The 57,455-nt window shown below is 72.0% G+C and carries 56 protein-coding genes and 1 tRNA gene (2 of these 57 only partly in view); 24 read left to right on the plus strand and 33 right to left on the minus strand.

The genetic code is table 11. The features are described from left to right. The 3 genes from tilS to dacB form a co-directional block, all read right to left on the minus strand. Positions 1-426: the 5' portion of a tRNA lysidine(34) synthetase TilS gene (gene tilS, locus LNK82_RS27875; RefSeq protein ID WP_230569976.1), read on the minus strand. It extends 486 nt beyond the left edge of the window; only the first 426 of its 912 coding nucleotides appear in the window; its start codon is at positions 424-426; the stop codon falls past the left edge of the window. Beyond that, positions 423-1,436 (minus strand): Rv3626c family coenzyme F420 biosynthesis-associated protein, encoded by a 1,014-nt coding sequence (locus tag LNK82_RS27880; RefSeq protein ID WP_230569977.1) that lies wholly within the window; start codon positions 1,434-1,436, stop codon positions 423-425. The genes tilS and LNK82_RS27880 overlap by 4 nt, the downstream gene beginning before the upstream one ends. A 204-nt stretch (positions 1,437-1,640) precedes the next feature. Next, positions 1,641-2,984, minus strand: a complete 1,344-nt coding sequence (gene dacB / locus LNK82_RS27885) for a D-alanyl-D-alanine carboxypeptidase/D-alanyl-D-alanine endopeptidase (protein WP_230569978.1) — start codon at positions 2,982-2,984, stop codon at positions 1,641-1,643. A 390-nt stretch (positions 2,985-3,374) separates the two neighbouring features. Here dacB and LNK82_RS27890 point away from each other — a divergent pair, with 390 nt between their 5' ends. Continuing rightward, a complete protein-coding gene (locus LNK82_RS27890; protein ID WP_123744506.1) occupies positions 3,375-3,878 on the plus strand; it encodes an inorganic diphosphatase in 504 nt (167 codons plus the stop codon). 61 nt (positions 3,879-3,939) lie between these two features. Here the strand turns inward: LNK82_RS27890 and LNK82_RS27895 are convergent, their stop codons facing one another. Together LNK82_RS27895 and LNK82_RS27900 are read right to left on the minus strand one after the other, a co-directional pair. After that, entirely contained in the window at positions 3,940-5,610 is a 1,671-nt protein-coding gene (locus LNK82_RS27895; protein ID WP_230569979.1) for an MDR family MFS transporter, read from the minus strand. Next, entirely contained in the window at positions 5,610-6,125 is a 516-nt protein-coding gene (locus LNK82_RS27900) for a MarR family winged helix-turn-helix transcriptional regulator (protein WP_230569980.1), read from the minus strand. The genes LNK82_RS27895 and LNK82_RS27900 overlap by 1 nt, the downstream gene beginning before the upstream one ends. Positions 6,126-6,253: 128 nt before the next feature. Between LNK82_RS27900 and LNK82_RS27905 the strand changes: the two genes are divergently transcribed. From LNK82_RS27905 to LNK82_RS27915, 3 genes are all read left to right on the plus strand, one after another. After that, a complete protein-coding gene (locus LNK82_RS27905; RefSeq protein WP_230569981.1) occupies positions 6,254-6,706 on the plus strand; it encodes a DUF4442 domain-containing protein in 453 nt (150 codons plus the stop codon). 167 nt (positions 6,707-6,873) lie between these two features. Next, positions 6,874-7,560, plus strand: a complete 687-nt coding sequence (locus LNK82_RS27910; protein ID WP_230569982.1) for a thermonuclease family protein — start codon at positions 6,874-6,876, stop codon at positions 7,558-7,560. An 11-nt stretch (positions 7,561-7,571) separates the two neighbouring features. Then, positions 7,572-8,522 (plus strand): TIGR03617 family F420-dependent LLM class oxidoreductase, encoded by a 951-nt coding sequence (locus LNK82_RS27915; RefSeq protein ID WP_230569983.1) that lies wholly within the window; start codon positions 7,572-7,574, stop codon positions 8,520-8,522. Here the strand turns inward: LNK82_RS27915 and LNK82_RS27920 are convergent. Continuing rightward, positions 8,509-8,688 carry a hypothetical protein gene (locus tag LNK82_RS27920; protein ID WP_157620012.1) on the minus strand — a complete coding sequence of 60 codons (180 nt, stop codon included), beginning with the start codon at positions 8,686-8,688 and terminating at the stop codon, positions 8,509-8,511. The genes LNK82_RS27915 and LNK82_RS27920 overlap by 14 nt on opposite strands. Before the next feature lie 168 nt (positions 8,689-8,856). Next, positions 8,857-8,930 (minus strand) — tRNA-Thr (locus LNK82_RS27925). Positions 8,931-9,055: 125 nt separating this feature from the next. On the opposite strand from LNK82_RS27925, the gene LNK82_RS27930 reads away from it, so the two are divergent. Next, entirely contained in the window at positions 9,056-10,633 is a 1,578-nt protein-coding gene (locus LNK82_RS27930) for a hypothetical protein (protein ID WP_230569984.1), read from the plus strand. A 3-nt stretch (positions 10,634-10,636) separates the two neighbouring features. On the opposite strand, the gene LNK82_RS27935 is transcribed toward LNK82_RS27930, so the two are convergent. The 8 genes from LNK82_RS27935 to LNK82_RS27970 all read right to left on the minus strand — a co-directional run bounded on the left by LNK82_RS27935 (position 10,637) and on the right by LNK82_RS27970 (position 22,054). Next, positions 10,637-11,836, minus strand: coding sequence for a DNA polymerase III subunit delta' (locus tag LNK82_RS27935; RefSeq protein WP_230569985.1), 1,200 nt, complete (start codon positions 11,834-11,836; stop codon positions 10,637-10,639). Between the two features lie 20 nt (positions 11,837-11,856). Then, complete coding sequence (locus tag LNK82_RS27940; protein WP_230569986.1) at positions 11,857-13,884, minus strand: bifunctional MFS transporter/dTMP kinase; 2,028 nt, start codon at positions 13,882-13,884, stop codon at positions 11,857-11,859. 84 nt (positions 13,885-13,968) lie between these two features. Then, entirely contained in the window at positions 13,969-14,421 is a 453-nt protein-coding gene (locus LNK82_RS27945) for a hypothetical protein (protein ID WP_230569987.1), read from the minus strand. A gap of 22 nt (positions 14,422-14,443) precedes the next feature. After that, the gene (gene topA / locus LNK82_RS27950; RefSeq protein WP_230569988.1) at positions 14,444-17,221 is read right to left on the minus strand and encodes a type I DNA topoisomerase; all 2,778 of its coding nucleotides are present in this window, start codon (positions 17,219-17,221) and stop codon (positions 14,444-14,446) included. 126 nt (positions 17,222-17,347) lie between these two features. Continuing rightward, positions 17,348-18,280 (minus strand): hypothetical protein, encoded by a 933-nt coding sequence (locus tag LNK82_RS27955; RefSeq protein ID WP_230570134.1) that lies wholly within the window; start codon positions 18,278-18,280, stop codon positions 17,348-17,350. A 90-nt stretch (positions 18,281-18,370) separates the two neighbouring features. Next, positions 18,371-18,976 (minus strand): hypothetical protein, encoded by a 606-nt coding sequence (locus LNK82_RS27960; protein WP_230569989.1) that lies wholly within the window; start codon positions 18,974-18,976, stop codon positions 18,371-18,373. Between the two features lie 45 nt (positions 18,977-19,021). Then, positions 19,022-19,606, minus strand: a complete 585-nt coding sequence (locus LNK82_RS27965; protein ID WP_230569990.1) for a hypothetical protein — start codon at positions 19,604-19,606, stop codon at positions 19,022-19,024. Between the two features lie 144 nt (positions 19,607-19,750). Continuing rightward, entirely contained in the window at positions 19,751-22,054 is a 2,304-nt protein-coding gene (locus LNK82_RS27970) for a sodium-translocating pyrophosphatase (RefSeq protein WP_230569991.1), read from the minus strand. Positions 22,055-22,259: 205 nt separating this feature from the next. Here LNK82_RS27970 and sftH point away from each other — a divergent pair, with 205 nt between their 5' ends. Continuing rightward, positions 22,260-24,668, plus strand: a complete 2,409-nt coding sequence (sftH, locus tag LNK82_RS27975; RefSeq protein WP_372470681.1) for a DEAD/DEAH box helicase — start codon at positions 22,260-22,262, stop codon at positions 24,666-24,668. Here the strand turns inward: sftH and LNK82_RS27980 are convergent. The 9 genes from LNK82_RS27980 to ssd form a co-directional block, all read right to left on the minus strand. After that, the gene (locus tag LNK82_RS27980; protein ID WP_230569993.1) at positions 24,638-25,240 is read right to left on the minus strand and encodes a bifunctional DNA primase/polymerase; all 603 of its coding nucleotides are present in this window, start codon (positions 25,238-25,240) and stop codon (positions 24,638-24,640) included. The two genes, sftH and LNK82_RS27980, sit on opposite strands and share 31 nt — an antisense overlap. 269 nt (positions 25,241-25,509) lie before the next feature. Next, positions 25,510-25,995, minus strand: a complete 486-nt coding sequence (locus LNK82_RS27985; protein WP_308257288.1) for an Rv3654c family TadE-like protein — start codon at positions 25,993-25,995, stop codon at positions 25,510-25,512. After that, positions 25,955-26,299 (minus strand): TadE family type IV pilus minor pilin, encoded by a 345-nt coding sequence (locus tag LNK82_RS27990; RefSeq protein WP_230569995.1) that lies wholly within the window; start codon positions 26,297-26,299, stop codon positions 25,955-25,957. The genes LNK82_RS27985 and LNK82_RS27990 overlap by 41 nt, the downstream gene beginning before the upstream one ends. Next, a complete protein-coding gene (locus LNK82_RS27995; protein WP_230569996.1) occupies positions 26,296-26,472 on the minus strand; it encodes a DUF4244 domain-containing protein in 177 nt (58 codons plus the stop codon). The genes LNK82_RS27990 and LNK82_RS27995 overlap by 4 nt, the downstream gene beginning before the upstream one ends. 32 nt (positions 26,473-26,504) lie before the next feature. Next, positions 26,505-27,059 (minus strand): type II secretion system F family protein, encoded by a 555-nt coding sequence (locus tag LNK82_RS28000; protein ID WP_230569997.1) that lies wholly within the window; start codon positions 27,057-27,059, stop codon positions 26,505-26,507. Beyond that, positions 27,056-27,817 carry a type II secretion system F family protein gene (locus tag LNK82_RS28005; RefSeq protein WP_230569998.1) on the minus strand — a complete coding sequence of 254 codons (762 nt, stop codon included), beginning with the start codon at positions 27,815-27,817 and terminating at the stop codon, positions 27,056-27,058. Before LNK82_RS28005 ends, LNK82_RS28000 begins: the two co-directional genes overlap by 4 nt. After that, positions 27,814-28,944, minus strand: coding sequence for a TadA family conjugal transfer-associated ATPase (locus LNK82_RS28010; protein ID WP_230569999.1), 1,131 nt, complete (start codon positions 28,942-28,944; stop codon positions 27,814-27,816). Before LNK82_RS28010 ends, LNK82_RS28005 begins: the two co-directional genes overlap by 4 nt. Positions 28,945-29,147: 203 nt before the next feature. Then, the gene (locus LNK82_RS28015) at positions 29,148-29,567 is read right to left on the minus strand and encodes a hypothetical protein (protein WP_230570000.1); all 420 of its coding nucleotides are present in this window, start codon (positions 29,565-29,567) and stop codon (positions 29,148-29,150) included. 356 nt (positions 29,568-29,923) lie between these two features. Next, complete coding sequence (gene ssd / locus LNK82_RS28020; protein WP_230570001.1) at positions 29,924-30,976, minus strand: septum site-determining protein Ssd; 1,053 nt, start codon at positions 30,974-30,976, stop codon at positions 29,924-29,926. Positions 30,977-31,450: 474 nt separating this feature from the next. On the opposite strand from ssd, the gene LNK82_RS28025 reads away from it, so the two are divergent. From LNK82_RS28025 to murQ, 6 genes are all read left to right on the plus strand, one after another. Further along, positions 31,451-32,263 carry an HAD-IB family hydrolase gene (locus LNK82_RS28025; protein ID WP_230570002.1) on the plus strand — a complete coding sequence of 271 codons (813 nt, stop codon included), beginning with the start codon at positions 31,451-31,453 and terminating at the stop codon, positions 32,261-32,263. A 635-nt stretch (positions 32,264-32,898) separates the two neighbouring features. Then, on the plus strand, positions 32,899-34,581 hold the full coding sequence (locus tag LNK82_RS28030) for a glycoside hydrolase family 3 protein (RefSeq protein ID WP_372470671.1): 1,683 nt from the start codon (positions 32,899-32,901) through the stop codon (positions 34,579-34,581). A gap of 5 nt (positions 34,582-34,586) precedes the next feature. Then, positions 34,587-35,834 (plus strand): exo-beta-N-acetylmuramidase NamZ family protein, encoded by a 1,248-nt coding sequence (locus LNK82_RS28035; protein ID WP_230570003.1) that lies wholly within the window; start codon positions 34,587-34,589, stop codon positions 35,832-35,834. Positions 35,835-35,846: 12 nt separating this feature from the next. Continuing rightward, the gene (locus tag LNK82_RS28040; protein ID WP_230570004.1) at positions 35,847-37,499 is read left to right on the plus strand and encodes a serine hydrolase domain-containing protein; all 1,653 of its coding nucleotides are present in this window, start codon (positions 35,847-35,849) and stop codon (positions 37,497-37,499) included. Positions 37,500-37,608: 109 nt separating this feature from the next. Then, positions 37,609-38,526: a MurR/RpiR family transcriptional regulator gene (locus LNK82_RS28045; protein ID WP_230570005.1), complete on the plus strand. Its 918-nt coding sequence runs from the start codon at positions 37,609-37,611 to the stop codon at positions 38,524-38,526. Continuing rightward, positions 38,523-39,458 carry an N-acetylmuramic acid 6-phosphate etherase gene (gene murQ / locus LNK82_RS28050; protein WP_230570006.1) on the plus strand — a complete coding sequence of 312 codons (936 nt, stop codon included), beginning with the start codon at positions 38,523-38,525 and terminating at the stop codon, positions 39,456-39,458. The genes LNK82_RS28045 and murQ overlap by 4 nt, the downstream gene beginning before the upstream one ends. Here murQ and LNK82_RS28055 read toward each other — a convergent pair. Next, a complete protein-coding gene (locus tag LNK82_RS28055) occupies positions 39,427-39,876 on the minus strand; it encodes an Lrp/AsnC family transcriptional regulator (protein WP_230570007.1) in 450 nt (149 codons plus the stop codon). The two genes, murQ and LNK82_RS28055, sit on opposite strands and share 32 nt — an antisense overlap. A 107-nt stretch (positions 39,877-39,983) precedes the next feature. Between LNK82_RS28055 and LNK82_RS28060 the strand changes: the two genes are divergently transcribed. Both LNK82_RS28060 and kynU read left to right on the plus strand, forming a co-directional pair. After that, complete coding sequence (locus tag LNK82_RS28060) at positions 39,984-40,799, plus strand: tryptophan 2,3-dioxygenase (RefSeq protein ID WP_230570008.1); 816 nt, start codon at positions 39,984-39,986, stop codon at positions 40,797-40,799. Then, positions 40,796-41,917: a kynureninase gene (gene kynU, locus LNK82_RS28065; protein WP_230570009.1), complete on the plus strand. Its 1,122-nt coding sequence runs from the start codon at positions 40,796-40,798 to the stop codon at positions 41,915-41,917. The genes LNK82_RS28060 and kynU overlap by 4 nt, the downstream gene beginning before the upstream one ends. Positions 41,918-42,109: 192 nt before the next feature. Here kynU and LNK82_RS28070 read toward each other — a convergent pair whose 3' ends face one another. After that, positions 42,110-42,835 (minus strand): Fic family protein, encoded by a 726-nt coding sequence (locus tag LNK82_RS28070; RefSeq protein ID WP_230570010.1) that lies wholly within the window; start codon positions 42,833-42,835, stop codon positions 42,110-42,112. Positions 42,836-42,926: 91 nt separating this feature from the next. Here LNK82_RS28070 and LNK82_RS28075 point away from each other — a divergent pair, with 91 nt between their 5' ends. The 5 genes from LNK82_RS28075 (at position 42,927) to LNK82_RS28095 (ending at position 48,477) form a co-directional block, all read left to right on the plus strand. Beyond that, entirely contained in the window at positions 42,927-43,496 is a 570-nt protein-coding gene (locus LNK82_RS28075) for a GNAT family N-acetyltransferase (RefSeq protein WP_230570011.1), read from the plus strand. Positions 43,497-43,698: 202 nt separating this feature from the next. Next, positions 43,699-45,675: an acetate--CoA ligase gene (gene acs, locus LNK82_RS28080; protein WP_230570012.1), complete on the plus strand. Its 1,977-nt coding sequence runs from the start codon at positions 43,699-43,701 to the stop codon at positions 45,673-45,675. A 128-nt stretch (positions 45,676-45,803) separates the two neighbouring features. Then, a complete protein-coding gene (gene nhaA, locus LNK82_RS28085; RefSeq protein WP_268997191.1) occupies positions 45,804-47,012 on the plus strand; it encodes a Na+/H+ antiporter NhaA in 1,209 nt (402 codons plus the stop codon). A gap of 59 nt (positions 47,013-47,071) precedes the next feature. Beyond that, on the plus strand, positions 47,072-47,542 hold the full coding sequence (locus LNK82_RS28090) for a phage holin family protein (protein ID WP_230570013.1): 471 nt from the start codon (positions 47,072-47,074) through the stop codon (positions 47,540-47,542). An 8-nt stretch (positions 47,543-47,550) separates the two neighbouring features. Then, positions 47,551-48,477: an alpha/beta fold hydrolase gene (locus tag LNK82_RS28095; RefSeq protein ID WP_230570014.1), complete on the plus strand. Its 927-nt coding sequence runs from the start codon at positions 47,551-47,553 to the stop codon at positions 48,475-48,477. Between the two features lie 6 nt (positions 48,478-48,483). Here LNK82_RS28095 and LNK82_RS28100 read toward each other — a convergent pair whose 3' ends face one another. From LNK82_RS28100 to nth, 4 genes are read right to left on the minus strand one after another with little or no spacing between them, the layout of a single operon-like run. After that, on the minus strand, positions 48,484-49,671 hold the full coding sequence (locus tag LNK82_RS28100; RefSeq protein WP_230570015.1) for a MarP family serine protease: 1,188 nt from the start codon (positions 49,669-49,671) through the stop codon (positions 48,484-48,486). Further along, positions 49,668-50,339, minus strand: coding sequence for an NUDIX hydrolase (locus LNK82_RS28105; protein WP_230570016.1), 672 nt, complete (start codon positions 50,337-50,339; stop codon positions 49,668-49,670). The genes LNK82_RS28100 and LNK82_RS28105 overlap by 4 nt, the downstream gene beginning before the upstream one ends. Further along, the gene (locus LNK82_RS28110; protein ID WP_230570017.1) at positions 50,336-50,938 is read right to left on the minus strand and encodes a TlpA disulfide reductase family protein; all 603 of its coding nucleotides are present in this window, start codon (positions 50,936-50,938) and stop codon (positions 50,336-50,338) included. The genes LNK82_RS28105 and LNK82_RS28110 overlap by 4 nt, the downstream gene beginning before the upstream one ends. Then, positions 50,935-51,702, minus strand: a complete 768-nt coding sequence (gene nth, locus LNK82_RS28115) for an endonuclease III (RefSeq protein ID WP_230570018.1) — start codon at positions 51,700-51,702, stop codon at positions 50,935-50,937. Before nth ends, LNK82_RS28110 begins: the two co-directional genes overlap by 4 nt. Positions 51,703-51,983: 281 nt before the next feature. On the opposite strand from nth, the gene LNK82_RS28120 reads away from it, so the two are divergent. The 4 genes from LNK82_RS28120 to dnaN all read left to right on the plus strand — a co-directional run bounded on the left by LNK82_RS28120 (position 51,984) and on the right by dnaN (position 55,950). Then, positions 51,984-52,235 (plus strand): hypothetical protein, encoded by a 252-nt coding sequence (locus tag LNK82_RS28120; protein ID WP_015097743.1) that lies wholly within the window; start codon positions 51,984-51,986, stop codon positions 52,233-52,235. 199 nt (positions 52,236-52,434) lie between these two features. Continuing rightward, positions 52,435-53,109: a Crp/Fnr family transcriptional regulator gene (locus LNK82_RS28125; RefSeq protein ID WP_033441932.1), complete on the plus strand. Its 675-nt coding sequence runs from the start codon at positions 52,435-52,437 to the stop codon at positions 53,107-53,109. 450 nt (positions 53,110-53,559) lie between these two features. After that, positions 53,560-54,795: an MFS transporter gene (locus tag LNK82_RS28130; RefSeq protein ID WP_230570019.1), complete on the plus strand. Its 1,236-nt coding sequence runs from the start codon at positions 53,560-53,562 to the stop codon at positions 54,793-54,795. Between the two features lie 48 nt (positions 54,796-54,843). Next, complete coding sequence (gene dnaN / locus LNK82_RS28135) at positions 54,844-55,950, plus strand: DNA polymerase III subunit beta (RefSeq protein ID WP_230570020.1); 1,107 nt, start codon at positions 54,844-54,846, stop codon at positions 55,948-55,950. Positions 55,951-56,183: 233 nt separating this feature from the next. Here the strand turns inward: dnaN and LNK82_RS28140 are convergent, their stop codons facing one another. Then, positions 56,184-56,459, minus strand: a complete 276-nt coding sequence (locus LNK82_RS28140) for a winged helix-turn-helix transcriptional regulator (RefSeq protein WP_230570021.1) — start codon at positions 56,457-56,459, stop codon at positions 56,184-56,186. Then, on the minus strand, positions 56,460-56,687 hold the full coding sequence (locus tag LNK82_RS28145) for a hypothetical protein (RefSeq protein WP_230570022.1): 228 nt from the start codon (positions 56,685-56,687) through the stop codon (positions 56,460-56,462). A 25-nt stretch (positions 56,688-56,712) separates the two neighbouring features. Here LNK82_RS28145 and LNK82_RS28150 point away from each other — a divergent pair, with 25 nt between their 5' ends. Next, positions 56,713-57,027 carry a YybH family protein gene (locus LNK82_RS28150; protein ID WP_230570023.1) on the plus strand — a complete coding sequence of 105 codons (315 nt, stop codon included), beginning with the start codon at positions 56,713-56,715 and terminating at the stop codon, positions 57,025-57,027. Here LNK82_RS28150 and LNK82_RS28155 read toward each other — a convergent pair. Then, positions 57,013-57,455 carry the 3' portion of an MBL fold metallo-hydrolase gene (locus LNK82_RS28155; protein WP_230570024.1) on the minus strand. 331 nt of this gene lie beyond the right edge of the window, so the window shows 443 of its 774 coding nt (coding positions 332-774); the start codon falls outside the window, past its right edge; it ends in the stop codon at positions 57,013-57,015. The two genes, LNK82_RS28150 and LNK82_RS28155, sit on opposite strands and share 15 nt — an antisense overlap.

Here is a 57,455-nt window from a genome sequence, read left to right on the forward strand (position 1 = left end):
GTGCGCGCGCATGCCGGCGATGCTGCGCGGCCCGGAGCCGCGGCCGAGGCCCAGCAGGACCGTCTCGGCCTGGTCGTCCCTGGTGTGGCCGAGCAGGACCAGGCCGCGCTCCGGTCTCAGCGCGGCATACCTGGCCTTGCGCGCGGCGGCCTCAGGTCCACCCGATCCGGTGACGTCGACGCGGCGCACCTCGGCGGCCAGACCCAGCTCGCGGCACGTGCGCGCGGCCCGTTCGGCGACCTGCGCCGAGTCGGCCTGCAGACCGTGGTCCACGACGACCGCACGGGCTTCGGCCAGCCCGGCCGTGACGGCGGCGAGGGCGAGCGAGTCCGCGCCGCCGCTGACGGCCACCGCGACCCGGTCGGGCCGGTGTTCGGCGAGGAAGCGCCTGACGGCCGTGCGCACCTCGGCGAGCGGTCCGTTCACGGTTGGACGCGACGCAGCCAACCGGCCGGGTCGGCGATCTCCGCGCGCGTCGGCAGGGTGTCGGCGCTGGTCCAGACGGTGTTGAAGCGGTCCATGCCGACCGCGTCGACGACGTGCCCGGTGAACGCCGCGCCCTCCGCGTACTGGCGGACCTTCGCCTCGACGCCGAGGAGCGTGCGCAGCACGCGGTCCAGCACGCCACCGCCCTGGCGGCGGGCGGTGAAGCGTTCGCGGATCGTGCGGACCGACGGCACGACGTCCGGGCCGACCGCGTCCATCACGTGGTCGGCGTGGCCTTCCAGCAACGTCGACAGGGCGATGAGCCGGTCGAGCACCTCGCGCTGGCCGGGGCTCTGCAGCAGCTCCACCAGGCCACCCGACTCGCGCAGCCGCTTCGGCAGGTCGCGCAGGCGTGGCGCGGAGCCCTCGTCCATGCTGCCGAGCAGGGTGGCGACCAGGCCCGCGAAGTGCTCGGCGAGCCACGGCACGGCGGTGAACTGCAGGCGGTGGGTGCCCTCGTGCAGGCAGACCCACATGCTGAAGTCCTCGCCGGAGACGTCGAGGGCCCGTTGGGCGCCGACGATGTTCGGCGCGACCAGCAGCAGCCTGCCGCCTTCGGAGAACGGGTCGTACTGGCCGAGCACCCGGCCGCTGAGGAACGCGATGACGACGCCCGCCTGGACGCCCGCCGTGCCCGCGAGGACGCCGCTGAGCGCGCCGGACTGCTTGGGCAGCGCGCCGTCGGTGAGGGCGGCGAGGCCCTGCACGGCGGCGCGCACCCAGCCCGGCCGGTCGACCACTTCGCCCTGCTGGAGCGGCATGCCGTGGCCGAGGCCGGTGAGCTCGCGGACGTGCACCTCGGCGTCCACGGCGAGTTCGCGCAGGCGGTGCACGGCGATGTCGGCCTCGGCTCTGGGCACGATCGGGCCGGGCCGGACGAGCCTGGTCGCCGTGGTGACGGCCAGGGCCCAATCGACCGGGGCACTGCGGTCCTGCGTCGCCGGGTTCACCCTTCTGACGCTACCTGCGAGGACCGCCCGGCCGACACTCCCGCGTCCACGTCCTGAGCGTTCAACTCGGGGTACCTGAGCGTTCGACACGCGGTACCTGAACGTTCGACACGCGCGAGAGTCCTACGTTCGCGTCGCGCGTGTCGAACGTTCAGAACGCGCGTGTCGAACGTTCGCGTACCCCGAATTCAACGCTCGGGGCGGTCAGCAGCCGCAGGTCCGGAGGGCGGCGGCCATCTCGTCCAGCCCGCCGCGCACCAAGTTGTTGTTCTGCTCCGGGCTCAACGACATGAACGCGAACACCAGCAGCCGGCCGTCCGCGTCCACCACCACGCCGGCGAGCGTGTTCACCGAGGTCAGCGTGCCCGTCTTGGCCCGCACCCAGCCCCGGCCGCCCGCGCCCCACTGCTCGTACCGGGTCGCCAGCGTGCCGCTGCCGCCCGCCACCGGCAGGGCCGTCAGCAACGGCCGCAGCTTGGCGGTCCTGGCGTCGGACGCGTCCGGCTTCGCCGCCGCCACGAGCACGTCCGCCAGCAGCTTCGCGGGCACCTTGTCGTTCGGCGACAGCCCGCTGCCGTCCACGATCGCGGACGTCGACAGGTCGAACCCGTTCTCGGTCAGCACGTCCCGCACCGCCTTCGCCGCGCCCGCGAACGACGGCTCCAGCCCGCGCGCCTTCGCCACCTCCCGCGCCATCGTCTCGGCCAGCACGTTGTCCGAGATCTGCATCAGGTTCTCGACCAGCTGGTCCACCGGCGCGGACTTCACCTCGCCGAGCACCTCCGCGCCCGGCGACGCCGCGCCCGCCGCCACCGCCGCCACGCCCAACCGCTGCGCCAACGCCTGCGCCGCCACCGCCGCGGGGGTGGCGGTGCGCGGCGTGTCGTACTTCGTCGGGTCGCCACGCCCGCCGTCCAGCATCACCGGTTCGATCGGCGCGACGTACCCGTTCGGCACGTCGCTGGGGTCCCAGCCGGGCGCGGTGCCCGGACCCGCGTACCGCGACACGTCGTACTGGACCTGCGTCACCTGGCCGCCCGACGCGCGCACCTGCGCGGCCAGGTCGTCGATCGTGGCCGCGCCGGGGTACACGGTCAGCTCACCCGCGGGCCGGGACGACAGCGTCGGGTCGCCGCCGCCGACCAGCACGACCGAGCCCGGCTGCGCCCCGCGCACGACCTTCGTCGAGAACTGGGCCCGGTGGTCCAGCGCGAGCAGAGCCGCCGCCGCGGTCAGCACCTTGATCGTGGACGCGGGGGTCTGCGGCGTCGTCTCGCCCTGGTTCCACAGCGCCGTGCCGGCCACCGGGTCCACCACCACGCCCGACAACGGCGCCAGCACCCCGTTCGCGGCCGGACCGGCCAGCACCGCGCGCACGCCCGCCGCCGTGGCCGGCTTGCCGTCCGCCCCGACGCCCTTCATCGACAACGACACCGGCGCGGGCGGCAGCGGCGCGGCGGTCGTCGGCACGGGCGCGGCGTCGAACCACCCCTGCCGCGTCCCGACGAGCGCCGTGCCCGCGAGCGCGAGCACCAGCACCGCCGCCACGCCCAACACGAACGGGCGCTTCCGCCGCCGCGTCGGAGCCGGTGGCTCTTCACGTTCCGTGATCGGTTCAGGGACCGGTTCAGGTTCCGACTTGATCTCGGTCGGCGGGGCGGGCGGGTGCGGCGCGACGGGCTTCGGCGGCACCCTCACGGGTTCGGCGCGCACCGGCGCCGGAATGCGCATCGTGGGCGGGTCAGGCCTCCTGACCTGCACCGTCGGCGGCTCGTGATCGACTTCGTCACCGTCAAAGGTCGGCCACGATGGCTCGTCGGGCACGCAGTCCTCCGCGGTCGAGTACGGGCAACGTCACACCCTCGGCAAGGGGTTGACGAGACGACGTAGTCCACACTAGTGGCGTAACGAACGGCGAAGACGAGCGAGGACCGCGCAGTGGAGTTCGACGTCACCATCGAGATCCCCAAGGGGGTCCGCAACAAGTACGAGATGGACCACAAGACGGGGCGCATCCGGCTGGACCGGACCCTGTTCACGGCCACTCAGTACCCGGCGGACTACGGGTTCGTCGACAACACACTGGGCGAGGACGGCGACCCGCTCGACGCGCTCGTGCTGGTCCAGGAGCCGACGTTCCCCGGCTGCCTGATCCGCTCGCGCGCGATCGGCATGTTCCGGATGACCGACGAGAAGGGCGGCGACGACAAGCTGCTCTGCGTCCCGGCGGAGGACCCGCGCTCGGAGCACCTGCGCGACATCCACCACCTGAACGAGTTCTACCGGCTGGAGATCCAGCACTTCTTCGAGGTCTACAAGGACCTCGAGCCGGGCAAGAGCGTCGAGGGCGCGACCTGGGTCGGCCGCACCGAGGCCGAGGCCGAGATCGTCCGCTCGTACCAGCGCCTGAAGGACGCCGTGGCGCGCGGCGAAGACCACTGAGCTGACGCGCGAGAGGCCCGCCCCCGTTCCCGGGGACGGGCCTCTTCCGCTTTGCGGGGCGTCAGTGCGCCGCGATCGGCGCGGGCTTCTCGCCCGCCGCGTCCTGCACCCGCTCCAGGCCGGACCGGGTGGACAGCGGCACCTCGCGCAGGAACCAGATCACCGCGAACCCGATCGCCGTCACCAGGCCGCCGACCAGGAACACCAGGTCGATCGACGAGGAGAAGCCGTCCAGGAACGGCCTCGCCAGCACCGGGTCGAGCCTGGTCAGGAACTCGGTGTTGTCCAGGTCGAACGCCGGGCCGCCGCCCTGCAGGCCGGCGGCGAACTCGCGGTTCTCCGGCCGGGCCAGCGCCGCCTGGAAGTCGGGCGTGGCCGCCGCCGCGCGCAACCCGTCGGCGATCTTGTCGCCGACCGTGCTGAACAGGATCGACAGGAACACCGCGGTGCCGACCGTGCCGCCGATCTGGCGGAAGAACGTGGCCGACGAGGTCGCCACGCCCATGTCGCGCGGCTCGGCGTCGTTCTGGATGGCCACCAGCAGGGTCTGCATGCACAGGCCGAGCCCGGCGCCCAGGAAGAACATCAGCGCCAGCGCCTGGTAGATCGACGTGTCCGTGCCGACCGTGCTGAAGACGAACAGCGCGGCGGTGATCAGCCCGAACCCGATGATCGGGAACACCTTGTAGCGGCCGGTCTTGGCGGTGATGTTGCCGCTCGTGCCCGCCGCCGCCATGATGCCGAGCGTCAGCGGCAGCATCATCAGGCCGGACTCGGTGGCCGAGTAGCCCTTCACGATCTGCAGGTACAGCGGCAGCGAGACCATGCCGCCGAACATCCCGACGCCGAGCAGGAAGTTGATGACGTTGCCCAGCGCGAACGTCTGCCGCTTGAACAGCCGCAGCGGGAGCAGCGCCTCGTCGCCCATCCGCCGCTCGGTGATCACGAACCCGACCAGGCCGAGCACGCCGATGACGTACATGGCGATCGAGGTGCCCGACGCCCAGCCCCACCCGCGGCCCTGTTCGGCCACGATCAGCAGCGGCACCAGGCCGGTGGTCAGCAGGCCCGCGCCGACGAAGTCGATCCGGTGGTTCACCCGCTGGTGCGGGATGTTGAGCACCTTGGCCACCACGACCAGCGCGATCAGCGCGATCGGCACGTTGATCAGGAACACCCAGCGCCAGCCGGCCGTGCCGAGGAACGACTCCATGCCCGCGAACAGGCCGCCGACCACGGGGCCCGCGACGCTGGAGATGCCGAACACCGCCATGAAGTAGCCCGTGTAGCGGCTGCGCTCACGCGGCGAGGTGATGTCCGCCAGGATCGCCATGGCCAACGACATCAGACCACCGGCGCCGAGGCCCTGCACCGCGCGGAACGCGGCCAGCTCGTACATCGAGTTCGCGATGCCGGACAGCAGCGAGCCCGCGAGGAACAGCGTGATCGCGGTCAGGTACATCGGCTTGCGGCCGTAGATGTCGGACAGCTTGCCGTACAGCGGCGTGGAGACCGTCGCGGTGATCAGGTACGCGGTCGTCGCCCAGGCTTGCAGCGTCTGGCCGTGCAGCTCGTCCGCGATGGTCTTCATGGCGGTGGCCACGATCATCTGGTCGAGCGCGGCCAGGAACAGCCCGAGCAGCAGGCCCGACAGGATCGTCAGGATCTGCCGGTGGGTGAGCAGGGCGGCGCCGGGTGGCGGCGCGTCCGCTCGGGTTGTCGTCTCCGACATCACTTCTCCCCTTCTGAGCGCGGCCCCAGTCCGCTCTCAGCGATGAAATCCGGTAGCGCCTTCTCGTAGTCCCCCACGAAGCGCTCGAAGTACTCGATGAACTGCGTCCACTCCTGCGGGGACCAGTCCGTGAACAGGCGGGCCAGCGCGACGTTGCGCTGCGCGCGGCGTTCGGCGAGCAGCCGTGCGCCCGCCTCGGTCACCGCCAGCACGCTCGCGCGGCCGTCCTCCGGGTCGGCCCGGCGTTCCACCAGGCCGTCCTTGACCAGCGTCGCCACCTGGCGGCTCACCGTGGACGGGTCGGAGAACACCGCCTCCGCAAGGGCGCTAGCCCGTGACGGGCCCAGCTGGTTGAGGTTGGCCAGCAGCACGAAAGAGGCCTTGTCCAGGCCGGCCTTGCTCATGTGCGCGGCGACGCAGGCGTGCATCTTGTTCATCCGCACCAAGGCCATGCCGAGCCGGTCGGCCATGGCGAGCTCGTCGGCCCGCACCTCGTCACCCACCGGGGTCGTCATCCCACACTCCGTTTGCTTGCATCAACCAACTAGTTGCTGAGTACAAGCATGCGCTCGTACGGGTGACAAGGCAACCGGAATACCGGTGACTCGGGTCTCATGGTTACCGGCCGGTAGCATCTGTGGGCATGAGCGCTGACTACTCGTTCGTCGCCGACGCGATGAAGCAGGCCGTGCCGTGGGTCAGGACCGTGGGCGTGGAGTTCACCGAGGTCACGGGCGATCGGGTGGTCGCCGAGCTGCCCGACCGCGAGGAACTGCGCAACCACGTCGGCGGACCGCACGCGGCGATGATGTTCGGTGTCGCGGAGACCGCGTCGGGCGCGGTGGTGATGGCCGCCTTCGCGCCGCACCTGGCCAAGGCGACCCCGTTGGTGGCGCGGTCCGAGATCGCCTACAAGAAGCTGGCACTGGGCGACCTCCGCGCCGAGGCGGTGCTGGGACGGCCCGCGGAGGAGGTCGTGGCCGAGCTGGAGGCGGGCACGCGGCCGGAGTTCCCGGTCGCCGTGACGATCACCGACGCGAACGGCGTGACGACGGGCGAGATGACCGTCGTGTGGACGCTGCGCCCGAACCGCTGACTCACCGTGACCGACCGGGCGTGCCATGTGATGTAGGTAACACCCGGTCGGCGCACGGACGGTGAGGCGGACATGGCAGGTAGACCCGCAGGCCCGGCGGATTCGGGCCCTTAGCCTCCTGGCGCAGGCTTCCGCGCGAGCGCCGCTTCCTCATCACCGTCGGTGTGGTGGTGCTGCTCCTGTTCATCGTCGGCCTCGCGAATCTGGGGTCCGGGAACAGCACCCCGCGCGCGCTCAGCGAGACGGGGATCACGACCACGTCGACGTCGACGTCGACGACCACCACCACCACTACAACGACGACCACCACCACACCTCCTCCGGTGAAGGTCGCGGAGGTCGTCGACGGGCGCACGATCACCGTGTCCGGCGGTGGACGGGTCCAGCTGGCCGGGCTCGCGCAGCCCGGCGAGTGCTGGGCGGCGGTCGCGGCGGACTTCCTGAAGACCACGCTGGCGGGCAAGGACCTGCGGGTCGTCGGCGCGACCGTGCTGCTGCCCGACGGCGTCGACCTGGCCGTGCACATGGTGGGGCAGGGCATGGCCCGCGCCGAGCAGACCGCCTCCGCCGCCCTCGCCTCGGCCCAGGACGCGGCGAAGGCCGCCGGTCTCGGCCTGTGGGGCGCGCCGTGCGCCGGCGCCGACACCGTCGCACCGCCGCCACCTCCGCCGCCCGCGCCGAAGCCGACTTACGACCCGCCTCCGCCGCAACCCGTGCAGCCCGCCCCGCCGGCCGACGCCTACTACGCCAACTGCGACGCCGTCCGGGCCGCCGGCAAGGCGCCGCTCTACGCCGGCCGGCCCGGCTACCGGGCAGCCCTGGACCGCGACAAGAACGGCGTGGCCTGCGAGTAGGTTCCACCGGCGTGAAGGTGGACCGGCTGGAGATCGAGTACGACCCCCTGACCGTGCCGGCCGCGGCACGTGCGGCGGTGGACGAGGGCTGTGACGGGTTCTGGCTCGCGGAGACCAGGCACGACCCGTTCCTGGCGCTGGGCCGCGTGGCCGGGCAGGTGGCCGGGGTCGAGCTCGGCACGGCGATCGCGGTGGCGTTCGCGCGCAACCCGATGAGCACCGCGGTGCAGGCCAACGACCTGCAACTGCTCTCGGGCGGCCGGTTCCACCTCGGCCTCGGCTCGCAGGTGGAACCGCACGTCACCAAGCGGTTCGGGATGCCCTGGTCACGGCCCGCCGCACGCATGCGCGAGTTCGTGCTGGCATTGCGCGCCATCTGGCACAGCTGGGACACCGGCGAGCGGCTGAGGTTCCGCGGCGAGTTCTACACGCACACGCTGATGACGCCGTTCTTCGACCCGGGCCCCAACCCGCACGGTCCGCCGAAGGTGTGGCTGGCGGGCGTGGGCGAGCTGATGACCGAGGTCGCGGGCGAGGTGGCGGACGGGTTCCTGTGCCACTCCTTCACCACCGAGCGGTACCTGCGGGAGGTGACGCTGCCCGCGTTGGCGCGCGGCCGGGCCAAGGCCGGCAAACCCCTGGCGGGGCTGGAGATCAGCGGGCCGTCGCTGGTGGCGTGCGACGAGGTGGGCGTGGCGGGGGTCAGGCGGCAGATCGCGTTCTACGGCTCGACGCCCGCCTACCGCCGGGTGTTGGAGCTGCACGGCTGGGGCGACCTGCACGAGGAGCTGCACCACCTGTCCCGGCGACGGCGGTGGGACGACATGGCCGCCGCCGTCACCGACGAGGTCCTGGCCGCCTTCGCCGTCGTGGGCACACCCGCCGCGGCGAAGGCCGAGCTGACCCGCCGCTACGGCGACGTGATCACCAGGATCGCGGCGCCGGTCGTCAGGACCGGATGAGGTGCCGCCCGCTGGGCTCGTCCCGCATCACCCAGTGCCGGAACAACTCGGCCCGGACCCGCGCCACGGCCCGCCTCCGCACCCAGCGCCGACGCCCGACGCGTGCCGCGAGCACGGCCAGCGGCAGGGCCAGCACCGTCAGCACGACCATTGTGACCATCGCCATCACCTCCACGGTGGCAACGACACGGTGACCCACCCCTGACGCCAATGGTGAAAAGGTCACTCCGATGGAGCAGCGCCGGACACCCGGGCGTAGCCGCCATGGGTGCGAACGGGTGCACCGGACACGACGAAGGCCCCGGACGGACGCCCGGGGCCTTCGTATCTCGCGAGCCGCCTATCGGAATCGAACCGATGACCTGCTCATTACGAGTGAGCCGCTCTGGCCGACTGAGCTAAGGCGGCGAGACGCGACAACTATAGCCGACCCCTCCGGCGTCACCGAACCGGGGGATGGTCGTTAGAGCGACAAGTGACGGTGCTCACGCGAGCGTCGCCGATGACCGCCGCTGTCCTGGAGGTCCGACCACATGCGCCTGATGGCCGTGCCCGCCGCCGCCGCGCTGGTCGCGCTCTGCGCCGCCCCCGCTCTCGCCCAGCCCACGACGACGCCCGTGCCCGGTCCGCGCGACCCGGGCCAGCCGCCGGTGTCCGCCGGACCGGCGCCCCGCACGCACGCGATCGGCGACGCGGGCACCGGCCTGGCCGTGGTCAGGCTCGCGCCGGGCTCGACGCCCACGAGCACGATCCTGCCGGGCTTCGGCGAGCAGCTGCCCAAGCAGTCTGCGGCCGAGATCGGCGTCGGCCTCGCCTCCGCCCAGGCCAACACCGAGGCGTTCCTGTCCTACGAGCGGGCCATCGCGCAGGCGTCCCCGCTCGGCTTCGCGGTGCAGGGCCGGGCGCCGCAGACGCCGGGCACGCTGGTGCAGACCGCCTCGCCGGACAACGCCGCGCCCGTCACCGGCGGCCTCGCGCCACCCGCCACCCCGCTGGACGCCCTGCTCAAGGTCGGCCTGCTCGACGGCAGCGTGCACGCCCGCTGGGACGACGAGCTGGGCCCGTGCGTGCAGCCGCTGGCCGACGCGAAGACCTCCGTCGCGTCCCTGAGCGTCCTCAACGCCATCCCCACCCTGCCCGGCACGCCCGACCTGACCGGCCTGCTCACCGGGGACGCGCCGAAGCTCGACGCCGCCGCCCGGCAGTCCCTGATCGACAACGTCAAGCAGCTCACCGCGCCGCTGAGCCAACTGGGCGGCCTGCTCTCCGGCACGCCCGACACCGGCGCGAACGGCTCGCTGCTCAGCCTCCCCGAGACGCTCAGCGCCCGCTCCACCGTCGACCTCGTCGACCTGCCCGGCAGCCCGAACAAGGCCGTGCGGTCGACCTCGACGCTCCAGGCCGCGAGCGTCCGCCTCCTCGCCGGCACCGCGGCGGAGATCCGCGTGGACGTGGTCGGTCAGCCGACGCTGGTCGCCCTGTCCACCGGCGACCGCGCCACGTCCCGGATCACCTACACCGCGCCCGTGCTGCGGGTCAGCCAGGGCGGCAAGGAACTGGGCACGCTCGACGCCGCCAACCCGAAGCTGGACGTGCCCATCGGCATCGCGCCGGGCCGGGACCTGCCGCTCGTCGGCGCCCTGGCCGAGGGCCTGCCCAAGCTCGACATCGGCGTGCTGCGGTTGCAGATCGCCCAGCTCAACCAGAAGGACGTGGTGATCGACGGCCCGCTCCAGCAGGGCGGTCCCACCATCAACGGCTTCATGCTCGGGGCCACCGCGCGCCTGCTCGACCTCCAGCTGCTGCCGACCGACGCCCTCGGTCTGCCGAACCTGCCGTCGGCGCTGGCACAGGTGTCCCTGGGTGAGCAGATCGTGCGCGCGGCGGCCCCGAACGGCGGCGTGGTCTGCGCTCCGGCCCAACCGCCGCCGGGTGGCGGCGGGCAGGCCGCGCCGCCGAAGAAGGGCGAGCCGCTGGCCTACACGAACGCGGCGTACCGGACCGTCCCGATCTTCTGGACGGGCACCGCGCTGCTGCTGGTCGGCGTCGTCCTGGTGGCCGCCCTGCCGACCCGTCGCCCGGTGCGGACGACGACCGAGCCGTCCGGGTGAGCGTCAGCCCCGCTGGAGCGTGGTGAGCATGGCCTCGATGGCGATGCGCGGCTTCACGTTCAGCTCCAGCGCGGTCCTGCAGTTCAGCACGGCCTCCAGCCGGCGCAACGTCGACTCCGGCGACCACTGCGCCGCCGCCGAACGCGCGTCCTCCGCCCGGTCCGGGTGGTTGAGCACGGCCGGCGCGCCCGTCGAGGTCACCAGCACGTCCCGGTAGAACGCGGCCAGGTCGACCAGCGCCTGGTCCAGCGAGTCGCGCTGGGTCCGGGTGGCCCGCGACTTCTGCCGCTTCTCCAGGTCCTTCAGCGCGCCCTTCGCCCCGCGGGACGCGGCGGCGGTGCCCTTGCCCGTGCCGCCACCGCCCATGGCGGTCTCCAACGCCTCGCGCTCGGCCACGTCACGGCCCTCGTTCGCGGTCTGCGCGTCACCCTCGGCGGCCGAGACGAGCTGGTCGGCGCACGTGAAGATGTCCGCGGGCCGCCGCAACGCGGTCGGGATCCGCAGCACCGCCTCGCGCCGGGCCCGCGAATCCTCGTCGGTGGCCAACCGCCGCGCCCGGCCCACGTGCCCGCCGCACACCGAGGCCGCCCACGACGCGACCTCCGGCGCCACGCCCTCGTGCTCCAACGCCGACGCGATCGCCGCGGCGCGCGGGGTCGCCAGCGACACGATCCGGCAGCGCGACCGGATGGTCACCGACACGTCCTCGGGGTGGTCCGACGGCGCGCACAGCAGGAACACGGTCCGCGCCGGAGGCTCCTCCACCGCCTTGAGCAGCGCGTTCGCCGCGCCCTCGGTCAGCCGGTCGGCGTCGGCGATGATCACCACCTGCCACCGCCCGGACGTCGGCCGCCGGGCCGAGACCTGCACCAGCGACCGCATCTCGGCCACCGAGATCGACAGGCCCTCGGGCGCGACCACCCGCACGTCGGCGTGCGTGCCGGCGACCGTCGTGTGGCACCCGGCGCACGAGCCGCAGCCCGGCCGGTCGTCCACGGCGGTGCACTGCAGCGCGGCGGCGAACGCCCGTGCCGCGACCGAGCGCCCCGACCCGGGCGGACCGGTGAAGAGCCACGCGTGCGTCATCGCGCCCGAAGCCGGCGTGCCGCCGGCCACGATCGACGCGGCGGCCTCCGCCGCCGCCGAGAGCACCGCGACCGCCTCCGGCTGGCCGACGACGTCGCCCCACACACCACCGTTCACCAGGCGACCGTACCGATCCGTCAGGGCGTCTCCGCCACCGGCTTGACCGGCATCCTGGTCCGCCGGGCCAGCAGCGGCAGCACGGCGGACCGCACCCGTGCGGCGACCTCGTCCTCGGTGCCGTCGGCGTCGACCACGACGTACCGCTCCGGGTCGGCCGAGGCCATGTCGGTCAGCAGCTTCTGCACCCGCCAGTGGTGCTCGACGGTGTCCAGCGTGCCGCCGGAGGCCCGCACCGTGGGCGGCATCCGGTCCAGCAGCACGGTCATGTCCGGCCGCAGCCGGCCGGTGGCCCAGTCGACCAGGCCCTCCACCTCGCGCGGCTCCACGCTGCCCGCCGCGCTGAAGTGCGCCAGCGGGCTGTCGACGTACCGCTCCATGACGACCAGCGCGCCGTTGTCCAACGCGGGCCGCACCTCGCGCTCCACCACGTCGGCCCGCACGGCGGCGGCCACCAGGGCGTGCGCCCGCACCCCGGCGAGGTCGGCGGTGGTCAGCAGGTTGCGCAACCGCTGCTCGTCCAGGTCCGGGTCGGAGGCCAGCACGACCTCGCGGCCGGTCTCGCGCAACGCCTCGGCGAGCCTCCTGGCCTGCACGGACGTGTCCTGCCGGGTGTCGCCCTCGACCGCGATCAGCACACCGGCGGTCCGCCGCGCCCGCCCGCGCAGCGCCGCGAGCAGGTCGGACAGGAACGGCTCGGAGCGCCGGTTGTCCATCTGCCGGTAGGCGATCAACCCGAGCAGGGCCGCGATCACGCCCGCGCCGAACAGCACCGGACGGGTGCCGTCCACCACCATCGGGTGGCCGAAGACCGTGACCGTGCGCTTCTGCACCAGCGTGACCAGCAGCGGAGCGGCGGCCGACGCGGCGAACAGCACGATCTTGAGCAACGACTGGAGCAGTGCCACGGTCCGGCCGCGCATCGCGTCCTCGACCTGCGAGCCGACGATGGTCAGGCCGGTGAGGAACGCCATGCCCGCCGACGCGCCGACGCACGCCACCGCGACCAGCGCCACCCACAGGTGCGGCGCGAACGCCACGAACAGCAGGCTCACGCCCGCGACCAGGATCGTCACGCCGAACAGCCGGTCGTAGGGCAGCCGCCGGGCCATCCGCGGCGCGGTCGCCATGCCCAGCGCCAACCCGGCGAAGACGGCCACGAACAGCAGGCCGAACGTGGAGTCGCCGCCGAGCAGCGACAGGGAGTACGGGGTGGCCGTGCCGATCACCGCGCCGGCCGCGGCGAACGCGCCGATCATGCCGATGACCAGGCCGCGGACCAGCGGCGTGCGGGCGGCGTACTTCATGCCGTCGCGCAGCATGGCGAAGAAGCCGGGCGCCTCGCCGTTCTCGCGGGTGCGCTTGACCGCGGCGATCCGGCCCGACAGCTCCGGGATGCGGGTCGCCACGATGATCGCCGACGTCACGTACAGCGCGCCGTTGACCATGACCGCGATGGTCGCGATGCGGAACTCGAGGTCGCTGTTCTGCAGGCCGAGGTAGCCGGGGATGCCGGAGATGATCGAGTACAGGCCCGCGCCGGAGATGACCGAGATGCCGTAGGTCATCACCAGGCCGAGCTGGTTGGCCGTCTCCACCTGGTCGGGGCGGCGCAGCAGGTTCGGCACCGCCGAGTCCTTGGCCGGGATCCACAGCATCGCGCAGCAGCCGACCAGGAAGTTCGCGATGAACAGCCACCACGCCGTGCCGACCAGCGCGATCGAGATGAACAGGCCGCCGCGCAGCAGGTCGCAGACCACCATGATCTTGCGGCGGTCGAACCGGTCCGCGAGCACGCCGCCGAGCGGGGCGAACAGGATGCCGGGCAGCAGCTGGGTCAGCACGACCAGGCTGAGCGAGAAGCTCTGCCACTGGTAGCTGTCCATCATCTTGGTGACGAGACCGGTCAAGGCGAGCAATGACAGCCAGTCACCGACACTGCACAGATAGGTGACACCCCAAAGCCTGCGGAACGGCCGGATCGCCAACACACTGCGAATCCGGTGGCTGGTCGAGGCCGCTGTGCCGCCGTCTTGGATGGTGCTCACCCCCGCCGATGGTGCAGGCGGTAAGGGTAGCCGGACCGATTCACCCGTCTGACCACATCCGCCGATCGGGTGACCTGCGCTACATCAGCGCACGAGGTCGACCACGGCTTCGATGATCTCACGCACCACGTTGAACAGCAGCCCGCTCAGCGCGGCCAGCACGACCAAGCACCCGATCAGTCCACCCTTGCTCTTCTTCGGCCCCTGCGGCTCGGAGCTCGGCCCCGCCACGCCCTGCCTGGGCTGATGAGGGGTCAGCCCGGCGTGCGGCAGGTGCGCCACGGGCTCGCCCGACACCTGCTGGGCCGGAGCGCGCACCGGCTTGCGTGCGGGCGCACGACGGTTCGGCGGGACGTGCGCCGGTCCGGGCTGCGACACGGGCGCCGGCGGCGGCGGCACGACCGGCGGCACGGCCTCCGCCACGTAGCGCTCGCCCGTGACCAGGCCCGCGAGCGGGTCCGGGAACAGCGGCGGGGGCGGGGGCGGCTGCGTCCCGTCGTGACCGAACCGGTCTGCGCCGGACCGACGTGAACTCAAGCCGTCCACCGCCCCGCCTCCCCTAGCTCTTGGACTTCGCCGGAGCCTTCTTGCGCGCGGGCGCCTTCTTGGCCGCCGGGGCCTTCTTCTTCGTCGTCGGCCCCTTGGCCCGCTTCTCGGCCAGCAGCTCGGCCGCCCGCTCGTCGGAGAGGCCCTCGACGCTGTCGGACTTGCGCAGCGACGCGTTGACCTCGCCGTCGGTCACGTACGGGCCGAACCGGCCCTCCTTGACCACCATCGGCTTGCCGGAGACCGGGTCCGCGCCCAGCTCCTTCAACGGCGGCGCGGCGGCGGCCCGGCCCCGCTTCTTCGGCTCGGCGTAGATCTTGAGCGCCTCGTCGAGGGTGACCGTGAACAGCTGGTCCTCGCTGGTCAGCGACCGCGAGTCGGTGCCCTTCTTCAGGTAGGGCCCGTACCGGCCGTTCTGCGCGGTGATCTCCGCGCCGGTCTCCGGGTCCTTGCCGACCACGCGCGGCAGCGAGAGCAGCCTCAGCGCGTCGTCCAGCGTGACCGTGTCCAGCGACATCGACTTGAACAGCGAGCCGGTGCGCGGCTTCGGCGCCTTCTTCGTGCCCTCCGGCGCCTCGGGCAGCACCTCGGTCACGTACGGGCCGAACCGGCCCTCCTTGGCCACGATCTCGTGCCCGGTGACCGGGTCGTTGCCCAGCGAGCGGCCTTCCTGCGGCGTGGCGAACAGCTTGTCCGCGATCTCGCGGTTCAGCTCGTCCGGCGGCAGGTCGTCGGGCAGGTTCGCCCGCTGCGCGCTGGTCGTGCCGTCCTCGCCCTCGACCTCGCGCTCCAGGTACGGCCCGTAGCGGCCGACCCGGACGTAGACCGTGCGGCCCTCGACGTCGGGGAACAGCGGGATCGAGTTGACCTCGCGGGCGTCGATCGCCTCGACGCTCGACCCGACCAGCTTCTTCAGCCCGCCGGAACGGCCGACAGACGACTCGGGGCCGACGTTGCCGCCGAAGTAGAACCCGGACAGCCACGTGGTCCGCTCCTGGCGACCCGCGGCGATGCCGTCGAGCTCGTCCTCCAGCGCGGCGGTGAAGTCGTAGTCCACGAGCCGGCCGAAGTGCTGCTCCAGCAGCCCGACCACGGCGAACGCCACCCACGACGGGACCAGGGCGGAGCCCTTCTTCCACACGTAGCCGCGGTCCTGCACGGTGCTGATGATCGAGGCGTAGGTGGAGGGCCGGCCGATGCCGAGCTCCTCCATCGTCTTGATCAGGCTGGCCTCGGTGAAGCGCGGCGGCGGTGAGGTCGAGTGGCCGTCCGCGGACAGCTCGGCGGCCAGTAGCGCCTGGTCCTTGACCAGCTGCGGGAGGCGCGACTCGGCGTCGTCGGACTCGCCGCCGGCCTCCGAGTCGACCGTCTCCACGTAGGCCTTCAGGAAGCCCGCGAAGGTGATCGTGCGGCCGGAGGCGGCGAACGTGACGTCCTCGCCGCCCGCCGTGGTCCCGGAGATGCGGACCGACGTCGTGTTGCCGCGCGCGTCGGCCATCTGGGAGGCGATCGTGCGCTGCCAGATCAGCTCGTAGAGCTTGAACTCGTCGGACTCCAGCTCACGGGCCACCTGGCCGGGGGTGCGGAACACCTCGCCGGCCGGGCGGATCGCCTCGTGGGCTTCCTGCGCGTTCTTGACCTTGCGCGTGTACTGGCGCGGCTCCTTGGACACGAACTGCGAGCCGTACAGCTCGGTGGCCTGCGCCCGGGCCGCCGCGATCGCGGTCTCCGACAGCGTCGTGCTGTCGGTGCGCATGTAGGTGATGTAGCCGTTCTCGTACAGCTTCTGCGCGGTGCGCATGGTGCGGTCCGCGGAGAAGCGCAGCTTGCGGCCCGCCTCCTGCTGCAACGTGGAGGTCATGAACGGCGCGTACGGCTTGCGCGTGTACGGCTTCTCCTCGACCGAGGAGACCGTCATGGAGGCGTTGACCAGGCCGTCCGCGATGGCCCTGGCCTGCGCCTCGTCCAGCACGCGGACGTCGGTGGGAGTTCCCTTGGGCCCTGCCTTGAGCCTGCCGTCGGAGCCGAAGTCGCGGCCCGTGGCCAGGCGCGTGCCGTCGACCGCGATCAGCCGGGCGCCGAACGTGCGGGGCGCGGCGTCCTCGCCCGCGTCCATGGTCGCCGAGACGTCCCAGTACGAGGCGGTGACGAACTTCATCCGCTCGCGCTCGCGCTCGACCACGATCCGGGTCGCCACGGACTGGACGCGGCCCGCCGAGAGCTTCGGCATGACCTTCTTCCAGAGCACCGGGCTGACCTCGTAGCCGTAGAGGCGGTCGAGGATGCGGCGGGTCTCCTGGGCGTCGACCAGGTCCTGGTCCAGGTCGCGCGGGTTCGCGGCGGCGGCGAGGATCGCGGGCTCGGTGATCTCGTGGAACACCATCCGCCGAACCGGGACCTTCGGCTTCAGCGTGTCGAGCAGGTGCCAGGCGATGGCCTCGCCCTCGCGGTCGCCGTCTGTCGCGAGGTAGAGCTCGTCGACGTCCTTGAGCAGCTCCTTCAGCTCGGAGACGGTCGACCTCTTGTCCGGCGTGACGACGTACAGCGGCTCGAAGCCGTGGTCGACGTCGACCCCGAGGCGGGCCCACGGCATGCCCTTGTACTTCGCGGGCACGTCGGCCGCGCCGCGGGGCAGGTCGCGGATGTGCCCCTTGGATGACTCCACGACGAAGTCGCTGCCGAGGTACGACGCGATCTTCCGCGCCTTCGCGGGCGACTCGACGATCACCAACCGCCGGTTGCCGCTCGCTGATCCCCCGTTTGTCTTCCTCGCCCGTGTCGATCCAGCCACGCCGTCCCGCTCTCTTCGAACACTGTGTCCCGACCCGCCAGTGTGCACTGTCCTTCGTCGCCGCTGGGCAGCCCTGGTCGGGACAGGGTGACACAACTGTGCCGGATCCTCTGCCAGGAGGACGCGCTACGCGGCCGGCCAGGTGCGTTCCGCGACGCCCCTCGGCGCGCGTCCGACCAGCTCGGCGAGCCGTTCGAGCCGCCGCCTGCCGACGACGCGCAACGCCGGTCCCCCGGCTTTCCCGGTCAAGAGTGTCGAGGGGAGGCCCGACGTGGCCAATGCTTTTCGCAACGCTTCGTGCGTGTCGGGCGCCTCGGGGTCGAGGCCGAGGAGGTACCCGGAGCCGGACTCGACCCACCGGCCGGACGTGAGCGCCCACAGCCGCAGGGCCGCGCCGTCGAGCGTGAGATCAGGTGGGACGACCTTGCGGTCGCCGTCGAACCACTGCGCCGCCAACCCGGCCAGGTCGGTGCGGAAAGCCGTCGTGACCTGCCAGGACTCGATGACCACCGGTTCGGCCGTCTCGGTCTCGGTCTCGGTCTCGGCTGACTCCGCTTCCGGCTCGGGCTCGATTTCGGGTTCCGGCTCCGGGTCGGCCGGTCCCCGCCGGCCCGAGCCGATCACCACGGGCGCGAACCCGTCCGGCTCGTCGTCGAGCAGCTCGTCCAGGGGTTCGTCCAGGTCGTGCGGGGGCTCGTCCAGGTCGTCGAGGGGTTCGCCCAGCTCGTCCGGGACGGGTTCGTCGGGAGCGGGTTCGTCCGCGGCGGCCTCGACCCCGGCCGGCTCGTCCACCGCCGATCCGGCCGCTTCGGGCTCGTCCTCGGTGACCACGGCCCGGGCCCGCACCGTCCGGACCAGTTCGACCTGCGCCTGCACGCCCCGCTCGGCCAGCGCCGCCGCCACCGCGGCAGCCCGGTCCCGGGTGTCGAGACCCACCGACACCCGGGCCGCACGTCCACGGGCGAAGCCCAGCGCCCGGCCGGGCCCGCACAGCAGGCCCGCCAGGTCACCGACGCAAGGCTGTCTCGCCTCGGCCGAGTAGAAGGACAATTGCCCCACGAAGACGCAGCGTAGAACACACGTTCGACCACGGCCAGTCTCCGAAGGGCTGAACCACGTACCCCAATGGCCTCAGGCGTCCCAGCGGTGTCAGCTGCCGAGGCTCTTCAGCGTCTCGGCCATCGCCACGCACTGCGGGGCCTGCTTGAACGCCTCGCCGAGCTTCGGGTCCTCCTGGAGCTTCTTGATCTGCTCCTGGAGCTTGGACGGGTCGGCCTCGTCGCTGCCCAGCTCACCGAGCTTGGTGGAGAACTCCGGGTCGGCCGGGTCCAGCGCGGCCAGCTCGCCGTTGACCGTCACCATCTCCTTGCCGGAGTCGGTGAAGAACTTGACCAGCTCGTCGTGCAGGGCCTGGCTCTCCGCCGTGGGCGCGCCCAGGTCCGCCAGCTTCTCGCCGGCCTCGGTGAGCGACTTCCCCGCCTTCGAGGTGTAGTCCAGCATCGCGGTCTTCTGCGCGGCCGGGTCCTGCGCACCACCCTCGAACATGGCCTTCAGCAGGTCCACGACGCCCTCGATGGTGGGGCTGATGCCCTCGCAGAACGTGCCGGTCCACTCGACCGGGTCGGCGGTGGCCGCCGCGGTCGTGGTCGTGGTGGTCGCGGTCGAACCGGACGACGAGGACGAGCCGCCACCCCCGCACGCGGACGTGACCAGGACTGCGGCGAACACGCCGGCGAGCGCGACACGGTGCTTCACGGAAATGCCCCCCAAATCGGGTGAAAAAGGTGAGGGGGCAACGTACTACGAGGTCGGTGTGACGGGCTCCGACGGCCTCAGCGTCCGCAGGTCCTGGCAGGCCGCCGCCTTCTCGGCCGCCGCCGACAGCTCCGGCGACGCCTCCAGCTGCTTCAGCGGCGCGACGAAATCATCCAGCCGTGTGATGGCCTCGCCGGCGGCCTGCAACCCGCCGACCGGGTCGTTGGCGTCCGCCGCCTCGATGGCCGCCTTGGCGTCGCTGAAGTTCTTCGCGATGTCGGTGAACGTCGCCGCCATCTGCTCGACCTGCTGGTCACCGCCCGCCACCGGCGACGGCCCCACGTCGCGCAGCTTGGTCGCGGTCTGGGTGAACGCGTCGGCCATCTGGCCCATGTACGCGCCCATGTCCGCCTTCAGCTTCGCCGGGTCGTTCGCGTCCAGCTGCGGAGGGGTCTTCGGCACCGTGGCGAACGACGCCGCCGCCGTGCACACCTTGTCCATGTACGCCACCGCCGCTGCGTCGGACGCAGCCGCGGACGACGACGTGGGCGCGGTCGAGTCGTCCCCGGACCCGCACCCGGCAACCGCCACGACCAGGGCGGTCGCGGCGACCAGCGGCAGAAGTCTCATCAGGGTGCTCCCCATCGTCGTGTGCGACGCCGATCCCGGGCGACACCCAACAGTGTGCCCCCATCCGGGCGCGCCCACCCGGCCTACCCGGACGTGGGAGGGCGGGGTGCCCCCGACCGCGGCACCCCGCCCCCCACTCGCACGTCACGCGGAGGTGGTGACCTCCGCCGGGGTGTCCGAGATCGCCGTGCCGCGCCGCTTGGACACGACCACGGCGCCCACGATGACCACGACCGCCACGATCGCGATCGCGTACCGGATGCCCGCCGACTCGCCCGAGCCGACGGAGAACCCGACGATCGCGGGCGCGATCAGCACCGAGACCAGGTTCATCACCTTGATCAGCGGGTTGATGGCCGGACCGGCGGTGTCCTTGAACGGGTCGCCGACGGTGTCGCCGATGACGGTCGCGGCGTGGGCGTCGGAGCCCTTGCCGCCGTGGTTGCCGTCCTCGACCAGCTTCTTCGCGTTGTCCCAGGCGCCACCGGAGTTGGCCAGGAACACCGCCATCAGCGTGCCGGTGGCGATCGCGCCGGCCAGGTAACCGGCCAGCGGGCCGACACCGAGGCCGAAGCCGACCGCGATCGGCGCCAGCACCGCGAGCAGGCCGGGGGTGGCCAGCTCGCGCAGCGAGTCCCTCGTGCAGATGTCGACGACCTTGCCGTACTCCGGCTTGACCGTGCCGTCCATGATCCCGGGGTTGTCGCGGAACTGGCGGCGCACCTCGAACACGATCGCGCCCGCCGCGCGGGTCACCGCGTTGACCGCGAGACCGGAGAACATGAACACCACGGCCGCGCCGATGATGAGGCCGACCAGCACGTTCGGGCTGAACACCACGTTGGTGAACGACACCGGCACCTCGCCGAGGCCCACCTGCACGTCCCGCAGCGCCTGCTCGATCGCGTCCTTGTAGGAGCCGAACAGCGCGGTCGCCGCCAGCACGGCGGTGGCGATCGCGATGCCCTTGGTGATGGCCTTGGTGGTGTTGCCCACCGCGTCGAGCTCGGTGAGGATCTGCGCGCCCTCGCCGTCCACGTCGCCGGACATCTCCGCGATGCCCTGCGCGTTGTCGGAGACGGGGCCGAAGGTGTCCATGGCCACGATGACGCCGACCGTGGTCAGCAGGCCGCAGCCGGCCAGCGCGACCGCGAACAGCGACACGACCACCGAGCCGGACAGCAGGAACGCGCCGTAGACCGCGCCGCCGATGACCAGCGCGGTGTAGACCGCCGACTCGAAGCCGACCGAGATGCCGGACAGGATGACGGTCGCCGCGCCGGTGAGCGAGGTGCGACCGACCTCCTTGACCGGCTTGTGCTCGGTGCCGGTGAAGTAGCCGGTCAGCCACAGGATGACGCCCGCCAGCACGATGCCGATGATCACCGCGACGGCGGCGATCAGGGCCGGGTTGCCCGGCGTGCCCGCGATCTCCTCCGACACGCCGGCGAGGCCCGCGAACGAGCTGGGCAGGAACACGAACGCCGCCACCGTGCACAGCACCGCCGAGATGACCGCCGAGATGTAGAACGAGCGGTTGATCGCGGTGAGGCCGTTCTCGCCGGTGCGGGCACTGGTGATGTAGACGCCGATGACCGCCGTGAGCACGCCGATCGCGGGCACGATCAGCGGGAACAGCAGGCCCTTCGCGCCGAACGCGGCCGTGCCGAGGATCAGCGACGCGACCAGGGTGACCGCGTAGGACTCGAACAGGTCCGCCGCCATGCCGGCGCAGTCGCCGACGTTGTCGCCCACGTTGTCGGCGATGGTCGCGGCGTTGCGCGGGTCGTCCTCGGGGATGCCCTGCTCGACCTTGCCGACCAGGTCCGCGCCGACGTCGGCGGCCTTGGTGAAGATGCCGCCGCCGACCCGCATGAACATGGCGAGCAGGGCGGCGCCGAAGCCGAAGCCCTCCAGCACCCTGGGCGCCTGGCCGACGTAGACGAACACGACCAGGGCCGCGCCGAACAGGCCGAGGCCGACGGTGAACATGCCGACCACGCCGCCGGTGCGGAACGCGATCCGCATGGCCTTCTCCCGGCCGCCGGTCTCCTTGGCGGCGGCGGCGACGCGCACGTTCGCGCGGGTCGACAGCCACATGCCGAGGTAGCCGATGACGGCGGAGAAGCCGGCGCCGACGAGGAAGAACAGCGACCTGCCGATCCGTTCGCCGATGTCCTCGGCAGGAAGCGCGAACAGCAGCACGAACACGATCACGACGAAGATGCCGAGCGTTCGGAACTGCCGGTTGAGGTAGGCCGCTGCGCCCTCTTGGACCGCCTTGGCGATGTCCTGCATCTTGGAGGTGCCCTGGCCCGCGGCCAGCACCTCCCGGAGCAGCACGTAGCCCACGGCCAGGGCAGCCAGGGCGACCACGGCGACCACGGCCACGAGGCCGCGATCACCTCCGGAGAGCTCGAGGCCCTCCGCGAGGAATTGCCGGGACATCCGTCCTCCTGGTGAGTTTTCCAAGCCCAATGCCAGGGCCACCCCGCTGATGTGAGGCGGGTCACTCACGCGACTGTCAGCCCCGACACAACGTGATGCACCCCTCATTGGATGCGATAGCGGCGGAGTCTATTCATAGTGCGCAACCAGGCAACAACGCGTCCCGATCCGTACACACACCGTTATCCGCAGAGGTGGGGTCAGGATCTCGGTCGGGTGTGCGAAGCTGCGCCACGTGGCGAACCAGGGACGTCGTTTGCTGGACCGGGTCCTCGCCGGGGTACCCGCGGGCGAATCACCGTTGACGCACACCGAAGAGCAGCCCCCGCGTCCCGCGCAACCCGTCGAGTGGCCGGCGTGGGCAGCTGATCCGGTGGTGTCCGCGCTGGTGGGACGGGGTGTGACCCGACCGTGGCGGCACCAGGTGGAAGCGGCGGCGCACGCGTGGTCCGGATCACACGTCGTGGTGGCGACGGGCACCGCGTCGGGCAAATCGCTGGCGTACCAATTGCCGGTCCTCAGCGCGTTGACAGTTGATCCGAAGGCAACAGCCCTGTACCTCGCACCCACGAAGGCGTTGGGCGCGGACCAGTTGAGATCGGTGAGCGGTTTGGGCGTGCCGGGCGTGCGCGCGGCGTCGTTCGACGGCGACACGCCGATGGCGGAACGCGATTGGGTGCGAGCGCACGCCAACTGGGTGTTCAGCAACCCGGACATGCTGCACCGCGGCGTGCTGCCCAACCACGCCCGGTGGATCAGGTTCCTGCGCCGGCTGTCGTACGTGGTGGTCGACGAATGTCACACGTACAGGGGAGTTTTCGGCTCGCACGTGGCGTTGCTGCTGCGGCGGCTGCGGCGGGTCGCGCAGCTGTACGGCGCGGATCCCGTGTTCGTGCTGGCGTCGGCGACGGTGGCCGATCCGGCGGCGTCCGCGTCGGCGTTGCTCGGCGCGCCGTGCGAGGCGGTGACAGAGGACGGGTCGCCGCGCGCGGGGCGGACGGTGGCGTTGTGGGAGCCGCCGCTGCTGGACGACCTGGAGGGCGAGAACGGGGCGCCGGTGCGGCGCTCGGCGGGCGCGGAGACGGCGCGGATCCTGGCCGACCTGGTCGTGGAGGGCGCGCGGTCGTTGGCGTTCGTGCGGTCGCGGGTGGGCGCGGAGCTGACCGCGTTGGGCGCGCGGCGGGTGCTGTCGGAGGTCGACCCTTCGCTGGCCGAGCGGGTGGCCGCCTACCGGGGTGGGTACCTGCCGGAGGAGCGGCGGTCGCTGGAGCGCGCCGTGTCGTCGGGCGAGCTGCTCGGCGTGGCGACGACGAACGCGTTGGAGCTCGGCGTGGACATCGTCGGGTTGGACGCCGTGGTGGTGGCCGGTTTCCCGGGCACGCTGGCGTCGTTCTGGCAGCAGGCCGGGCGGGCGGGGCGGACGGAGGACACCGACGCGCTCGTGGTGTTCGTGGCGCGGGACGACCCGTTGGACACCTACCTGGTGCACAACCCGTCGGCGGTGCTGGACAAGCCGGTCGAGGCGACGGTGCTGGACCCCACCAACCCGTACGTGCTGGAGCCCCAGTTGGCGTGCGCCGCGGCGGAGCTGCCGCTGACGCCGGAGTCGCTGGAGTCGTTCGGCGGTGACGCGGCGTTGGCCGTGGTGGAGGACATGGTGGCGCGGCGGGTGCTGCGGCGGCGGCCGAACGGCTGGTACTGGACCTCGCACGACCGGCCGCACGCGTCCGTGGACATCCGCGGGTCCGGCGGCGAGCAGGTCGTGGTGGTGGAGGCCGATTCGGGGCGGATGCTCGGCACGGTCGACCCCGGTTCGGCGTGCTGGCAGGTGCACTCCGGCGCCGTCTACCTGCACCAGGGCGAGTCGTACGTGGTGGACGAGCTGGACCTGGACAGCGGTCTCGCGATGGTGCACGCCGAGAAGCCGGACTGGACGACGACCGCGCGTGACACCAAGGACATCTCGGTGGTGCGGGTGCTGGAGAAGCGCTCGTTCGACGGGGTGACGGTGTGCCTCGGCGAGGTCGAGGTGACCTCGCAGGTCGTCGGCTACCTGCGGAAACTGCCGTCCGGGCAGGTGGTCGACTCGGTGCCGCTGTCGCTGCCCGCGCAGACCTTGGTGACGCGGGCGGTCTGGTACACGGTGTCAGCGGAGTTGCTCGGCAGTGCGCCGGGGGGCGCCGGTCTGGCTCCGGCGCGCGTCCCCGGCGCACTGCACGCCGCCGAACACGCGGCGATCGGCCTGCTACCGCTCTTCGCGACCTGTGACCGCTGGGACATCGGCGGAGTCTCGACCGCACTGCACCAGGACACCGGGGAGGCGACGGTGTTCGTGCACGACGGTCATCCCGGGGGAGCCGGGTTCGCCGACCGCGGGTTCAACGCGGTAGTCCCGTGGTTGGTCGCTACTAGGGAGGCCATCGCGGCTTGCGCGTGCCCGGCCGGGTGCCCGTCCTGCGTGCAGTCGCCGAAGTGCGGGAATGGCAACGATCCGCTGGACAAGGCTGGCGGGGTGGCCGTGCTGGACGTCGTGCTCGGGGTGGTCGGGGAGAGCCGACACGACGTCCGGCACGGCCGAGTCGATCAGGACCGGTCGGCGGCGACCAGGCCGTAGGCGCTGGTGCGGTCGGCGGCCTGGAGCAGCGCGTCGCGGACCACGTCGACGTGCGGCAGGTGCCACGCGCAGATCTGCGGCTTGACCCGCCAGTGCACGACGCCGACCTGGCCCGTGCTCGGCGGCAGCGGGACGTACTCGCCCCGGCCGTGGTGCGTGACGTCCGGGTCCGTGACCGGCGTGCCACCGGAGGCGACCAGGAACATCCAGCGGCCTTCCGGGGTCGCCACGATCGGCACCGGGACGCCGGCGGCGCGCAGCTCGACCGCGGCGCGGCGGCCGAGGTCGGCGCCCACCTCGACGGCGTCCACGCCGTGGCCCGTGGCCAGCAGGATGCTGTAGGAGTGGCCGGCCCACCAGGTGGCGACCTGCTCCGCCTTGGTGCCGATGCGCTCCTGCCAGTCGCGGTGCACCGGGACCGGCCCGCGGTCCTCGACGCCGTCGCGCCCGGCCCACCGCTCACCCGCCGGATAGGTGCCCGGCAGCACAGGCCACCCGTGCCACGCGAGGTTGACCGCCTCTGCGCGCAGCTCGATGCGGAAGGCCCCGCGCCAGCTATCCGACCACTCCATCTTTCGTTCGCCTCCTGCGTTCCGCGTCCACGACACCGTGTCGCGCGTTGTTCGACACCGCGTCGGTGCCACCACTTGAACTAACGCCATGACCGGGGGTTTTGGTAACCGCCAGTCGACAACTGGTCGTTGTGGCACGGCGAACGCCGCGGGCGCGGGCGTGGGGCAGAACGGCGTGCGAGCCGTCCGCCCACCGCGAAGCCGCGAATCTGCGGTCGTGTGAGTCCGCTCACCGCCGACGGACGACCGTTCGTCGTGCCGGGCGGGGTTCACGGTTCGGCCGGACCTGCACGGGCACGGGCGCTGGTCGCGCCGAACACCGTCCGCCCGCCGGTGACCTGGACGCTCACCTCCCACCCCTCCACCAGGCACGAGGCCAACCGACCACCCATCCGTTCGACGACCCACTCGGCCCGCCCGCAGGCGTGCGCGACCCCACCCGCCAACTGCCCGGCCGCCGCCAACGCCCCGAGGTCGGCCGCCGCACTCACCCGGTGCCTGCCCACCACGGCCTCGCCGACGTGCACGCCGACCACCACGAGCCCGAACCACACAGCCCCCACGGCGACCGCCATGACAGACGCCGCCCCACGGTCATCCACCAGCCACCACCTCGACCTCCTCTCCTCTCCTCTCCTCTCGCTGGTCTGTCCTCCACGACCGACACCCGCCCGACGACCCACCCACCGCCACGACCGGAGCCGGCCCCTGCGGTCATCCGCCGACCACCCCCGGTTCCACCACCGCGTAGGCACGCGCCCGCAGCTCGACGCCCAGCCGCGAGACGGCGACCTCCACCAACGCCGTGTCCCCCTCCCTCCGCACCGCCCACCGCGCCCCTTCCGGCGCGATGGCCCCGACCACTCCGTCGACCCGCGCGGGGTCGCCGCGCGCGACCAGCCGAGCCGCCTCCCGTGCCGCATCCGTGCACCGGAGCTGAGCCACGACCGCCATCACCGAGGCGACGCCCAGCACCAGCACGGCGACCAACCCGCACACCGCCACTGCCGCTTCGACCGTCACCCCACCCCGGTCATCGCCCAGCACCGCCCGACTCACGCGTCCACCGTGAACGCCCGCTGCAACAAGGCCTGGAGGAGCCCTTGCACCCAGGTCCCGCTCGTCAGCGAGTACAGGAGCAGGGCGAGCGCCGCGGCGGCGAGCGTGCCGATCGCGTACTCCACCGTGGACATCCCGCTGTCGCCCAACACATTCCGCCTGCCGACCACCATCTCCCACTCCCCTTCAGATCCATTGTGGACATTCACCAGTTGTCGCTCACACCGGCGACGATGCCGATCACCACCGGCACGACGCCCAGGCACAGGAACGCCGGCAGGAAGCACAGCGCCAGCGGTCCCGCCACGAGCACCGCGGCACGTTGCGCACGGGCCTCGGCCTGGTCGGACACCCTCGCCCGCGCCTCCGCGGCCAGGTCCGCCGCCGCCCCGGCCAGCGCCGCGCCCGACCGGGCCGTCCGACGTGCCGCCCTCGCCAGCGGCGCGGTGTCCGGGTGGCCGAGCGCCTTGGCCCACGCGTGCACCGGGTCCGCGCCCAGCGCAAGCAGGTCGACCACCTCGCGGAGGCGTTCGGCCGGCCCCGGCGGGACACCCGGCAGGACGGCCTGCACCGCACCGGCCACCGGCAGCCCCGCCCGCAAGGCGGCGGCCAGCAGGTCCCACGTCGCCGCCGCGGCGAACGGGTCCGGCGGTCTGGCCTTCGGCACGGGTTCTCGCCTGGTCCCCGGTCGCAGCCGCGCCGCGGCTCTCGACGGCGCGGGGAAGGCGACGACCGCCAGGGCGAGCAGCAGCAGGCTCATGCGATCACCTTCCTGGTCAACCGGCCGCTCCACCACAGCCCGGCGCAGATCAGGACCACCCCGGCGACCAGCAGCACCTGTCCCGGCGGAGTGCCCGACAGGACGGCCAACGGTCCCGCGCCGCCGAGCTCGCCGAGCACCACGCCGAAGAGCGGCAGCCCGGCCAGCACCGCCGCACCCGCTCGCGGACCGGCCATGCGGGCGTGGACCTGCCCGGCGAACGCGGTGCGCCGGTCGAGGTCCCGCCGGACCGCGTCCAGCACGTCGGCCAACGGCACGCCGTGCACCGCCGACAGCCGCCACGCCCTGGCCAGGTGGTCGGCGTCGGGGAAGTCGGCCAGCGCCGCCTCGACATCGCCACCGCGTGCCGCCGTCGCCGCGATGGCCCGCAGGACGTCGGTCGCCGGCGGCCCCGCGTCCTCCGCCGCGCCGATCGCCGCCTTGGCCGGGTGAGCGCCCGACCGCAGTTCCGCGACGAACGCCTTCAGCGCGTCGGCGAGCGCCACGGACGCCGCCAACCGGTCGCGTTGCCGGATCGTCTCCCGGTACGTCCGCCACACGGTCGCGGCCAGCAACGCTCCCGCGATCGCGCCGCCGGCGCCCACCGGCAGGCCCAGCGCGAGCCCCACCAGGACCGCCAACACCCGGTTGGGCTTCACCGACTTCCACCGCGCCCTGCGCCGAGGCCCGGCAAGCCGCCGTCGCGCCCCGGCCGACGGCAGCACCGCCAACGCGGCGGCCAGCAACAGCAGGCTCATGGCACCCTCACCAGGCCCTTGAGCACCGTGCCTGCTTCCTGCCAACCCCCGTCACGCCGCCACGCGGGCCGGACGACGAGGTGACCGGACCACCGTTCCAGCACACCGATCTCGGCCAGGTAGCGCGTGCCGTCGCCCGCGCGGCGCATGTGCAGCACGACCTTCACCGCCGCGGCCAGTTGGCTGTGCAGGGCGTGCCGGTCGAGCCCACCGAGCGCGGCCAAGGCCTCCAGCCGGGCGGGGACTTCGGCCGGGGAGTTCGCGTGCAACGTCCCCGCGCCGCCGTCGTGCCCGGTGTTCAGCGACGACAGCAGCTCGCACACCTCCGCGCCCCGCACTTCCCCGACCACGATGCGGTCGGGCCGCATCCGCAACGCCTGCCGGACGAGGTCGCGCATCGTCACCTCGCCCGCGCCCTCGACGTTCGGGCCCCGTGCCAGCAGGCGGACGACCTGCGGGTGGTCGGGCTGGAGTTCCCCAGCGTCTTCGACGCACACGACCCGTTCGTCGTGCGGCACGCACCCCAACAAGGCGGCGAGGAGGGTCGTCTTCCCCGAACCCGTGCCGCCGACGACCAGGAAGGCCTGCCGGGCGACCACGATCGCCCGCAGCAGGTCGGCCGCCATCCGGTCGAACGTGCCGCAAGCCTCCAGGGTCTCCAGGTCGTGCACCGCCGGGCGGAGGACCCGCAACGACAGACAGGTGAACGGCGATATCGGCGGCAGGACCGCGTGCAACCGCACCGAGCCGGGCAACCACCCGTCGACGTAGGGCGCGGCGTCGTCCAAGCGCCGCCCGGCCGCCACGGCGAGCCGCTGCGCGAGCCGACGAACGGCGGCCTCGTCGGGGAACGCGACGTCGGTGCGCCGCAACCCGCCGATCCCGTCGACCCACACCTGATCCGGCCGGGTGACGAGGACGTCGGTCGTGTCCGGGTCCCGCAACAGCGGTTCCAACGGCCCGGCCCCGACGAACTCCTGCCGCAACACGGAAAGCGCCCGCTGGACGTCCTCGTCACCGAGCACCCCACCGGCCTCACCACGCACCGCCGCCGCGACGGCCGCGGACGTGAGGTCACCGCGCCCACTGGCCAGCCGTAGGCGAACGCGCTCAACCAGATCGTTCACGACCACCCTCCCTCAACGCTCGACGACGCCCTCCCAGAACCTCCCGAGCCGCCTCGACCAACCCCTGCCGGCCATCGCCTGCCTCGCCCAGGAACGGCGCGGACAACTCGGCGAGCACCAACTCCGAAAGCGACACGGGCCGACAACTCCGAAACCCCGCAGGTGGCCGGAACGCGGGATGCCGCCGCACCGTGGGCGCGCGATCACAACTCACAACCCACCGCCGATCCGTCGCGGAACACCTGCGCCACCACCGACATTCGCCCGACGACCGTTGTCCGCGCCCATCCCGCAGCCTCTTCCCGAAGGCAGACAAGGAACGGCCGGATCGTGCCGATGGGATGGGTGGACCAGATCGAGGAACAGACCCGACGACCAACGCTCCACCACCGCCTTGCCGCCGACCCCACCACCCACGACCGCAGACCGCCTTCGCGGAAGAACGGCGAGATGCCGATCGGCAACGCCGGCCGGAGCCCAAGCAACAGCCGGACCGTGCCGATGAGGCCGGTGGACCAGATCGAGGAACAGACCCGACGACCAACGCGCCGCCAACGGCTCGCCGCGAACCCCGCCACCCACAACCGCAGACCGCCTTCGCGGAAGGACAGCGAGATGCCCATCGGCAGCGCAGGCCGGAGCCCACGGAACGGCCGGACCGTGCCGACGGGGCGGATGAGCCAGATAGCGCGGGCCGGACGACCAACGCGCCGCCAGCGCCTTGCCGCAAAGCCCATCGTTCAGGACTGCGGTCGGCTTTCGCGGAGGGATGGTGAGGGGCGGATTGCCGGTGCGGGCCGAAGAGCTTGGCCGGACTGCGGCGAACGGCGGGGTTCGGCGTTGCGCTCCAGGCAGCCAGAGCGGAACAGCCCCGGTTGCGTGGCATGCCAACCGATGCGACGGGCCGCGGGCGAGCGGTTGTTGGTCGTCGGCGGTCCGGCCGCGGCGGTGGTTGTGGTTGTGGGTGAGTGGTCGCTGGTCAGTGCGCATGGAGGGCCGCCAGGACTTTTCGGGCGGCCTTGGCCAGCGGGCCGCGCGTGGTTTCGGGGAAGTGGCCGTTGTCCAGGGCCCTGGCCAGCCTCGGCTCCGGACGCATGGTCGTCAGCAGCGGCACGCCTGTCGCCGCCACCACCTGCGCCGTGGTGAGGCCGCCCGGGGCCGGGCCGCGGACCACCGCCTTCAGCCGCACGCCCCGTTCACCGGCCTGGTCGACCACGGTCTTGGCCGCCATGCACGCTTTCACGTCCGCCGGCACCACCAGCACCGCCAGGTCGGCCCGGTCGAGGGCGGCGCAGGCCGCCTCGGTCAGGTGCCGCGGCACGTCGCACACGACCGTGCCACCCGCACGCCTGCCCGCCTCGACCACCGCCACCACGGCGTCCGGCTCCGGTCCCGGCCCCGTCCGGCCGCACGACAGCACGGTCAGGCTGCCGTTCCTGCCCGAACGGCCCGGCAGCGCCGTGCGCAGCGCCGCCGCCGGCACGCGACCACCCGTCAGCTGCAAAGTGGGCCACCGCAGCCCTTCCTGCCGCTCCGCGCCCAACGTCAGATCCAGGCCACCGCCCAACGGGTCGCAGTCGACGAGGAGGCCGTGGCCGCCGGCCGCCAACACGGCCTGACCCACCGCCACCGCCAGCACCGACGCCCCGGCGCCACCACGGGCGCCCAGGATCGCCAGCACCTTCCCCTCACCGACCGGCGCGCCCTCGGCGGCATCGGCCAGCACCGCCCGCAGCCGCTCCTGGTCGGCGGGCAGCTCCAACACCTGCTCCGCGCCCAGGGCCAGGGCGCGCCGCCACACCTCCACGCCCGGCGGACCGGCACCGACGACGTGGACTCCGGCTCTGCGCGGGAACCCGTCGCACGCGACGACGGCCTCGAAGTCGAGCACCACCGCCGCCGCGCCGTGCCAACGCCCGCGCAACGCCGTCACGTCGACCACGCGCTCCACCTCGCAGCCGACGACCGCCGCCGCGTTCAGCACCTCGTCCACCAGGCCCGCGTCGGTCACCAGTGCCACCGGTCGCTTCATGCCGCTCTCCCCGTTTTCCGTGGTGGATCTACGGGTTCCACGGTGTCGGGCGGTGAGGAAGGACACAACGGCGCATGATCAACATGTGGACAACCGGACTGCCTGTGGACAACTCGGCGCGCCGCACGCCGGCGAACGGCAGCCCGCACGGGCACGCCGTCGAAAGATCAAGGGCTGATGCAAGGAGCGGCGCGAGCACGCGGAGGTCCAGCGCGGAGCACCGGCGAAACCGACCCCGGACATGGGACGACCCCCGCCAGGGGGGAGGGACGGGGGTCGTCATTGGTTCAGTCCCGGGGGGTCGGACTGAACCCGTCCGGTCGAGCCGGACCCGTCTACTGTATCCCCACGGGACAGGGTCTTGCGTGTCTTCCGTTAGAGGGAGACCAAATTTCGACCGACCGCACACCTACTTCGTAAAGTTGCGAAGCACTGACGGCGGCCCGCCGCCCCCTCCCCGCTTAAGCTTGACCGGTGACCGAGCACGCCACCGAAGGCAGTCGGGTCGCCGCGTTCTTCGACCTGGACAAGACCGTCATCGCCAAGTCGAGCACGCTGGCGTTCAGCCGGCCGTTCTTCCAAGAGGGCCTGATCAACCGGCGTGCGGTGCTCAAGAGCGCCTACGCGCAGTTCGTCTTCATGCTGGCCGGCGCGGACGCCGACCAGATGGACCGGATGCGCTCGCACATCACCGCGCTCTGCGAGGGCTGGGACGTCGAGCAGGTGCGCTCGATCGTCGAAGAGACGCTGCACGACATCGTCGACCCCCTCGTCTACAAGGAGGCCACGCAGCTCATCACCGACCACAAGGGTGAAGGTCACGACGTGGTCGTCGTGTCCGCTTCGGGCGAGGAGCTGGTCGCGCCCATCTCGACCATGGTCGGCGCGACGCACAGCGTCGGCACGCGGATGGTCGTCGCGGAGGGCCGCTACTCCGGCGAGGTCGACTTCTACTGCGCGGGCGAGAACAAGGCGATCGCCGTCAAGCAGCTCGCCGAGCAGCACGACTACGACCTGAGCAGCTGCTACGCCTACTCCGACTCCATCACCGACCTGCCGCTGCTGGAGGCCGTCGGCCACCCCACGGTGGTCAACCCGGACCGCGCGCTGCGCCGGGTCGCCACGCAGCGCGGCTGGCCGGTGCTGACGTTCTCCGACCCCGTGTCGCTGCGCGCCCGCATCCCCCGCCCGTCCGGCGCCGCGGTCGCCGTGACCGCGATCGGGTTGGGTGCCGCGACGGCCGCGGGCGTGGCTTGGTACGGCCTGCGCAGGCGGCGCCGGAGCTAGTTCACCCCGCCGTGCCCCGGTCAGCGGTACCAGTGGTCCCGAGCGCGTCGGAATCACTGTCACAAAAGCCTTTCCGCTACTGAACGTCGCTTGAACGGTGCACCCCATCGAGCCCTTGCTGTGACGCCGGACACGCACTACAAAGGAAGTGCGGACCTCGGGTCGGCCAGGGACGAAGCGGAAGAGAAGCAGCGTCCACCCCGGCAGAGCTCCGTGCGCGGACTTCGAGACACCCACGCGCAGCACGCCGCGGGAGGCTTGTCGTCTAGGGCCTGCGTACCGGGACGCCGGACGCCGAGGCCAGGTCGGTACGACACGAGTTGCACGCTTGGTAACTCAGAAGCCCGCGCTGACGACGGTGGGGCCCCTCAGCTGAGGGGCCCCACCGTCTTTGTGCGCCACTGCTTCCTGCCCCGAAAGCGCGACTCCCCGAACAAATGCCCGAACGGGTGATCCGTCAAACCCCCGGTTCTGTCGGTCCCCCTCCGCACAATGGCCACACAGCGCAACCCGTTGACCCGCCACTGTGACGTGGGTAACTTCCCAAACGCACCACTGAGTGGTGGAAAGTTCCCAGAGGGGAGGCCGCAGTGCTCCGTCCGCTCGTCGCCGTCGCCGTGGCCGCGGCTTCCGCAGTGACCTCACTTGCAGCGGCGCCACCGGCGCACGCCTCGCCGGACCAGGCGCAGCACATCACCGCCCTGGTCCGCGGCATGTCCTTGGAGCAGAAGGTCGGCCAGCTGTTCGTCACCTACCTGCACGGCCAGTCACCGGACGAGGCGCACCCCGGCAACCTGCGCGACTTCGGCGTCGCCACCCCGGCCGAGGTGGTGGCCAAGTTCCAGCCGGGCGGCGTCGTCTACTTCAACAACTCCAGCTACGACAACATCGACACGCCGCGCCAGATCGCCACCCTCTCCAACGGCCTGCAACGGGCGAGCCGCGTCCCGCTGGCCATCGCCACGGACCAGGAGATGGGCATCGTCACCCGCATCGGCGCGCCCGCCACCCAGTTCCCCGGCAACATGGCCCTCGGCGCCGGCCGCAGCGCGGAGAACGCCGAGCACGCCGCCCGCATCACCGCCCGCGAGCTGCGCGCCATGGGCATCACCCAGAACTTCGCGCCGGACGCGGACGTCAACTCCAACCCGGCGAACCCGGTCATCGGCGTGCGCTCCTACTCGAGCGACCCGGCGCTGGCGGCCGAGCTGACCGCCGCCCAGGTGCGCGGCTACCAGGGCCGCTTCCTGGCCAAGCACACCGTCAGCGCGACCGCCAAGCACTTCCCCGGCCACGGCGACACCGACACCGACAGCCACACGACGCTGCCGAAGGTCGACCGCACCGAGGCGGAGTGGGCCGAGGTGGACGCGCCGCCGTTCCGGGCCGCCATCGCCGCGGGCGTCGACTCGGTCATGACCGCGCACATCCAGATGCCGAAGATCGACCCGTCGGGCGAGCCGGCGACGTTGTCCAAGCCCTCGCTGGACCTGCTGCGCGAGAACCTCGGCTACGACGGCGTGGTCATCACCGACTCGCTGGCCATGGCGGGCGTGCGGCAGCTGCACGACGACGCCGAGATCCCCGTGCTGGCCCTGAAGGCGGGCGTCGACCAGCTCCTCATGCCGGTCGACCTGGAGCTCGCGGTCGACAGCGTGCTGGCGGCCGTGCGCAGCGGCGAGATCACCGAGCAGCGCGTCGACCGGAGCGTGCTGCGGATCCTGCGGATGAAGTTCCTGCGCGGCATGCTCACCGGCCCGCTCGTCGACGTGGACAAGGTCGACTCGGCGGTCGGCCCGGCCGAGCACCTGGCCGCCGCCAGGGCGATCACCGACCGGACCGTCACCGCCGTGCGCAACGACGCGGGCGTGCTGCCCCTGCCCGCGAAGCCCACCGCCGCCCTGGTCACGGGCTGGGGCGAGACGACGACCCGCACCCTGGCGGGCGTGCTCGGCGGCACCGCGCTCCCCACCGGCAGCGCGCCGACCCAGGCCCAGGTCACGGCCGCCGTCCAAGCCGCGGCCAACGCCGACGTGGTCGTCGTGCTCACCAACGCGCTGTCGCGCCAACCGGCGCAGCAGACCCTGCTGACGCGGCTCCTGGCCACCGGCAAGCCGGTGATCGCGGTCGCCGTGCAGAACCCGTACGACGTGGCGCACACGGCCGCGCCGACCTGGCTGGCGACCTACTCCTACGGCGCGGTGTCGATGGAGGCGCTGGCCAGGGTGATCACCGGTGAGGTGAGCCCCGTCGGCAAGCTGCCGGTCGCGGTGCCAGGACCGACCCCGTACCCCTTCGGCCACGGCTTGGAGTGGTGAGCGACATGGACCGCAGGCACTTCCTCGCCGCGGGCGCCGGCGCCCTCGCCGTCCCGGCCCTCAGCGCCTTCGACAGCGCTCCCGAGCACCCCGACCGGCCGCGGCTGGTCAAGACCGGCGCCGAGCAGCTGGCCGAGGACGGCTGGCGGCGGTTCGCGGGCCACAAGGTCGGCGTGGTCACCAACCCGACCGGCGTGCTGCGCGACCACACCCACATCGTCGACTCGATGGTGGCCGCCGGGCTCCGGCCGCACGCCGCGTTCGGTCCCGAGCACGGCTTCCGCGGCACGGCGCAGGCAGGCGGCTCGGAGGGGAACTACCTCGACCCGCGCACCGGCATCCCGGTCTACGACACCTACGGCGCGAGCACGGCGAAGATCGCCGAGATGATCACCAAGGCGGGTGTCGACACGCTCGTGTTCGACATCGCCGACATCGGCGCGCGCTTCTACACCTACATCTGGACGATGTACGCGGTCATGCAGGCAGCCGCCGCGACCGGCGTGCGGTTCGTCGTGCTCGACCGCCCCAACCCGGTCGGCGGCACGGCCCGCGGCCCGCAGCTCGACCCGGCCTACGCCACGTTCGTGGGCCGCAAGCCGATCGCCCAGCAGCACGGCATGACGATCGGCGAGCTGGCGCGGTTGTTCGACGGCGAGTTCCTGCCCACCGACGGCGGCCGGGTGAGCAGCCTCGAAGTGGTCGACGTGAAGGGCTGGAAGCGGGACGACCTGCACTCCGGCATCCCGTGGGTCCCGCCGAGCCCGAACGTCCCCACGCACGACACCGCGCTGGTCTACCCCGGCACGTGCCTGTTCGAGGGGCTCGTGTTCTCCGAGGGCCGCGGCACCACCCGCCCGTTCGAGACGATCGGCGCGCCGGGCCTGGACTGGCGGTGGGCCGAGGACCTGAACGCGCTGGGGCTGCCCGGCGTCCGGTTCCGCGAGACCTACTTCACGCCCACGTTCAACAAGCACGCCAACAAGCTGTGCGGCGGTGTCGTCCTGCACCTCACCGACCCGCACCGCTTCGACGCGCCGCGCACGGCCGTCGCCATGATCGTCGCCGCGAAGGCCCGCTACCCCGAGGTCTTCGCGTGGCGCCCGGATCTCTACATCGACAAGCTCAGCGGCTCCGACCGGCTGCGCCGCATGGTCGACGCGGGCGCGGGCACCGACGAGGTGGTCGGGGCCTGGGCCGACGAGCTGGCCGCGTTCGACCGCACCCGCCGGCCGTACCTGAGCTACCGGTAGAGGGAGACAGCGATGCGCATCCCCGCCCTGCTGATCGCGACCACCATGGCCGTGTCCGTCACGCTGCCGGCGCACGCCGAAGGCCGTGAGGCCCGCTTCGACCAGCCTCACGACGGCTGGTCGAGCAGCGTGCTGCGAACGGGTACCCCGCACCACGTGGGACTCGACCCGGCGCCCCTGGCCGCCGCACTGGCGCAGATAGAGCGGTACACCGTGCCGGACGCCACCGGCCACCCGCTGTTCGCGGGCGCCGTCACGCTGTTCGCGCACGAGGGCGTCGTGGTCACCCACGAGCCGACGGGCTGGGCGGTGCGCTACGCCGACGCCGCCGGCACCGAGCTGCCCGAGGCGCAACGCGTGCCGATGACCCAGGACACGATCTTCGACCTGGCGTCGATCTCCAAGCTGTTCACCTCGATCGTGGTGATGCGGCAGCACGAGCTCGGCAAGTTCGGCCTGGACGACCCGGTGGCCCGCCACCTGCCGGAGTTCGGCGTCAACGGCAAGGAGTCCATCACCGTCCGGCAGCTGCTGACCCACACCTCGGGCCTGGTGGCGTGGCTGCCGCTGTGGTCGCAGTACCCGGACGTCCCGTCCCGGCTCAAGGCCGTGATGGACACGACGCCCCGCAGCACGCCCGGCACCACCTACCTGTACTCGGACCTGAACCTGATCACGCTCGGCGTGCTGGCCGAGAAGTGGTCGGGCAAGAAGCTCGACCAGCTCGTCCACGACGACATCACGCGCCCGTTGGGCCTGGTGGACACCGGCTACAACCCGCCGGCGGCCAAGCTGGACCGGATCGCGGCCACCGAGTACCAGGCGGGCCGGGGCATCATCCGCGGCAGCGTGCACGACGAGAACGCCTGGTCGCTCGGCGGCGTCGCGGGCCACGCGGGCATGTTCTCCACCGCCCGCGAACTGGCCGTGCTCGGCCAGGCGATCCTCAACGGCGGCGCGCACGCGGGTGGCCGGATCCTGCGCGAGGACACCGTCGAGCTGATGCTCACCGACTTCAACCAGGGCTTCCCCGGCAACGCGCACGGCCTCGGCTTCGAGCTGGACCAGCGCTGGTACATGGGCGCGCTGACGTCGCCGAGGGCCGCCGGGCACACCGGCTACACGGGCACCACGCTGGTGCTGGACCCGTTGTCGCGGTCGATCGCGATCCTGCTGACCAACCGCGTGCACCCGAGCCGGAACTGGGGCTCGATCAACCCGGCCCGGCGCGTGGCGGCCAACGGCCTGGCACAGGCCCTGGCGGTGCGCCCGCGGCACGGCACGGCGTGGACGCCGGAGACGGCCGGCGGCACGTTGACCACGCGTGACCTCCCGCGGCGCGCCGAGCGGCAGAAGCTGTCGTTCTGGGCGTTCGTCGACCTCGACCCGGGCGACCAGGTCGTGGTGGAGGCGAGTGACGACGGGTCCGCCTGGCGCGAGGTCCGGGTGCTGGCCGGCTACGGGCAGCGGCGTTGGCAGAAGGTCGAGGTCGACACGGAGGCGGCGACGAAGTTCCGCTGGCGGTACGTGCGCGGCACGGGCTACGGCGGGCGCGGCGTGTACGTGGACGCCGTCCGCGTCACCGACGCGCGGGGCGTGGCGCTGGACGCGGAGCGCGAACCAGCGGCTATGCGACTCGAAGGGTGGCGGACCGCGGACCGTTAGTGACATTCGGTCCGCCCGGTCCCGCCAAGCGGTGAGATTGGGTCACGGTTGGGGTGAGTTACCCCCACCCCGCGTTGACCGTGCGTTGAGCGGTTAGTAAGTTTCCCACGTGTCCACCGAAAGTACCGCCGACTCCAGTCCTCTGGTCAAGATCCGTTCACTCCTGCCCGGCCTGGCCCGGGCCGAGCAACGGGTCGCCAAGGTCGTGCTGGACAACCCGGCGACCGTCGCACACCGCAGCATCACCGAGGTCGCCGAGGCCGCGGGCACCAGCGAGACAACGGTGACCCGGTTCTGCAAGGCCATCGGCGTCGGCGGGTACCCGGAGCTGCGCATAGCGCTGGCCGCCGACACGGCCCGCACGTCCATGCGCCCCGACCGCGACCTCGGCGGCGACATCGGCCCCGGCGACGACCTGCGCCAGGTCGTCGGCAAGGTGGCGTTCGCGGACGCGCGCGCGGTCGAGGAGACCGCCGAGCAGCTGAACGTGGAGACGCTCGAAGCGGTGGTCGAGGCGGTCGCGGGCGCGGGCCGGGTGGACGTCTACGGGTTCGGTGCGAGCGCGTTCGTCGCGTTCGACCTCCAGCAGAAGCTGCACCGCATAGGGCGCACCTGCTTCGCCTGGAACGACACGCACATCGCGCTCACGTCGGCCGCCGTGCTCACCGAGGCGGACGTCGCGGTCGGGATATCGCACACCGGCTCCACGTCCGAGACCGTCGAGGCGCTGCGGGTGGCCAAGGAGCACGGCGCGACCACGGTGGCGCTGACGAACTTCCCGCGCTCGCCGATCAGCGAGGTCGCCGACCACGTGCTGACCACGGCGGCGCGCGAGACCACGTTCCGCTCGGGCGCGATGGCCAGCCGGATCGCCCAGCTCACCGTGATCGACTGCCTGTTCATCGGTGTCGCCCAACGGCACGTGGACAGCGCGAAGTCGGCGCTCGAGGCGACGTACGACGCGGTGTCGGGGCACCGCCTCGGCGCCCGGCCGGACGGCAGGCGACGTCGGGAGTCCGGTAAATGACCCCGCCCCCGGACGGTGTCGCGGTCCGCGTGGACTCACCCACCGAGGCCAGGAACCCGCGGACGCAGGACATCGACCGGCTCTCCACGCTGGACGTGCTCCGCCTGATCAACGCCGAGGACCACCTGGTCCCACCCGCGGTGGCCGCCGTGCTGCCCGAGCTGGCGCGGGCGGCGGACCTCGCCGTCGGCGCCCTGCGCGGCGGTGGCCGCGTGCACTACGTCGGCGCGGGCACCTCGGGCCGGCTGGCCACGCTGGACGCCGCCGAGCTCGTGCCGACGTTCAACGCGCCGCCGGACTGGTTCGTCGCCCACCACGCCGGAGGCCGGGACGCCCTGGTCAACGCCGTGGAGGACGTCGAGGACCAGGGGTCCGACGGCGCCGCCGAGATCCGCAAGCACGCGGCGGCGGGCGACCTGGTCGTCGGCGTCACGGCGTCCGGCCGCACGCCGTTCGTCATGGCGGCGCTGGAGGAGGCGCGCACGCTCGGTGCGCACACCGTGCTGGTGTCCAACAACCCGACCGCGCCCGCGCCGGTCGACGTGGACGTGCTGATCGCGGTCGACACCGGACCGGAGGCGATCGCGGGGTCCACCCGGATGAAGGCGGGCACGTCGCAGAAGCTGGTGCTGACGTCGTTCTCGACCGCCGTGATGGTCCGGCTCGGCCGCACGTACTCGAACCTGATGGTGTCGATGCGCGCGACCAACGCCAAGCTGCGCGGTCGCACGGTCCGCATCCTGCGTGAGGCGACGGGCCTGGGCGAGCAGGAGTGCACGACGGCGTTGGCCGACTCGGGCGGCGACCTGAAGGTCGCTTTGGTGCACCTGCTGTCCGGTGCGCCCGCGGCGCTGGCGGCCGAGGCGTTGGAACGCACCCAGGGGCACGTCCGCATGGCGCTCAGCCAGCTAGCACCGGGCGCCACGGGATAGGCGTCGACAGCACCATCGCGCTGGACGTCTCGCCGTAGCCGCCCAGCCGCACCAGCAACCGCTCCAACTCGCTGATCGACGTGGTCACCACCTTCACCACCGAGCAGATGTCGCCGGTCAGCCGCACCACCTCCACCACCTCGGGGCAGTCGTCGAGCAGCTCCGGGTGCACCGTGATGCACCGGGGTCCGTAGCACTTCATCCGCACCAGTGCGACCACCGACCGTCCCACCGCCGTCGGGTCCACGGTCGCGCGGTACCCCGTGATGACGCCCGCGTTCTCCAGCCGCCGCACGCGTTGCGCGACCGTCGGCGGCGACACGTGCACGCGCCGTGCCAGTTCGTTGTACGACAGCCGCGCGTCCTCCTGCAGGGCCTCCAGCAGGGCCCAGTCGACGCCGTCCAGTTCAGTGCTCACGACCACAAAGCTACTCGCGCGAACACCTTCCGTTCGTAAGAACTTTTCGCTCGATCAGTGTCCGTCACCCATTCAACTACCCCGAACACGCGGTCATGATGGAAGGCATGACTTGCCCCGTCTCACCCAAACTCGACTTCGGCGGCACGACGCCCTACGAGGACTACGTGCACGCCTCCGTGCTGCACTCGCTGCAGCAGCAGTGGTCCAAGGACCCGCGTGAGATGTCGTTCCTGGTGATCACGCAGGTCATGGAGCTGTACTTCGGCCTGCTGTGCTTCGAGTGGCGGCAGGCCAAGTCCGAACTGCGCGCCGACGACCTGCGTGCGGCGGTCCGCACGCTGCACCGCAGCGACCTGCACATGCAGGCGCTCAACGCGGCGTGGCGGCCGATCGCCCGGATGACGCCCGCCGAGTTCAACTCGTTCCGCGACGCCCTGGGCGAGGGCTCCGGCTTCCAGTCGGGCCGGTACCGCGAGGTGGAGTTCCTGCTCGGCGAGAAGTCGCGGTCGATGCTCGTGCCGCACCGGGCCGTGCCGCAGCAGCACGACGCGCTGGAACGGCTGCTGAACGAGCCGAGCCTGTACGACGACGTGCTCGCCGCCTTGAGCCGCCAGGGCCTGCCGATCCCGTCGGAGGTGCTGGAGCGTGACGTCAGCCGGCCTTACGAGCCGAACGCCGAGGTCGAGGCCGTGTGGGCGGACATCTACCGCGGCGGGTCGCGCGACCTGCTCGAACTGGGCGAGGCGTTGACCGACATCGCCGAGGAGTTCGCGCGCTGGCGGTACGACCACCTGCTGGCCACCCGCCGTTCGATGGGCGCGAAAACCGGGACCGGCGGCTCCGCGGGGGTTGCGTGGTTGGAGAAGCGCACGCAACGCTCCGTCTTCCCCGAACTGTGGACGGCCAGGAGCTACGTATGAACGACCGGTTGGCGCACATCCGCGACCTGTTCGACCTCGACGACGACGTGGTGTACCTGGACGGGAACTCCCTGGGCGCACCGCCGAAGGCCGTCGCCGAACGCGTGCGGCACGTCGTGCGCGAGCAGTGGGGCCGCCGGCTGATCCGCAGCTGGTCCGAGGGCTGGTGGGAGGCGCCGGAGCGGGTCGGCAACCGCGTCGGCCGGCTGATCGGGGCCAAGCCCGGGCAGGTCGTCGTGGCCGACTCGACCAGCGTGAACCTGTTCAAGGCGCTGATGGCGGCGGTGCGCAACACCGACCGCATGGAGATCGTGGTGGACGCGGGGACGTTCCCGACCGACGGGTACATCGCCCGGTCGGTGGCGGAGCTGACCGGCTTGGCGTTGCGGCCGGCGCCGCCGGAGGAGCTGGACCTGCGGGACACGACGGCGGTCGTGCTGCTGAACCACGTCGACTACCGCTCGGGTCGGCTGCTGGACATGGCGAAGCTGACCGAGCAGGCGCACGCGGTGGGCGCGAAGGTCGTGTGGGACCTGTGCCACAGCGCGGGCGTGCTGCCGATCGAGCTGGACGCGCTGAACGTCGACCTGGCCGTGGGCTGCACGTACAAGTTCCTCAACGGCGGGCCGGGCTCGCCCGCGTTCCTCTACGTGCCGAAGCACGCCCAGGCGACGTTCGAGCAGCCGTTGACGGGGTGGACGGGCCACGAGGTGCCGTTCGCGATGTCGCCGGAGTACACGCCGGACCCGGGCGTCTCCCGGGCGCGCGTGGGCACGCCGGACATCATCTCGATGCTCGCCCTGGACGCCGCGCTGGACGTCTGGGACCAGGTGGACCTGCGTGACGTCCGCGCCAAGGGCCTGGCCCTGACCGCGCACTTCCGGTCGCTGGTCGAGGACCTGCCGGGCGTCGAGGTGATCACCCCGGCCGACGACTGGCGCGGCCACCAGATCACCCTGCGCCACCCCGAGGCCGAGCGGATCATGGGCGAGCTGATCGAGCGCAACGTCATCGGCGACCACCGCCCACCGGACCTGCTGCGCTTCGGCTTCGCCCCGCTCTACAACACCTTCACCGACGCCGACCGCGCCGCCGCCACCCTGAAAGAACTCCTCTAACCCCGCGAGTCGAACCTTCAGCGCCCGCGTGTCGAACCTTCAGGACCCGCGTGTCCTACGTTCAGGTACCGCGAGTTCAACGCTCAGAACAACCGGCCGGGTCCTGAACGTAGAACTCGGGGGTCCTGAGCGTTCGACACGCAGGGCCTGAGCGTTCGACACGCGGGCGCTGGGGGTTCGACACGCGCGGGGTCAGGTGGAGGCGGCGTCGGCGATGCTGCGGGCTTCGCGGGAGCCGGCGGTCAGGGCTTCGCAGTAGAAGAGCAGCCAGCGGGTGATGCCCTCGGGGTCGCCGGTGGAGAAGCCGTGCAGGGCGGAGGCGTAGTCGTTCTGGCGGCGCAGGCAGAAGACCTCCGGCACGCCCAGCGACTTCGGGTCCAGGCCGGTGGCGATGGACGCCAGCCGGGACGCCGCACGCGCCACCACGCCGTTGGCCGTGTCGAACGGCGCCAGCGACATCAGCTCGCCGTGCACCACGGCCACCAGCAGCGGTCCCGGGGCGGACGTGCCGCCGGTGACCAGCTGCGACAGCACGCCGAGGCGCTCCGACACGCCCGCAGCGGAACGGGGACGGCCCAGCTCACCGCCCAGGTCCGCACCCGCCAGCACGTGCAACCGCGCCAACGCCTGCAACGGCGCCCGCTGCCACGTCGGGAACACCACGCCCAACGACTCGGCCACCCGCAACGCCCCCGCCAGCACGGGATCCGACACGGTCCCGTCCGACGGGATGGCGGTCGGCCCGCCGTCCAACGCCGCCGACGCACGGGCGGCGCGCACGGACGCCTCGGCCGCGGTGGTCGCCCACCCACGCAGGTTCACCCGGTGCCGGTGCACCTGGAACACGGCGTCACGAGCACCGGCGACGGCGTCGGCCACACCGGGCAGGTCCAGCAGCGGGGCAAGCGGATCGGTCACGCCGCAGCACACTACCCGCCGGTAAGTGGCCATCTGAAACGGACCGAAAATGGATCTGCAAAGTAGCCACTGACCGATTTATCGTCGAAGCATGAACTGGTACGACCGCCCCGTGCTCACCGGCAAGCACGTCCGCCTCGAACCCCTCACCCCCGACCACGCGGAGGGCCTGCACGAGGCGGGCAAGGACCCGGAGGTCTGGCGGTGGCTGAGCTCCCACCAGCCGGCCACGCTGGACGAGACCCGCGCGTACGTCGAGCGCAGCCTCGCCGACCCCACCCGGCTGGCCTGGGCGCAGATCGACCCGCGGACGAACGAGGTCGCCGGCACCACGTCGTACTACGAGATCGACCCGAAGAACCGCGGCCTCTACATCGGCCACACGTGGATCGGCACGCGCTGGCAGCGCACCGCCCTCAACACCGACGCCAAGCTCCTGCTCCTCCGCCGCGCCTTCGAGGACCTGGGCGCGCTCCGCGTCGGCTGGCACACCGACCTGCGCAACGAGCGCTCGCAGAAGGCCATCGAACGCCTCGGCGCGACCCGCGAGGGCGTCCTCCGCGTGCACCGCATCAGGCCGGACGGCACCCTGCGCGACACGGTCGTGTACTCGATGACCTCGGACGAGTGGCCGCACCTGAAGGCCAAGCTCACGACGTGACGTGAGTCACGCGAGGTGCCGCTGGTCGCAACCCAGGTGTCGTTCGGCGGAATCGCGGTGGTCACGGGGCCTGCCACGGGTTACACAGTTACCCACGCGTTTCGAACTCGGCCACAATTGGTCTGAACCTTTTGGGTGCGCAGTGAGCTGAATCGCACTACGGTCAGTGCGCACCCCCACGGATTCAGGAGGTCCGCCCGCCATGACAGAGCCGCAAGTCGCCCTGGACAACCTGTCGACGGAGACGAGGACGTTCCCGCCGAGCGAGGACTTCGCCGCGCAGGCCAACGCCACCTCCGCGCTGTACGAGGAGGCGGACGCCGACCGCGAGGCGTTCTGGGCGAAGCAGGCCGAGCGGCTGTCCTGGGACACCAAGTGGGACCGCGTCCTCGACTGGTCGAACGCCCCGTTCGCCCAGTGGTTCGTCGGCGGCAAGCTCAACGTCGCCTACAACTGCGTCGACCGGCACGTCGAGTCCGGCCACGGCGACCAGGTCGCGATCCACTGGGAGGGCGAGCCCGGCGACAGCCGCGCCATCACCTACGCCGACCTGCAGCGCGAAGTCTCCAAGGCCGCCAACGCGCTCGTCGAGCTGGGCGTCGGCGCGGAGGACCGGGTCGCCATCTACATGCCGATGGTCCCCGAGGCGATCTTCGCCATGCTCGCCTGCGCACGGCTCGGCGCGATGCACAGCGTGGTGTTCGGCGGCTTCTCCGCCGAGGCGCTGCGCACCCGCATCGAGGACTCGCAGGCCAAGCTGGTGATCACCACCGACGGCCAGTACCGACGCGGCAACCCGGCGGCGCTCAAGCCCGCCGTGGACGAGGCCGTGGCCAAGGCCGCGAGCGTCGAGCACGTCCTGGTGGTCAAGCGCACGAACTCCGACGTCGAGTGGACCGAGGGCCGCGACGTCTGGTGGCACGACGTCGTCGACCGCCAGTCCGACCAGCACACGCCGGAGGCGTTCGACTCCGAGCACCCGCTGTTCATCCTCTACACGTCGGGCACCACGGGTAAGCCGAAGGGCATCCTGCACACCTCCGGCGGCTACCTGACCCAGGCGTCGTACACGCACTACAACGTGTTCGACCTCAAGCCGGACACCGACGTCTACTGGTGCACCGCCGACATCGGCTGGGTCACCGGGCACAGCTACATCGTGTACGGCCCGCTGTCCAACCGCGTCACGCAGGTCGTCTACGAGGGCACGCCCAACACCCCGCACGAGGGTCGGCACTGGGAGATCGTGCAGAAGTACGGCGTGTCGGTCTACTACACCGCGCCGACGCTGATCCGCACGTTCATGAAGTGGGGCGCGGACATCCCCGCCCGCTACGACCTGTCCAGCCTCCGCGTGCTGGGCAGCGTCGGCGAGCCGATCAACCCCGAGGCGTGGATCTGGTACCGGGAGACCATCGGCGCGGGCAAGACGCCCGTCGTGGACACCTGGTGGCAGACCGAGACCGGCGGGATCATGATCTCGCCGCTGCCCGGCGCGACGTCCGCCAAGCCCGGTTCGGCGCAGCGCCCGCTGCCCGGCATCGGCGCGAAGGTCGTCGACGACCAGGGCAACGAGGTGCCGCACGGTGGCGGCGGCTACCTGGTGCTCGACCAGCCGTGGCCGGGCATGCTGCGCGGCATCTGGGGCGACGAGGAGCGCTACCGCGACACGTACTGGTCGCGGTTCGCCGAGCAGGGCTACTACTTCGCGGGCGACGGCGCGAAGTACGACGCCGACGGCGACATCTGGCTGCTGGGCCGGGTGGACGACGTGATGAACGTGTCCGGGCACCGCATCTCCACCACCGAGGTCGAGTCCGCGCTGGTCTCGCACCCGACGGTGGCCGAGGCGGCGGTGGTCGGCGCGACCGACCCGACCACGGGCCAGGGCATCGTGGCGTTCGTGATCCTGCGCGGCGGCGTGGCCGAGGGCTCCGACGGCGCCGAGGCGATCAAGGCGCTGCGCGACCACGTGGCCAAGGAGATCGGCCCGATCGCGAAGCCGCGGCAGATCATGGTCGTGCCGGAGCTGCCGAAGACCCGCTCGGGCAAGATCATGCGCCGCCTGCTGCGCGACGTGGCGGAGAACCGGCAGGTCGGCGACGTGACCACGCTCGCGGACTCGTCGGTGATGGACCTGATCTCCAGCGGCTTGAAGTCGGGCGCGTCCGAGGACTGAGACCTGGAGCACTCGGAAGGGGTCCGCCGTTCGTCGGCGGGCCCCTTCCTGGGTTAGGGTCGGTTCCGGTGAGCCGGGAAGCCTGGTCGGCACGAGGATGAGTCGTTGCCGAACCACCGGAGTCGATCTTGAACCGCATTCGCCCCGCCGCAGCCGAGTTCGCGCGCTACCTGCGCACCGAGACCGTCGGCGGCATGATCCTCCTCGCCGCCACCGCCGTGGCGTTGATCTGGGCGAACTCGCCGATCTCCGGCTCCTACACGGCGTTGCGGGACTTCCACGTCGGACCCGAGTCGCTGCACCTGAGCCTGAGCGTCGGCGACTGGGCCAAGGACGGCCTGCTCGCGATCTTCTTCTTCGTCGCCGGGCTCGAGCTCAAGCGCGAACTCGTGATCGGCGAGCTGAACGACTTCAAGTCGGCGATCCTGCCCGTGGTGGCCGCGCTCGGCGGCATGGTCGTGCCCGCGTTGATCGCGCTGGGCGTCGGCTGGGGTGAGCCCGGCATCGAACGGGCCTGGGCGATCCCGGTGGCCACGGACATCGCGTTCGCGCTCGGCGTGCTGGCGATCACCGCCTCGGGGCTGCCGACCGGCCTGCGGCTGTTCCTGCTCAGCCTGGCCGTGGTGGACGACCTCGGCGCGATCTTCCTGATCGCGGTGCTGTTCACCGCGTCGTTCGACCTGGTCGCGGCGGCGGCTGCGGTCGCGCTGCTCGCGCTGTACGCGTTCCTGCAGCACAAGCGGGTGACGACGCCGTGGCTGTACGTCCCGATCGCGGTGGCCACGTGGGTCGCCGTGCACGCGGCGGGCGTGCACGCCACCATCGCGGGCGTCGCGCTGGCGCTGCTGACCCGCGTGCGCAAGGACCGCTACGAGCACGAGGCGCCGGCGTTGCGGCTGGAGCACCGGTTGCAGCCGTGGTCGGCGGCCGTGGCGGTGCCGGTGTTCGCGCTGTTCGCGGCCGGTGTGCCGGTGAACGGCGAGGCGCTGGGCTCGCTGTTCACCGATCCCCTGGCGCTGGGCGTGATGCTCGGCCTGGTGGTGGGCAAGGTGGTGGGCATCGTCGGCGCGTCCGCGTTGGCGGTGCTGGTCAAGGCCGCCCGGTGGCCGAGCGGCGCGGGACCGCGGGACATCGTCGCGGTGGCCATGCTCGGCGGGGTCGGGTTCACCGTGAGCCTGTTGATCGCGGACCTGGCGCTGGAGGGTCCGGCCGCCGAGCAGGCGAAGGCGGCGGTGCTGCTGGCGTCGTTGACGGCGTCGTTGCTCGCGGCGGTCCTGCTGTTGCGGCGCAGCCGGGTGCACCGACGCGCCGACGAGGACGAGGACGAGGACGAGTAAACCGCAGCGGTTCAGCCGGTCGAGCGGCCTCGGCCCCGCGTGCATGGCACGATGAGCCGGTGACCAGCGCTCGGGAGAACACCAACGGCAGCGGACTGCCACCTGTTCCGTCGATCCCGTTGACCGCGGAGAGCGCGGCGAAGATCGCGGAGGAAACGTCCATCGGCGGCCTGGTGCGCGACGCCACGGCCCACCTGTCCACGTTGGTCAGGGCTGAGGTCGAGCTCGCCAAGTCCGAGGTCGCGGGCGAGGTCAAGAAGGGCCTCAAGGGCAGCGTCTACTTCATCATCGCGCTGACGGTGCTGCTGTTCAGCTCGTTCTTCCTCTTCTTCTTCGGCGCGGAACTGCTGGACGTGTGGCTGCCGCGGTGGTCGGCGTTCCTCATCGTCTTCGGGCTGATGCTCCTCACGGCGGTGCTGTTCGCGCTGCTGGGGTACCGGAAGGTGAAGAAGCTGCGCGCGCCCCAGCGGACCATCGACTCGGCCAAGGACACCGTCGCGGCACTCCGGCACCGCGGCGAGGGCCGCTGAGCCGCGCCGTGCGGCTGCCGCCGGACCCGTCGACCGCTCGGGTGCCCGGCCCGTGGACGCACCGCGACGTGTCCGCGAACGGCATCCGCCTGCACGTCGCCGAGCTGGGCGAGGGCCCGCTCGTGCTGCTGCTGCACGGTTTCCCGGAGTTCTGGTGGACGTGGCGGCACCAACTCGTCTCGCTCGCCGAGGCGGGCTACCGCGCCGTGGCCGTCGACCTGCGCGGCTACGGCGACTCCGACAAACCACCGCGCGGGTACGACGGGTTCACGCTCGCCGGTGACGTCGCGGGCCTGGTGAAGGCGCTCGGCGAACCGCGGGCGCACCTCGTCGGCCACGCGTGGGGCGGCATGCTCGCGTGGACGGTCGCCGCCATGCACTCCCGGCTGGTCTACTCGGTGACGGCGGTGTCCGCGCCGCACCCGCTGGCGCTGCGCCGCGCGATCCGCCGCCACCCGCGCCGCCAGGGCCGGGCGAGCGCGCACCTGTTCCGCTTCCAGCTCCCGATGTACCCGGAGCGGTGGCTGACCAGGGACCGCGGCGCGGCCGTCGCCGGGATGCTCGGCGCGTGGGGCGGTCCGAAGTGGAGGGTGTCACCGGAGTTCGACGAGGTGGCGCGCCGCAACCGCGAGGCGGTCCTGGTGCCCGGCGTCGCGCACAGCTCCATGGAGTACCACCGCTGGGCCGTCCGGTCCCAACTGCGCGCCGACGGCCGCCGCTTCGCCGAGGCGGTGGACCGCAGGCTGGACGTCCCGGTCCTACAGCTGCACGGCGCGCTCGACCCGGTGGTGCTGGAGCAGACCGCGTCCGACTCGGGGCTGTGGGCGGGCGGCCGCTCCGCGTACCTCGTGCTGCCGGACGTGGGCCACTTCCCGCACCAGGAGGCGCCGGGCACGACGAGCCGGCACATCACCGACTTCCTCGCGAAGGTCTAGCGCCGGTCACGACGCGCAGGTCTGCGTGGACGCCCGCCGCACCATCGTCGGTGCCTTCGCCACTTCCTCCGCGACCTCGTCGGCCGTCAGCACGAACCCGGTCTCCTGGTCGTCGACGGCCGCGCCGAACACCACGCCCATCACCCGGCCCTGCGGGTCGACCAACGGCCCGCCGGAGTTGCCGCTGCGCACCTTCGCCCGCACCGTGTACACGTCCCGCGTCACGGTCTGCGCGTCGTAGATGTCCGGCCCGCGCAGCATCCTGATCCGCTCGCGCACCCGCGCCTCGGACGCCGTGTACGGCCCGTCCAACGGGTAGCCGAGCACAATGCCGTCCTCGCCCGGCGCGATCTCGTCGGTGCGGAACTGCAGCGGCGTCGCGTCCAGGTCCGGCACGGCCAGGATCGCGATGTCCGTCTGCGCGTCGTAGTGCACGACCGTGGCGTCGAACTCGCCGATGCCGACCTCCACCGTCACGTCCGTCGTGCCCGCGACCACGTGCGCGTTCGTCATGACCCGCTCCGGCGAGATGACGAAACCCGTGCCCTCCAACGCCCGCGAGCACGACGGCGCGCGCCCGCGCACCTTCAGCACGCTGGGCTCCAGCTTCCGCACGATCGGGTTCGCGCTCAGCGCCGGGTCCGGCGGACCCACGTCCCGCAGCGGCGTCCGGTCGAACGGGTCCATCGCGGCCGGGAAACCGGACACGTCGAACAGGTTCTGCAGGTCGTCGGCCAACGTCCGCGCGGCCTGCGGCATGGTGTCGTCGACCGTGGAGAGGATCACCGACTGGTTGAGCGCCTTCGCCAACGACGGCAGGCCCGCGACCATGGTCAGCGGCAGCGCGATCATCCACGCCACCACGAACACCACCGCGCCCTGCACGATCGCGCCCAGCGCGTTGTCCACGCCGCGCAACGGGGTCGAGTTGACCTTGGGCTTGATGCTGCGGCCGATGTAGACGCCCAGCGTCTCGCCCAGCGCCACCAGCAGCACCACGATGCCGACCGCGAACACGACCTTGGTCACCACGCTGTCGACCCGGGAGACGACCAGCGGCGCGAGCTGCGTGCCCAGCACCAGGCCGATCAGCACCCCGACGAACGCGGGCAGCGCCACGACCATGCCCTGCCTCGCGCCGGAGACCGCGGCGAAGGCGGCCAGCGCCAGCACGAGCAGGTCGACCCAGTTCACGACACCTCCACCGCTCGCAGGGCCAGGTCGAGATCGCGCACGTCCGCGCCGTCCCACGGCCGTTCCCACCCGCCCAGCGCGAGCAGGCCGTCGAGCAGGCCGGCGGTGAAGCCCCACACCAGCATGCCGGGCGCGGCGAACGCCGGACCGATGTACCCGGACGGGTGGCTCACCCGGAACCGGTTCGCCGGGTCGGCCAGGTGCGAGATCGGCACCCGCGCCACCGCGGCGGTCTCGGCGGAATCCACGGGCGCGACCGGCGACGGCTCGTCCCAGTGCGCCAGCACCGGCGTGACGACGAACCCGGACACCGGCACGTACAGCCGCGGCAACGTCGCCACCGGCCGCACGCCCTCGCGAAGCACGCCGGTCTCCTCGAACGCCTCGCGCAGCGCCGTGTCCACCGGCCCGTCGTCGGTCGGATCGGCCGCGCCGCCGGGGAACGCGACCTGCCCGGGGTGCGAGCCGAGCGTGTCGGCACGCCGCAGCAGCAGCACGTCGGGACCGCTCGGACCGTCGCCGAACAGCATGAGCACGGCGGCGGGACGTCCGGTGCCGTCGGGCGGCGGCTTGATCCGGGTGAACGCGCGGGCGTCGATCTCGGCGGTCGCCTTGACCAGCCCGCCCATCCACTCGGGCACGTCGTCCGGATCGACCAGGGCGGTCATCCGACCACCTCGCGCACCTGCTCGACCGACGTGAAGGTGATGGGATCGGTCACCTGGGTCAGCACGCCGTCCGCGCCGACGACGTAGCTCATCGGCAACGTCCGTTGGGCGCGGACGGCCTTGCGCACCGCGTCGGGCGGGTCGACCACCGACGGCAGGCGCACGCCGAGTTTCGCCAACAGCTCCAGACCGTCAGCCTCCTTGCTCTCCACCAGGACCGCGACCACCGCGACCGCGCCGGGCTCCCTCGCGTAGGCGTCGAGGACCTTGAGCTCCTCCTGACAGGGAACGCACCAGGTGGCCCAGAAGTTCACCACAGCGCGGCCCGTCACGGTGGACGCCACGTCGACCGGCCGTCCGTCGGCCAGGCACGTCACCGTCACACCGCGCAGGACCTCCGGCCCCCGAGCGTCCGGGGCACCCTGCGGGCACGGCCTGAGCGCGGCCTGGGCGCGCGCCGCGTCCAGGTCCACCGTCAGCTCGGTCCGAGTCGGGATCGCGCCCTGGTCGACCGGGTCGGGTGAGCGGGGCCACAGCGCGACCACGCCCGCCACCGCCAGCACCAGGACGACGGCGGCCCACCGCGCTGCCGCGCTCACGCCAGCTTCTCCCCCGCACGCACGCGTTCGGCGAGTTCGATCAGGTGCGGCGCTTCCTCGCCCTTGACCAGCTTCTGCGCCTTGACCGGGTCGACCTGGCCGATGCCGTAGGACGGGCACTGCGGCGCCAGTAGGCACGCGCCGCACGCGGGCGTGCGGGCGTGGCAGACGCGGCGGCCGTGGAAGATCGTCCGGTGCGAGAGCAAGGTCCACTCCTTGCGCTCGACCAGCGCGCCGATCGCGTGCTCGACCTTGACCGGGTCCTCCTCCTGGGTCCAGCCCCAGCGGCGGACGAGCCGGCCGAAGTGCGTGTCGACCGTGATCCCCGGCACACCGAAAGCGTCGCCCAGCACCACGTTCGCGGTCTTGCGGCCCACGCCGGGCAACGTCACCAAGTCCTTCAGCCGGCCGGGCACCTCGCCGCCGAACCGCTCCACGAGCGCGGAACCGAGGCCGATCAGCGAAGTCGCCTTGTTGCGGTAGAACCCGGTCGGCTTGATCAGCTCTTCGAGCTCGGCGCGGTCGGCGGAGGCGTAGTCGGCCGCCGTCCGGTACCGCTTGAACAACGCGGGCGTGACCAGGTTCACGCGCACGTCCGTCGTCTGCGCCGAGAGCACCACGGCCACCAGCAGTTCCAGCGGCTCGGTGAAATCCAACTCACAGTGCGCGTCGGGGTAACCCTCGCCGAGGACCCGCACCATGCGACGCGCCCGGCGGACCAGCCCCAGCCGCGTCTCCGGCTGCTTCACCGCGCTCTTCGCCATGCGGACGAGATTACTGGCCGGCGCCGTGCGCACGGCGGCTCGGTCGCCCGCGAAGTCCGGCGGGGGTTCCCTGCGGCGTCTCGCCGGGTCGCCGGGAAGTCCCACCCTGGCGGGGGATGGGTCCGGCGGGCGACGTCCGGTTTGGCGCGCGACGATCGTGGGCAGGCAACCATCGGCCGACCGCACACGTCCTTCGACCGTCTGAACGACCTCGAACCGACACGCCGGAGTGACCCCCCTTGACCGCGCACCGAACCGGATGCGCAAGGATCGGAGCCATCATGACTGCCTGGTTCGTCATCGCCGTTCCGATCGTGATCATGTTCTTCGCGCTCTTCATGGAGCGCGTTGAAGCTCGTCTGCGGCACGTCGCCGTGCAGGAGGACGAGGTCGAGGAGTTCCTGGAGTCGGCGCGCCCCGACGAGGTCAGGGCGCTCTACGGGCACGGCATCGGCCGCGCGCTGGAGCTGTTCCGGCTGCGCAGGCTGGGCGGTCGTGCCAGGAACCTGCGTCAGCGGCGCACCCGCCGCTAAGCGGGAAGGACCGGCGAGGCCCACGGGGTCAACCCCCCGCGGGCCTTATCGGGCTGTCCGGGCTGCGATAGGGCGGCGCGCCGAAAGGCGATCCCGACCACAGCCCTTAGACTGCACTCAGTGATCGGCGGCAGGCGCTGATCCGCCAGAAGGCGGAACGCGCTCAACCATGCCGCCGCGTCTCGACAGGAGGGACGAGGTGGACGAGACCCTGGCCCGCGCGGGCATTTTCCAGGGGGTTGAACAGGCCGCAGCGGAGGCGCTGGCGCAGACGCTGGAGTCTGTTGAATTCCCGCGTGGCCACGTGATCTTCGCGGAAGGCGAGCCGGGAGACCGGCTCTACATCATCCAGTCCGGCAAGGTGAAGATCGGCCGCAAGTCGCCGGACGGCCGGGAGAACCTCTTGGGGATCTTCGGACCGTCCGACATGTTCGGCGAGCTGTCGATCTTCGACCCCGGTCCGCGCACGTCCACCGCGACCACGGTGACCGAAGTGCGCGCGGTCAGCATGGACCGCCCAGCGCTGCGGCAGTGGATCACCAACCGGCCGGAGATCGCCGAGCAGTTGCTGAGGGCCCTGGCCCGCAGGCTGCGCCGGACGAACTCCATGCTGGCCGACCTGATCTTCACCGACGTGCCCGGCCGGGTGGCCAAGGCGTTGCTGCAGCTCGCGCAGCGCTTCGGCAGCCAGGAGGCCGGCCTGCTGCGGGTCACGCACGACCTGACGCAGGAGGAGATCGCCCAGTTCGTGGGCGCCTCGCGCGAGACGGTGAACAAGGCCCTGGCCGACTTCGCCCACCGCGGTTGGCTGCGGCTGGAAGGCAAGAGCGTGCTGATCCTGGACCCGGAGCGCCTGGCCCGCCGCGCCCGCTGACAGCACCGGAGGAACAACAAGACCGGGCGCCGCCCCCGACGCGGCGCACCGGTCTTGTTGCCGCACGGCCCATCCCCCGACAGACCGCGCCTTCCACACCTCCGGCACCCGCAGGCCCCGACCCTCGTGGCGCCGGAAGGAGGCTTGGTTACCCGCTGCTACCGCGCTTGAAACGGCGCGACAGCGGCTGGGTGGTGATTTGGTGGTGGCTGCTTCCACGATCGCACGCCACCTCCCCCGCAACTCAAGCCCGTTCACCCTCAAGGACCCTCTGTTCAGCGGTTTCTCCGGGTGGTTTCACCCGGTCATCCCATTGTTGTAATCGAACTGCAATCCACTCCCAGCCGATGGACGGTTCAAGACCATCCGGCGCACCCGCGGTGACCAGGTGATGGATCACACCGCGCAATGACTGGTACGGGCGTACCAGTGTCGGGCATACTGGTACGCATGTCCCACTCTGCCCGCCTCTCCGACTACCGAGCCGCCCTCACCACCCCCGGCATGCGCGGCCCCGTGGTCGCGTCCCTGCTCGCCCGCCTGCCGATCGCGATGGTCGGTCTGTCGCTGCTGCTCTACGTGCAGCGCGAGACCGGCTCGTTCGCGGCGGCCGGTCTGGTGTCGGCGTCGTCGTTGGTGGGTGTCGCGGTCGGGTCGATCGTGCAGGGCAGGTTGATGGACCGGCACGGGCCGACCCGCCCGTTGCTCGCCGCGGTGTCGCTGTTCGCGGTGTTCGTGGCGTTGGCGATCGGCGCGGTCGAGGCCGGCGCCACGTTGGCCGTGCTGGTGCCGGTGGCGTTCCTGGTCGGGATCACCGAGCCGATGGTCGGGTCCGCGTCCCGCGCCCTCTGGTCGCAGGTGCTGCCCGCCGGGCCCACGCGGCTCGCCGGGTACGCCTACGAGGCGATCAGCATGGAGGTCTTCTTCATCCTCGGTCCCGGTCTGGCCGGACTGCTGGTCACGGCGCCGTGGGCAGGGACCGGCGTGGTGATCGGCGCGGCGTCGATGGTGGTCGGCGCTTTGTGGTTCGCGTTGAACCCCACGGTGCGCGGTGTCCGCCCGGAGCCCATGAGCCGGAACCTGCTCGGCGCGCTGGCGTCGCCCGGCATGCGCACGGTCGCGTTGGCGGCGTTGGGCTTCGGCGTGACGATCGGGTTCATCGAGGTGGCCGTGCCCGCCGCCGCGGCGCAGGCCGGTCACGTCGGCATGGGCGGGTTGCTGCTCAGCCTGTGGTCGGTGAGCTCGGTGCTGTTCGGCATCCTGTACTCGATGAAGCCGTTCCCGCGGGCGATGCACCTGCGGCTGCCCGTGCTGCTCGGCGGGTTCGCGGTGCTGTCGCTGCTGCTCGCCGTGCCGACGACGTTGATCGGCCTGGGTGCGGCGCTGTTCGTGGTCGGCACCCTGATCACGCCGCAGGCCACCACCCACTCGGCCGCGATCGAGCAGGTCGCGCCCGCCGGGACGGCCACCGAGGCGTTCGGCTGGGTGGTGACGGCGGTGACGGTCGGGTTGGCGATCGGCCAGTCGGCGAGCGGTCAGCTGGTCGAGGTCTACGGCACCGGCGTGGCGTTCGTCGCGGCGGCGGGCGCCGGTCTGGTGATCGCGGCCCTGGTGTGGATCTTCCGCGGCACGGTGGCGGCCGGCGTGCCGCTGCGCCAGGACGAACTGGCCCTGGTCTCGCGCTGACGTCGTCGGGCCCCGGAATTGTCGGTGGTCGGGTCTAGCTTCACCGGCATGGACCTGACCGCCACCACCGCCGACCTCGCCGCCGCCGCTGCCGACGTCGCCCGCCTCCTGCCGACCAGGGTCTACGACCCGGTGCTGGCCGGTCTGGTGCTGCGCGCGTCCGGCGGCGGCGTCGAGCTGGCGGGCAGCGACCGCGAGCACGCCGTCCGCCTGACCCGTGCCGCCACCGTGCACACCGACGGCGCCGTGGTCGTCCCGGCCCGTCCCCTGGCCGAGACCCTCCGCGGCCTCGAAGACCCTCAGGTCAGACTGGTCGTCGAGGGATCACGGCTGGCCGTGCGCACCTCGACGGCCCGCTTCGCCCTGCCGCTGCTGGACCTCGCGTCCCACCCGGGCATCCCCCCGCTGCCGCCGGCCGCAGGCACCATCCCGGCGGTCACCCTGACCGCCGCCCTGACCCCGGTGTCGTCGGCCGCGTCGAAGGACGACGCCCTCCCGATGTTCACCGGGGTGCGGATGCACAGCGCGCCGAGCGGTCGGCTGGAACTGATCGCGACCGACCGCTATCGCATGGCGTTCGCTTCGCTACCGTGGGCGCCGACGGGTGAGCTGGACGTGCTGGCGCCGGCGGTGGTGCTGGCCGAGGCGTCGAGGCAGCCGGACCGCGCGGCGGAGGTGACGGTGCACGCCGACGCGGACCGCATCGCCTTGTCGTGGGCGGGCGGGAGCGTGAGCACGGCGCTGCTGGCGGCCCCGTTCCCCGACGATCGAGTGCGGAAGCTGTTGGAGGCGGTCATCGACAGCACGGTGTTGGTGGAGGCCGACGTGCTGGCCGGCGCGGTGCGACGTGCCGTGCCGTACGCCGGGCCGCATGGTTCGGTCACCATCCAGGTGGACGACGGTGAGCTGCGCGTGCGCGGCAGCGACCCGCAGAGCGGCGAGTCCGAGGAGTCGATCAAGGCCACCATCGACGGCAACCGCGTGACCAAGACCTTCCAGGCCAAGTACCTGGCCGATGCGCTGCGCGCCTTCAGCGGCCGCCGAGTCGAACTACGAATCCAAGACGGCCTGCGCTCCACCGTCCTGACGAGCCAGGCAGGGCCGGACGGAGTGGAACTGACCTACCTGGTCGTCCCCCTCCGAACCGTCTCCTAGCCCACCGCCAAACACGATCGAGTGATCATCGCCGAAAAGTGTACGGGAACACCGTTACCGCACCTCGGTTGAAAACCAGCGGAACGCCTCGACCACCCCCGACCCACTACCCCCCATCACCCGGGAGCCACCCCACCGCCACCGGCCGCCAGCGCCACCCGCCGCCATCGCCATGCGCCACACGACCGCCAACGCCACACGACCGCCCTGCCTGACCACGCGGGCTGAGCCGCCTACGTCGCCGCAGCGCCCCAGACCCACATGGCGTCCAGGACCCCACGCAGCGCGTGCCCACGGGACGTGAGCGAGTACCGCACCCGGCTGGGCCATCCCGGCTCACGCACCCGCACCACGACGCCGCACGCGACGAGCTGCCCGAGCCGGTCGCTGAGCACCTTGTCCGACAACGCCGGCAGCGCGGCGGCCAAGTCTCCGAACGTCCGCTCGCCCGCGAACAGCTCCCGCACCACCAACGTCGTCCACCGACCGCGCAACGCCCGCAACGTCACCTACACCGGGCAGTCGGGCACCGGGTGATCGACCTCGCCGTGCGGGTCGCCCACCCAGGCGCTGGTCGGGGCAGCGGCCCCGGTGATGGCGGGGCGGTAGGTGATCGCGTCAGCGGCAGGGTCGGCGGCGGCACGGTCGGCGATGGTGTGCGTGACTGCGGCCGCGGGTTCGGAGATGGTTGCGGTGGCCTCGGAGCGCGGCCTGGTACTCACCGTTTGGTTGGTCACGCGCCGTCCTCCTAGCGTCACCCGAATGATCGCTCGTACTCCTGAAGAGTTGCCCCCGCTGTTCGCCCAGGCCTTCAACGCCGGCGACCCCAGCGAGCTCTACGAGGCCGGCGCACAGCCCGCCGAGCTCGCCGAACACCTCGCTCTCACCCAAAAGATGACCATCGTCACCCGAAAGGTGATCACGAGGAACGACCTGGCCCTGCTCATCGTCGACTGGCGCATCGGCGACGTCACCGGCACAGCGACCGACATCACCGGCACGGCCACCGACGTCGCCCGCCGCGGCCCCGACGGGGCCTGGCGCTACGCGATCGACAACCCGTCAGGCATCGCGTAGGTACTCCAACTGCGCCCGCACCGACCACTCCGCCGCCGGCCACAGCGAACGATCGACATCCGCGTACACCACCTCCACCACCTCACGCGCCGTCGGAGCACCCCCCAACGCCTCCACCGCCGCCCGAACCTGCGCCAACCGCTGCTCCCGGTGCACCAAGTACCCACCAGCGGCAGCCACGACGTCCGGCAGCTCCGGCCCGTGCCCCGGCAACCCGATCGTGCCCACCGGAAGCGTGGTCAACAGCCGCAGCGACTCCAGGTAGTCACCGAGTCGCCCATCCGGATGGGCGACCACCGTCGTCCCCCGACCCAGCACCGTGTCCCCCGTCAACACCGCGTCGGCCAACAGGAAGCACACCGAATCGGCCGTGTGCCCCGGCGTCGGCAACACCCGGATCGACAACCCGGCCGCCGAGATCACGTCAC

This window comes from Saccharothrix luteola (assembly GCF_020859565.1).
GTDB lineage: Bacteria > Actinomycetota > Actinomycetes > Mycobacteriales > Pseudonocardiaceae > Actinosynnema > Actinosynnema luteola.

What these genes read in the sequence shown, in the direction of transcription:
- LNK82_RS28000 (WP_230569997.1), bottom strand. Translation starts at nt 27,059, where the DNA reads ATGAGCCTGCTGCTGCTCGCCCTGGCGGTCGTCGCCTTCCCCGCGCCG.
- dnaN (WP_230570020.1), top strand. Translation starts at nt 54,844, where the DNA reads ATGGACCTGACCGCCACCACCGCCGACCTCGCCGCCGCCGCTGCCGAC.
- murQ (WP_230570006.1), top strand. Translation starts at nt 38,523, where the DNA reads ATGACCCCGCCCCCGGACGGTGTCGCGGTCCGCGTGGACTCACCCACC.
- acs (WP_230570012.1), top strand. Translation starts at nt 43,699, where the DNA reads ATGACAGAGCCGCAAGTCGCCCTGGACAACCTGTCGACGGAGACGAGG.
- LNK82_RS28015 (WP_230570000.1), bottom strand. Translation starts at nt 29,567, where the DNA reads ATGGGCATCTCGCTGTCCTTCCGCGAAGGCGGTCTGCGGTTGTGGGTG.
- LNK82_RS27900 (WP_230569980.1), bottom strand. Translation starts at nt 6,125, where the DNA reads ATGACGACCCCGGTGGGTGACGAGGTGCGGGCCGACGAGCTCGCCATG.
- kynU (WP_230570009.1), top strand. Translation starts at nt 40,796, where the DNA reads ATGAACGACCGGTTGGCGCACATCCGCGACCTGTTCGACCTCGACGAC.
- LNK82_RS28035 (WP_230570003.1), top strand. Translation starts at nt 34,587, where the DNA reads ATGGACCGCAGGCACTTCCTCGCCGCGGGCGCCGGCGCCCTCGCCGTC.
- LNK82_RS27905 (WP_230569981.1), top strand. Translation starts at nt 6,254, where the DNA reads ATGAGCGCTGACTACTCGTTCGTCGCCGACGCGATGAAGCAGGCCGTG.
- LNK82_RS27895 (WP_230569979.1), bottom strand. Translation starts at nt 5,610, where the DNA reads ATGTCGGAGACGACAACCCGAGCGGACGCGCCGCCACCCGGCGCCGCC.
- LNK82_RS27980 (WP_230569993.1), bottom strand. Translation starts at nt 25,240, where the DNA reads ATGGAGTGGTCGGATAGCTGGCGCGGGGCCTTCCGCATCGAGCTGCGC.
- LNK82_RS27965 (WP_230569990.1), bottom strand. Translation starts at nt 19,606, where the DNA reads ATGAGACTTCTGCCGCTGGTCGCCGCGACCGCCCTGGTCGTGGCGGTT.
- LNK82_RS27970 (WP_230569991.1), bottom strand. Translation starts at nt 22,054, where the DNA reads ATGTCCCGGCAATTCCTCGCGGAGGGCCTCGAGCTCTCCGGAGGTGAT.
- LNK82_RS28120 (WP_015097743.1), top strand. Translation starts at nt 51,984, where the DNA reads ATGACTGCCTGGTTCGTCATCGCCGTTCCGATCGTGATCATGTTCTTC.
- LNK82_RS28150 (WP_230570023.1), top strand. Translation starts at nt 56,713, where the DNA reads ATGATCGCTCGTACTCCTGAAGAGTTGCCCCCGCTGTTCGCCCAGGCC.
- LNK82_RS27995 (WP_230569996.1), bottom strand. Translation starts at nt 26,472, where the DNA reads ATGGTGGTCGGCAGGCGGAATGTGTTGGGCGACAGCGGGATGTCCACG.
- nth (WP_230570018.1), bottom strand. Translation starts at nt 51,702, where the DNA reads ATGGCGAAGAGCGCGGTGAAGCAGCCGGAGACGCGGCTGGGGCTGGTC.
- LNK82_RS28060 (WP_230570008.1), top strand. Translation starts at nt 39,984, where the DNA reads ATGACTTGCCCCGTCTCACCCAAACTCGACTTCGGCGGCACGACGCCC.
- LNK82_RS28105 (WP_230570016.1), bottom strand. Translation starts at nt 50,339, where the DNA reads ATGACCGCCCTGGTCGATCCGGACGACGTGCCCGAGTGGATGGGCGGG.
- LNK82_RS27920 (WP_157620012.1), bottom strand. Translation starts at nt 8,688, where the DNA reads ATGGCGATGGTCACAATGGTCGTGCTGACGGTGCTGGCCCTGCCGCTG.
- LNK82_RS28075 (WP_230570011.1), top strand. Translation starts at nt 42,927, where the DNA reads ATGAACTGGTACGACCGCCCCGTGCTCACCGGCAAGCACGTCCGCCTC.
- LNK82_RS28040 (WP_230570004.1), top strand. Translation starts at nt 35,847, where the DNA reads ATGCGCATCCCCGCCCTGCTGATCGCGACCACCATGGCCGTGTCCGTC.
- LNK82_RS27930 (WP_230569984.1), top strand. Translation starts at nt 9,056, where the DNA reads ATGCGCCTGATGGCCGTGCCCGCCGCCGCCGCGCTGGTCGCGCTCTGC.
- LNK82_RS28130 (WP_230570019.1), top strand. Translation starts at nt 53,560, where the DNA reads ATGTCCCACTCTGCCCGCCTCTCCGACTACCGAGCCGCCCTCACCACC.
- ssd (WP_230570001.1), bottom strand. Translation starts at nt 30,976, where the DNA reads ATGAAGCGACCGGTGGCACTGGTGACCGACGCGGGCCTGGTGGACGAG.
- LNK82_RS28005 (WP_230569998.1), bottom strand. Translation starts at nt 27,817, where the DNA reads ATGAGCCTGCTGTTGCTGGCCGCCGCGTTGGCGGTGCTGCCGTCGGCC.